Annotated in this window: 53 protein-coding genes and 1 tRNA gene (2 of these 54 only partly in view); 13 read left to right on the forward strand and 41 right to left on the reverse strand. The window is 67.1% G+C overall.

Translation table 11 applies throughout. The features are described from left to right. The 3 genes from EDF57_RS16870 to EDF57_RS16880 all read right to left on the reverse strand — a co-directional run. Positions 1–726, reverse strand: partial view of an NAD(P)H-binding protein gene (locus EDF57_RS16870; protein WP_134095101.1) — the 5' portion only. 198 nt of this gene lie to the left of the window's left edge; the window shows 726 of its 924 coding nt (coding positions 1–726); its start codon is at positions 724–726; its stop codon lies off the left edge, out of view. Then, the gene (gene proB / locus EDF57_RS16875; RefSeq protein ID WP_134095102.1) at positions 726–1,856 is read right to left on the reverse strand and encodes a glutamate 5-kinase; all 1,131 of its coding nucleotides are present in this window, start codon (positions 1,854–1,856) and stop codon (positions 726–728) included. Before proB ends, EDF57_RS16870 begins: the two co-directional genes overlap by 1 nt. A gap of 103 nt (positions 1,857–1,959) precedes the next feature. Beyond that, positions 1,960–2,919, reverse strand: coding sequence for a DMT family transporter (locus EDF57_RS16880; RefSeq protein ID WP_134095103.1), 960 nt, complete (start codon positions 2,917–2,919; stop codon positions 1,960–1,962). A gap of 161 nt (positions 2,920–3,080) precedes the next feature. On the opposite strand from EDF57_RS16880, the gene EDF57_RS16885 reads away from it, so the two are divergent. Beyond that, on the forward strand, positions 3,081–4,409 hold the full coding sequence (locus EDF57_RS16885; RefSeq protein WP_134095104.1) for a family 1 glycosylhydrolase: 1,329 nt from the start codon (positions 3,081–3,083) through the stop codon (positions 4,407–4,409). Between the two features lie 10 nt (positions 4,410–4,419). Here EDF57_RS16885 and EDF57_RS16890 read toward each other — a convergent pair whose 3' ends face one another. The 28 genes from EDF57_RS16890 to EDF57_RS17025 form a co-directional block, all read right to left on the reverse strand. Further along, the gene (locus tag EDF57_RS16890; protein WP_134095105.1) at positions 4,420–5,379 is read right to left on the reverse strand and encodes an alpha/beta hydrolase-fold protein; all 960 of its coding nucleotides are present in this window, start codon (positions 5,377–5,379) and stop codon (positions 4,420–4,422) included. A 157-nt stretch (positions 5,380–5,536) separates the two neighbouring features. Next, the gene (gene obgE / locus EDF57_RS16895) at positions 5,537–6,592 is read right to left on the reverse strand and encodes a GTPase ObgE (protein WP_132261783.1); all 1,056 of its coding nucleotides are present in this window, start codon (positions 6,590–6,592) and stop codon (positions 5,537–5,539) included. A gap of 162 nt (positions 6,593–6,754) precedes the next feature. Further along, a tRNA-Ala gene (locus tag EDF57_RS16900) sits at positions 6,755–6,830 on the reverse strand. Between the two features lie 224 nt (positions 6,831–7,054). Then, positions 7,055–7,750 (reverse strand): hypothetical protein, encoded by a 696-nt coding sequence (locus EDF57_RS16905; protein ID WP_132261781.1) that lies wholly within the window; start codon positions 7,748–7,750, stop codon positions 7,055–7,057. A 163-nt stretch (positions 7,751–7,913) separates the two neighbouring features. Then, the gene (locus EDF57_RS16910; RefSeq protein ID WP_132261779.1) at positions 7,914–8,654 is read right to left on the reverse strand and encodes a Bax inhibitor-1/YccA family protein; all 741 of its coding nucleotides are present in this window, start codon (positions 8,652–8,654) and stop codon (positions 7,914–7,916) included. A 147-nt stretch (positions 8,655–8,801) separates the two neighbouring features. Further along, the gene (locus EDF57_RS16915; protein WP_134095106.1) at positions 8,802–9,611 is read right to left on the reverse strand and encodes a pyrroline-5-carboxylate reductase; all 810 of its coding nucleotides are present in this window, start codon (positions 9,609–9,611) and stop codon (positions 8,802–8,804) included. Between the two features lie 219 nt (positions 9,612–9,830). Further along, complete coding sequence (locus tag EDF57_RS16920; RefSeq protein WP_243654004.1) at positions 9,831–10,337, reverse strand: YbjN domain-containing protein; 507 nt, start codon at positions 10,335–10,337, stop codon at positions 9,831–9,833. A 235-nt stretch (positions 10,338–10,572) separates the two neighbouring features. Further along, positions 10,573–12,639: an SPOR domain-containing protein gene (locus EDF57_RS16925; protein ID WP_134095107.1), complete on the reverse strand. Its 2,067-nt coding sequence runs from the start codon at positions 12,637–12,639 to the stop codon at positions 10,573–10,575. 150 nt (positions 12,640–12,789) lie between these two features. Beyond that, positions 12,790–14,352 carry a cell division protein FtsZ gene (gene ftsZ / locus EDF57_RS16930; RefSeq protein ID WP_134095108.1) on the reverse strand — a complete coding sequence of 521 codons (1,563 nt, stop codon included), beginning with the start codon at positions 14,350–14,352 and terminating at the stop codon, positions 12,790–12,792. 262 nt (positions 14,353–14,614) lie between these two features. Further along, positions 14,615–15,895 (reverse strand): cell division protein FtsA, encoded by a 1,281-nt coding sequence (gene ftsA, locus EDF57_RS16935; protein ID WP_134095109.1) that lies wholly within the window; start codon positions 15,893–15,895, stop codon positions 14,615–14,617. Continuing rightward, complete coding sequence (locus EDF57_RS16940) at positions 15,895–16,860, reverse strand: cell division protein FtsQ/DivIB (RefSeq protein ID WP_132261769.1); 966 nt, start codon at positions 16,858–16,860, stop codon at positions 15,895–15,897. The genes ftsA and EDF57_RS16940 overlap by 1 nt, the downstream gene beginning before the upstream one ends. Beyond that, positions 16,857–17,813 (reverse strand): D-alanine--D-alanine ligase, encoded by a 957-nt coding sequence (locus EDF57_RS16945; protein WP_134095110.1) that lies wholly within the window; start codon positions 17,811–17,813, stop codon positions 16,857–16,859. Before EDF57_RS16945 ends, EDF57_RS16940 begins: the two co-directional genes overlap by 4 nt. Continuing rightward, on the reverse strand, positions 17,810–18,733 hold the full coding sequence (gene murB / locus EDF57_RS16950) for a UDP-N-acetylmuramate dehydrogenase (protein ID WP_134095111.1): 924 nt from the start codon (positions 18,731–18,733) through the stop codon (positions 17,810–17,812). The genes EDF57_RS16945 and murB overlap by 4 nt, the downstream gene beginning before the upstream one ends. Next, positions 18,730–20,151: a UDP-N-acetylmuramate--L-alanine ligase gene (gene murC / locus EDF57_RS16955; RefSeq protein ID WP_134095112.1), complete on the reverse strand. Its 1,422-nt coding sequence runs from the start codon at positions 20,149–20,151 to the stop codon at positions 18,730–18,732. Before murC ends, murB begins: the two co-directional genes overlap by 4 nt. After that, positions 20,148–21,359 carry an undecaprenyldiphospho-muramoylpentapeptide beta-N-acetylglucosaminyltransferase gene (gene murG, locus EDF57_RS16960; protein ID WP_134095113.1) on the reverse strand — a complete coding sequence of 404 codons (1,212 nt, stop codon included), beginning with the start codon at positions 21,357–21,359 and terminating at the stop codon, positions 20,148–20,150. The genes murC and murG overlap by 4 nt, the downstream gene beginning before the upstream one ends. Next, on the reverse strand, positions 21,356–22,567 hold the full coding sequence (locus EDF57_RS16965; RefSeq protein WP_134095114.1) for a putative peptidoglycan glycosyltransferase FtsW: 1,212 nt from the start codon (positions 22,565–22,567) through the stop codon (positions 21,356–21,358). The genes murG and EDF57_RS16965 overlap by 4 nt, the downstream gene beginning before the upstream one ends. Then, positions 22,567–23,967 (reverse strand): UDP-N-acetylmuramoyl-L-alanine--D-glutamate ligase, encoded by a 1,401-nt coding sequence (gene murD / locus EDF57_RS16970; RefSeq protein ID WP_132261760.1) that lies wholly within the window; start codon positions 23,965–23,967, stop codon positions 22,567–22,569. The genes EDF57_RS16965 and murD overlap by 1 nt, the downstream gene beginning before the upstream one ends. Positions 23,968–23,980: 13 nt before the next feature. After that, complete coding sequence (gene mraY / locus EDF57_RS16975; protein WP_132261758.1) at positions 23,981–25,051, reverse strand: phospho-N-acetylmuramoyl-pentapeptide-transferase; 1,071 nt, start codon at positions 25,049–25,051, stop codon at positions 23,981–23,983. Between the two features lie 16 nt (positions 25,052–25,067). Next, complete coding sequence (locus tag EDF57_RS16980; RefSeq protein WP_134095115.1) at positions 25,068–26,645, reverse strand: Mur ligase family protein; 1,578 nt, start codon at positions 26,643–26,645, stop codon at positions 25,068–25,070. Positions 26,646–26,649: 4 nt separating this feature from the next. Beyond that, a complete protein-coding gene (locus EDF57_RS16985; RefSeq protein ID WP_134095116.1) occupies positions 26,650–28,149 on the reverse strand; it encodes a UDP-N-acetylmuramoyl-L-alanyl-D-glutamate--2,6-diaminopimelate ligase in 1,500 nt (499 codons plus the stop codon). Positions 28,150–28,159: 10 nt separating this feature from the next. Continuing rightward, a complete protein-coding gene (locus EDF57_RS16990) occupies positions 28,160–29,935 on the reverse strand; it encodes a penicillin-binding protein 2 (RefSeq protein ID WP_132261754.1) in 1,776 nt (591 codons plus the stop codon). After that, on the reverse strand, positions 29,932–30,492 hold the full coding sequence (locus EDF57_RS16995) for a hypothetical protein (RefSeq protein ID WP_134095117.1): 561 nt from the start codon (positions 30,490–30,492) through the stop codon (positions 29,932–29,934). Before EDF57_RS16995 ends, EDF57_RS16990 begins: the two co-directional genes overlap by 4 nt. Then, positions 30,489–31,529: a 16S rRNA (cytosine(1402)-N(4))-methyltransferase RsmH gene (rsmH, locus tag EDF57_RS17000; protein ID WP_134095118.1), complete on the reverse strand. Its 1,041-nt coding sequence runs from the start codon at positions 31,527–31,529 to the stop codon at positions 30,489–30,491. The genes EDF57_RS16995 and rsmH overlap by 4 nt, the downstream gene beginning before the upstream one ends. Further along, a complete protein-coding gene (locus EDF57_RS17005; protein ID WP_132261749.1) occupies positions 31,526–32,023 on the reverse strand; it encodes a division/cell wall cluster transcriptional repressor MraZ in 498 nt (165 codons plus the stop codon). The genes rsmH and EDF57_RS17005 overlap by 4 nt, the downstream gene beginning before the upstream one ends. Before the next feature lie 314 nt (positions 32,024–32,337). Continuing rightward, on the reverse strand, positions 32,338–33,159 hold the full coding sequence (locus EDF57_RS17010) for a DUF4350 domain-containing protein (protein WP_208324889.1): 822 nt from the start codon (positions 33,157–33,159) through the stop codon (positions 32,338–32,340). Between the two features lie 37 nt (positions 33,160–33,196). After that, positions 33,197–33,532, reverse strand: coding sequence for a hypothetical protein (locus tag EDF57_RS17015; RefSeq protein ID WP_132261748.1), 336 nt, complete (start codon positions 33,530–33,532; stop codon positions 33,197–33,199). A 40-nt stretch (positions 33,533–33,572) separates the two neighbouring features. Beyond that, positions 33,573–34,583: a cysteine synthase A gene (locus EDF57_RS17020; RefSeq protein WP_132261746.1), complete on the reverse strand. Its 1,011-nt coding sequence runs from the start codon at positions 34,581–34,583 to the stop codon at positions 33,573–33,575. Between the two features lie 240 nt (positions 34,584–34,823). Beyond that, positions 34,824–35,141: a 2Fe-2S iron-sulfur cluster-binding protein gene (locus EDF57_RS17025; protein WP_132261744.1), complete on the reverse strand. Its 318-nt coding sequence runs from the start codon at positions 35,139–35,141 to the stop codon at positions 34,824–34,826. Positions 35,142–35,245: 104 nt separating this feature from the next. On the opposite strand from EDF57_RS17025, the gene EDF57_RS17030 reads away from it, so the two are divergent. After that, positions 35,246–35,863, forward strand: a complete 618-nt coding sequence (locus EDF57_RS17030; RefSeq protein WP_132261743.1) for a DNA-3-methyladenine glycosylase — start codon at positions 35,246–35,248, stop codon at positions 35,861–35,863. Between the two features lie 8 nt (positions 35,864–35,871). Here the strand turns inward: EDF57_RS17030 and EDF57_RS17035 are convergent, their stop codons facing one another. Together EDF57_RS17035 and EDF57_RS17040 are read right to left on the reverse strand one after the other, a co-directional pair. Beyond that, positions 35,872–36,990 (reverse strand): acyltransferase, encoded by a 1,119-nt coding sequence (locus tag EDF57_RS17035; RefSeq protein ID WP_134095119.1) that lies wholly within the window; start codon positions 36,988–36,990, stop codon positions 35,872–35,874. 10 nt (positions 36,991–37,000) lie between these two features. Then, complete coding sequence (locus tag EDF57_RS17040; RefSeq protein WP_132261739.1) at positions 37,001–37,300, reverse strand: 4a-hydroxytetrahydrobiopterin dehydratase; 300 nt, start codon at positions 37,298–37,300, stop codon at positions 37,001–37,003. Positions 37,301–37,364: 64 nt separating this feature from the next. On the opposite strand from EDF57_RS17040, the gene ccmA reads away from it, so the two are divergent. From ccmA to EDF57_RS17065, 5 genes are all read left to right on the forward strand, one after another. Then, a complete protein-coding gene (ccmA, locus tag EDF57_RS17045; protein WP_134095120.1) occupies positions 37,365–37,946 on the forward strand; it encodes a heme ABC exporter ATP-binding protein CcmA in 582 nt (193 codons plus the stop codon). Beyond that, a complete protein-coding gene (locus EDF57_RS17050; protein ID WP_132261736.1) occupies positions 37,943–38,602 on the forward strand; it encodes a heme exporter protein CcmB in 660 nt (219 codons plus the stop codon). The genes ccmA and EDF57_RS17050 overlap by 4 nt, the downstream gene beginning before the upstream one ends. A 123-nt stretch (positions 38,603–38,725) precedes the next feature. Beyond that, positions 38,726–39,868, forward strand: a complete 1,143-nt coding sequence (locus tag EDF57_RS17055) for a sulfotransferase (protein ID WP_134095121.1) — start codon at positions 38,726–38,728, stop codon at positions 39,866–39,868. A gap of 32 nt (positions 39,869–39,900) precedes the next feature. After that, positions 39,901–40,524: a carboxymuconolactone decarboxylase family protein gene (locus EDF57_RS17060; protein ID WP_134095122.1), complete on the forward strand. Its 624-nt coding sequence runs from the start codon at positions 39,901–39,903 to the stop codon at positions 40,522–40,524. Between the two features lie 419 nt (positions 40,525–40,943). Then, on the forward strand, positions 40,944–41,390 hold the full coding sequence (locus EDF57_RS17065) for a hypothetical protein (protein ID WP_134095123.1): 447 nt from the start codon (positions 40,944–40,946) through the stop codon (positions 41,388–41,390). Positions 41,391–41,492: 102 nt separating this feature from the next. Here EDF57_RS17065 and EDF57_RS17070 read toward each other — a convergent pair whose 3' ends face one another. Beyond that, on the reverse strand, positions 41,493–42,653 hold the full coding sequence (locus tag EDF57_RS17070) for an isovaleryl-CoA dehydrogenase (protein WP_132261728.1): 1,161 nt from the start codon (positions 42,651–42,653) through the stop codon (positions 41,493–41,495). A gap of 119 nt (positions 42,654–42,772) precedes the next feature. On the opposite strand from EDF57_RS17070, the gene EDF57_RS17075 reads away from it, so the two are divergent. The 3 genes from EDF57_RS17075 to EDF57_RS17085 all read left to right on the forward strand — a co-directional run bounded on the left by EDF57_RS17075 (position 42,773) and on the right by EDF57_RS17085 (position 45,634). Next, entirely contained in the window at positions 42,773–43,669 is an 897-nt protein-coding gene (locus EDF57_RS17075) for a LysR family transcriptional regulator (RefSeq protein WP_134095124.1), read from the forward strand. Between the two features lie 396 nt (positions 43,670–44,065). Continuing rightward, the gene (locus EDF57_RS17080) at positions 44,066–44,986 is read left to right on the forward strand and encodes a LysR family transcriptional regulator (protein ID WP_134095125.1); all 921 of its coding nucleotides are present in this window, start codon (positions 44,066–44,068) and stop codon (positions 44,984–44,986) included. Positions 44,987–45,100: 114 nt separating this feature from the next. Further along, the gene (locus tag EDF57_RS17085; protein WP_134095126.1) at positions 45,101–45,634 is read left to right on the forward strand and encodes a phosphoribosyltransferase family protein; all 534 of its coding nucleotides are present in this window, start codon (positions 45,101–45,103) and stop codon (positions 45,632–45,634) included. Between the two features lie 9 nt (positions 45,635–45,643). On the opposite strand, the gene EDF57_RS17090 is transcribed toward EDF57_RS17085, so the two are convergent. The 7 genes from EDF57_RS17090 to EDF57_RS17120 all read right to left on the reverse strand — a co-directional run bounded on the left by EDF57_RS17090 (position 45,644) and on the right by EDF57_RS17120 (position 54,852). After that, complete coding sequence (locus tag EDF57_RS17090) at positions 45,644–46,177, reverse strand: DUF4269 domain-containing protein (RefSeq protein WP_134095127.1); 534 nt, start codon at positions 46,175–46,177, stop codon at positions 45,644–45,646. Then, positions 46,174–47,190 carry an adenosine deaminase gene (locus EDF57_RS17095; protein ID WP_134095128.1) on the reverse strand — a complete coding sequence of 339 codons (1,017 nt, stop codon included), beginning with the start codon at positions 47,188–47,190 and terminating at the stop codon, positions 46,174–46,176. The genes EDF57_RS17090 and EDF57_RS17095 overlap by 4 nt, the downstream gene beginning before the upstream one ends. Then, positions 47,187–48,473, reverse strand: coding sequence for a guanine deaminase (gene guaD / locus EDF57_RS17100; protein WP_134095129.1), 1,287 nt, complete (start codon positions 48,471–48,473; stop codon positions 47,187–47,189). Before guaD ends, EDF57_RS17095 begins: the two co-directional genes overlap by 4 nt. A gap of 70 nt (positions 48,474–48,543) precedes the next feature. Continuing rightward, complete coding sequence (locus tag EDF57_RS17105; RefSeq protein ID WP_279587446.1) at positions 48,544–49,857, reverse strand: NCS2 family permease; 1,314 nt, start codon at positions 49,855–49,857, stop codon at positions 48,544–48,546. Between the two features lie 208 nt (positions 49,858–50,065). Beyond that, complete coding sequence (locus EDF57_RS17110) at positions 50,066–51,349, reverse strand: MFS transporter (protein WP_134095131.1); 1,284 nt, start codon at positions 51,347–51,349, stop codon at positions 50,066–50,068. A gap of 129 nt (positions 51,350–51,478) precedes the next feature. Beyond that, positions 51,479–52,360, reverse strand: coding sequence for an alpha/beta hydrolase (locus EDF57_RS17115; RefSeq protein WP_134095132.1), 882 nt, complete (start codon positions 52,358–52,360; stop codon positions 51,479–51,481). Positions 52,361–52,449: 89 nt separating this feature from the next. Next, entirely contained in the window at positions 52,450–54,852 is a 2,403-nt protein-coding gene (locus tag EDF57_RS17120) for a TonB-dependent receptor (protein WP_243841117.1), read from the reverse strand. 175 nt (positions 54,853–55,027) lie between these two features. On the opposite strand from EDF57_RS17120, the gene EDF57_RS17125 reads away from it, so the two are divergent. From EDF57_RS17125 to EDF57_RS17135, 3 genes are all read left to right on the forward strand, one after another. Continuing rightward, positions 55,028–55,687 carry a TetR/AcrR family transcriptional regulator gene (locus tag EDF57_RS17125; protein ID WP_134095196.1) on the forward strand — a complete coding sequence of 220 codons (660 nt, stop codon included), beginning with the start codon at positions 55,028–55,030 and terminating at the stop codon, positions 55,685–55,687. A 189-nt stretch (positions 55,688–55,876) separates the two neighbouring features. Then, positions 55,877–56,536, forward strand: coding sequence for a L,D-transpeptidase family protein (locus tag EDF57_RS17130; RefSeq protein WP_134095133.1), 660 nt, complete (start codon positions 55,877–55,879; stop codon positions 56,534–56,536). Positions 56,537–56,602: 66 nt separating this feature from the next. Beyond that, on the forward strand, positions 56,603–56,760 hold the 5' portion of the coding sequence (locus tag EDF57_RS17135; RefSeq protein ID WP_134095134.1) for a group II truncated hemoglobin. Its footprint extends 277 nt past the window's final position; only the first 158 of its 435 coding nucleotides appear in the window; its start codon is at positions 56,603–56,605; its stop codon lies beyond the right edge, outside the window.

Below are 56,760 nucleotides of genomic sequence, written 5' to 3' on the forward strand. Positions count from 1 at the left end.
GCGCAGCGCTCCGGCGGAAAGCGACAGCACGCGCGCACGGCGGCATACGGCTGCACCGATGGCGCGGGCCATCTCGGCATTGTCCCAGCCGTGGACTTTGCCGTCGTCCGGTTCGAACAGCTTGCCGGTCACGTCCTCGCCGCCCGGAACCAGCGCCACCAGCAGGCGGGCAAGGTCCTCGACATGGATCATCGAGGCGCTGCCGCCCTTGGGCACCGGCACGAGGCCCCAGCGCGCCGCGCGGAACAGCTCGAACATTTCCTTGTCGCGCGGGCCGTAGATCGCGGGTGGGCGCACGATGGTCCAATCGAGCGGGCTGGCGCGCAAGAGCTTCTCGGCCTTGGCCTTGGAGGCCCCGTAGGCGGAGAGCTGCGGTTCGCGCGCGGAGAGCGAGGAGACGAACACGAAGCGCCGGATGCCCTTGGCCACGGCCGTCTCGATCAGGTTCAGCGTCCCGGCGACATTGCCCGCTTCGTATCCGGCCGGGTCGGGCGCATTGACCACGCCGGCAACGTGGAGGATCGCCTCCGCCCCGCGCGTCAGTTCGGAAAGGGAGCCGGTGTCGCGCAGTTCGCCGCGCACCCAGGTGACGTTCGCGCGCGGCTCCTGTTCGCGGCGGGCGAGCGCGCGGACATCGTATCCGGCGGCAACGGCCTCATCGAGCAGGCTCTGGCCAACGAAGCCGGTGGCGCCGGTCAGCGCGATGGTGGGGCGGTCGAGTTCCATTACTTCAAGACAAGCTGATCGCGATGCACGACGGATGAACGGGGCGCGTAACCGAGCACTTCGGCCTGCTCGCTGGAGTGCAGCCCGCGGATCGCGGTGCATTCGCCAGCGTGATATTCGGAAAGGCCATGGGCCAGGACTTTTGCCTCGGGGTCGACGATGGCTACCGGGTCGCCGCGCTCGAAGGCTCCCTCCACGCGCGTCACGCCCTTGGCCAGCAAGCTCGATCCCCGCAGCAGGGCAGCGGCTGCCCCGGCATCGACGTGGATGCTGCCCTTCAGCCGCAGCCGTCCGCCAAGCCAGGCCTTGCGCGCGCCGGCCCGGCGGCGAGGCAGGAACAGCGTGCCGATGCCCTCGCCGATGATCCGCGCGACCGGGCGTTCATGCTGGCCATTGCCGATGACGAGGCAGATTCCGGCCAGTTCCGCGATCTCCGCGGCCTGCAGCTTCGAAACCATGCCGCCCGAGCCCATGCCCGAATTCGATTCGGTACTGGCCATGGCGTGGACCTCGCCGGTCACGCCTTCGACCACCGGGATCATCCTGGCACCCGGCTCCCGGGGATGGCGATCGTAGAGACCGTCGATATCGGAGAGCAGCAGCACGGCGCTGGCCTGCGCGGCCTGGGCGACGCGCGCGGCAAGGCGGTCGTTGTCGCCGAAGCGGATTTCCTGCGTGGCAACCGAATCGTTCTCGTTGATCACCGGCACGGCCCCCGCATCGAGCAGCCGCGTGAGCGTGGCCGTGACGTTGAGGTAGCGGCGGCGGTCTTCAAGGTCTTCCAGCGTCAGCAGCATCTGCGCGGCAGTGAGGCCGTGGCTGCCGAGCAATTCCGCCCAGAGGCCGGAAAGCGCGATCTGACCGACGGCGGCCGCCGCCTGGGCATCGGCCAACGAGCCGCGTCCGCCCTTTTCCAGGCCGAGCGTGGCGGCGCCAAGGGCGATCGCGCCGGAGGAAACCACGATCACGTCCTGCCCGCGTGCGCGCGCCTCGGCGATTTCCGCCACCAGCGCCGTCAGCCACGCGCGCCTTACGCCCTCTTTGCCGACGAGCAGCGCCGAGCCCACCTTGATGACGAGGCGGGGGGCAAGGGCTCTGTCGGAGAGATCGGAAAGACGCGATACAGGCATGGAGGCAGTGCCTCTAGGACAGTTGCCGCCCGCTGGAAAGCGCTCGCTTGCGAAAGGCGCTACGCCCCGTCCCGCCACGGGAACGGCGAGACGCCCGGATCGGTCAGGCCGGGTCGATAAACACCGTCTGCGCCCGCCGCGCCTTTCGGGCCTTGAAGATTTCGTGACCGCTGACCAGCAGGATGCCCGCCAGGACCATCAGCGCACCGGCGATGAAGGCCGCGTCCAGTCGTTCGCCCAGCAGAACGACCCCGAACAGCACGCCGAACAGCGGCGTCATGAACGAGAGCACGCCCAGTCGCGAGGCCAGGTAGACGCGCAGGAGTCCGAACCAGACGAGCAGGCTGATCAGCGACATGAAGACCACCTGAAACACCATGCTCACCCCCAGCAGCACGGTCGGCCGCGCATATGTCTGCCCGGTGCCGACCGCCAGCAGGCCCAGCAGCACGAAAGCGCCGAGCAGCTGGTAGAGCGTGGTGACCGAACTGGGCGCCTGCGAGAGCCGGGAGAATCGCAGCGTCAGCGTCGTCGCGCCCCAGGCGGCGCCTGCGCCGATGCCCATGAGGTCTCCGATCCATGCCGAATCGCGCCGCGGGCCATCCGCTCCGCCGCCCAGGAACGAGACCGCGACACCGCCGAAAGCCGCAGCGATGCCCAGCCATTGCAGCGGGCTCAGGCGTTCCTCGGGCACGCGAAAATGCAGGCCGAGCGCGGTGAAGATCGGGGCGGTATAGAGGAAGATGCCCATGGGCGAGGCGCTGGTGAAGCGCAGCCCCTCGCCCATGAACAGGTATTCGAGCGCAAAGAGCGCGCCGATCGCCAGCCCCGCCTTCCAGGTCCCGCCGCGCAGGGCATGTCCTTCCTTCCGCATGAACACCAGCGCGGTGATGAACAGGGCCGCGATGCCCGAGCGCAAGGAAATCTGAAGCATCGGCGCCATGTCCGGAGCGGCTGCCTTCAGCGCCGTCTGCTGCATGCCCCAGATCGCGCAGAGGCCGACCATGAGCAGGGCCGCACGGCCGTCCACGGGTTTGCGCGAAAGAGGCTGGTCGATGTCCATGATCCGGCCCTTAGCGCCCGCGCCGGGGTGGCGGCAGTCCCTTTTTGTCGCGGCTATTCTCTCAGGTCCGACGATGCGGGTTCCATTTTAGATTTATGGTTCTAATTTTACATTCCTAGCCGATTCGAAACGAAACCGGCGCGAACAGGGAGAAGAAGCGCGTGATCGACCGCCGAACCATGCTGGCCGCCACGGCCGCCGGGGCCACGCTTGTGAGCACCTCCACCCTGGCGCGCACGGCCAGGCCCGTCGATCCCAAGTTCCCGGACGGCTTCCTCTGGGGCGCGGCAACGGCGGCGCACCAGATCGAAGGCAACAACGTCAACAGCGATGTCTGGGCCATGGAGCACGCCAATCCCACGGTCTACATGGAACCCTCCGGCGACGCCGCGAACAGCCTGGCGCTCTGGCCGGTGGACCTCGACCTGGTGAAGGGCCTTGGGCTCAACACCTATCGCTTCAGCCTGGAATGGGCGCGCATCGAACCTGCCAAGGGTCAGTTCTCGATCGCCATGCTCGATCATTACAAGGCCATGATCGAGGGCTGCAACGCGCGCGGCCTCAAGGCGATGGTGACGTTCAACCACTTCACCACGCCCGCCTGGTTCGCAGCGCAGGGCGGATGGTCCCATGCCGAGGCCCCTGCCCTTTTCGCCCGCTATTGCGACCGCGCAGCCCGCCATCTCGCCGCGGGGATCAGCCATGCCACCACCTTGAACGAGCCCAATCTCAGCGGCTTGCTGGACGTTGTGCTTCCCGGCGACATCGGACCGCGCCTGCTCGGCGCGGACAAGGCCATGCAGGAGGCCGCCGCCCGCGAACATGCCGTCCCCCGCTTCCTGCCCGGCAATCCGCTCTACGTCGCTGATCCGGAAGTGGTGCAGAGAAACCTCCTGGCCGGGCACAAGGCCGGGCGCGCGGCGATCAAGGCCGTGCGGAGCGACCTGCCGGTCGGGGTCAGCCTTGCCGTGATCGACGATCAGGCCGCCGGCCGCCACAGCCTGCGCGATGCCATGCGCGCCAAGCTCTACCTGCCCTGGCTGGAGGCCGCGCGCGGCAACGACTTCGTCGGCGTGCAGAACTACGAGCGGACCGTCTGGAACGACAAGGGCCGCCTGCCCCCGCCCAGCGGCGCGGAAACCAACGACGCCGGCTCCGAAATCTACCCGGGATCCCTCGCCGGCGCGGTGCGCTATGCCCATGCGGTCAGCGGCGTGCCGGTGGTGGTTACCGAGCACGGCATCAATTCGGCCGACGACACCAAGCGCGCGCGGCTGATCCCGGCGGCGCTGGGCGAACTCAAGCGCGCCATGGACGATGGCGTGCCCGTGCTCGGCTATATGCACTGGTCACTGGTCGACAATTACGAATGGGTTTTCGGTTACAAGCCGCAGTTCGGCCTGCACACGCTGGACCGCACGACGTTCAAGCGCACACCCAAGCCCAGCGCTGCCGTGCTGGCCGCCATCGCCCGGCGCAATTCGCTCTGAGGGAAAGGCCTCAGCCCGCGGGCGTGGTGGGCGACGGTGGCGGGGACGAAGGCGGTGGGGACGAAGGCGGTGGAGACGACGGTGGTGGGGGCTGGGCCCCCTCGATCATGAACCACGGCGTCCCCCCGCCTTCATAGGGCGGTGCGGGATAGAGCCAGCGCAGCGCGTCCTCCGCCGCATGGTGATAGACGGTGGCATGTGAAGCGCTCTTGCTGAAATCGTCGTAGCGCAAGGTGACGCGGTCCGCCGGCTGGCTCTCGAGGAATGTGCGCAGCCGATCGATCCCGTCCTGCATGGTCCCACCCTCGTCGCCCACCGCCAGATAGAGGCGGGCCTTGGCAAGCCCCTTCACGCGGGCCGTCCGGTCGAGATGAGCGAGAGGCCGGCGGTCGTCCCACCAGAGGCTGGGGCTGATCGCCACATAGTCGGCGAAAAGCGCGGGATCGTTGAGCAGGGTATCGACCACGAAGAGGCCGGCCAGCGATTCACCCATGATCGCGCGGCGCTCTCCGGTGCGGAAGCGTGCTTCCACGAAGGGGATCACCTCCTGGCGCAGGAAGCGGCGAAAGCGGTCCGCCCCGCCGCTTTCGGGAAACGCGGAGAGGTAGCGGGGATCGGTGGGCCGCGATGTCAGTTCCGCGCGGCGGTTCCTGGTCTGCACGCCGACCACGATCATCGGGCCATAGGTCCAGCTCAGCGAAGCAAGGTTGGCGAGGCCCGCGATATGCTGGAAGTCCTGATCGAGCGCGCCGTCCAGCAGGTAGACCACCGGATAGCGATCGTGCGACGCCGCGTAGCCGGTCGGCAGCCAGACGTTCACTTCGCGCGTGTCGCCCAGCACCGCCGATGGGAGGCTGTAGCTCGTGCCGATCTCGATCGGACGGCTGGCGACCGGAGCGGGCTCTGCCGCAGCGGCGCCAAGGGGCGACAGGAGCAGGCCCGCCGCCAGTGCCATGTGCATGATCTTCATGGCAAAGCTGTAGCCGGAGCGAGGCCCGGCGCCAACTCAAACCGTCACGGCGAACGACCCGGTGCCTCCGGGTCGGAACGCCGAAATCAAGGCGCCACCGTCAACATGGTGGCCGTCAACACGGGGCCGTCAATATGGGAGCGTCAAATAGCCGAGCTCAAATCGGCGACCAGGGCTTGTCGTCGGATTCCTCGCGCTCGCCTTCGGGACGCTCGGTAACGGTGGCCGCGGGAAGGTAGTCGATCACCGCGTCCAGCAGCTTCGACATGCCCTTGCCGGTCGCGCCGGAGATCGGGAAGACTTCGTCCGCCCCGGCCTTCAGCAGTTCCTTGGCATAGGCCGCGGCCAGATCGTCGTCCACGAGGTCGATCTTGTTCAGCGCGACCAGGCGCGGCTTGTTCTCGAGATCGCCGCCATAGGCCGCCAGCTCTTCCTCGACGACATGCATCGCTTCCACCGGATCGGTGTTCGAGATGTCGATGAGGTGGACGAGCACGCGGCAGCGCTCGATATGACCCAGGAAGCGGTCACCGATGCCCGCACCATCGGCGGCGCCGGCGATCAGGCCCGGAATGTCGGCCAGCACGAATTCGCGATTCTTGTGCATGACGACGCCAAGCTGCGGGCGCAGCGTGGTGAAGGCATAGTCGCCGACTTTCGCCTTGGCATTCGACAGCTTGTTGATGAACGTGGACTTGCCTGCGTTCGGCATGCCGACCAGACCGACGTCGGCCAGCAGCTTCAGGCGCAGCCATACCCACATTTCCTGTGCGGGAATGCCGGGCTGGTGCTGGCGCGGAGCGCGGTTGGTGGAGGTCTTGTAGCTGGCATTGCCGCGACCGCCCATGCCGCCTTCCATCAGCGTCACGCGCTGGCCGGCCTCGGTCAGGTCGGCCAGGACCGTTTCGCGATCCTCGTCGTCGACGATCTGGGTGCCGACGGGAACCTTGATGACCAGGTCCTTGCCGGCCGCGCCATTACGGTTCTTGCCCATGCCGTGGCCGCCGCGCGGAGCCTTGAAATGCTGGGTGTAGCGGAAATCGATCAGGGTATTGAGGCCCGCAACCGCCTCGAACACGATGTCCGCGCCCTTCCCGCCATTGCCGCCGTCGGGTCCGCCGTACTCGACGTACTTCTCGCGCCGGAATGAAACCGCGCCGGGGCCGCCTCCGCCTGAACGGATGTAGATCTTGGCCTGGTCGAGAAAGTGCATCTTGTATGTTTCCGGCGCGTTCAAAGACGTTCAAAGGCGAAGGGACAGCGGCAGAGCCTTTATCCGTCCATCGCAGATAAACAAAAAACCCGGCCATGTCGCGTCAAACGCCTCATGCCGGGGTAGACCCGGGCAGACCCGGATCGCTTCAGAATTTCATACTGGTGGAGCCGAGGGGGATCGAACCCCTGACCTCGTCATTGCGAACGACGCGCTCTCCCATCTGAGCTACGGCCCCGTTCCAGTATTTTCGCTGGGACGACAAGCGCCTTCGCGAGGCGTCCCCTTAGCGAAGTGCTCTTCCGCATGAAAGAGCAAAAATGCACCGGGCCGAGATTCGATTCCCGAGATCTGGCACCCGAGACTCCCCCCGAATCCGGCCGGAAGAGAACTGGTCCTGTCAGGTTCGGCGCGGGGCAGGATCGCGTCCTTGCGCGCCCCTGCCCTCTCGCCCCTTCGGGCTTACCGCGAGTAGGCCTGCTGGCTCACCGTGGGCGCTGCCGCTACCGGCGTCGTGCCCGAAGGCGCGCTGGCCGAGGCGCCCGCGCCGTAGCGCGCTTCCCAGGCGGCCAGATCGGCGCGGTACTGGTCGTAGCTGTTGAAGAACTCCTTGAAGGGAGCCTCCGCCTTGGCAAGGCCGCTCACCGCGAAACCGTCAAGCTGACCGGCCGGCACGGCCTGGAGATCGACCGCGAGACCCATCGCCGCGTTGCAGAGCGCGGGAACGACGGGGGGCAGCGCGAAGAAGTTGTAGACCTGGGTCTGATAGGCTTCGCGCTCGCGAACGGACTTGGCGCCGAACCGCGACTTGAACTCCTTGTCGAGTTCCTTGTTGGCCGCCGTCAGGCTCTTGACGTGCTTTTTCAGGAAGTCCTTGTAGCCCGCCAGGATCGGCTCGTACTGCGGCCCGACGCAGTTCAGCGCCGCGACATTGTAGGCCGAGCGCAGGTTCCACAGGGACTGGGCAGCCGAGATGCCCGAATTCACCGTGCGGCGCGAACCGTCCACGGCCAAGACCGGCACGATCATGTTCGGCGCGGCGCCCAGCGGCGGCATCGGCCGCGGCGGGATCACCACCACGGGCGGCGGCGGGGGCGGCGCAACGGCAACCTCCTTGGGTCCGCAGCCGGACAGCATGGCGACGAGCGAGCCCGTCATAATGGCAAGGCCGCGCAAAAGGCCTTTTTTCTTCAGGTTTACCACCCCGGACACTCCAGTTCTCACGATGGCCGGGATTCTATCTCGTCTTGACTCCAATGAAAATGCCCGGTGCGACGAATCGCACCGGGCATGATCGTTTCATCCGTCAAAAAACGGTGGATTAACGGCGATCGCCCAGGAAGCTCAGCAGGAACTGGAACATGTTGATGAAGTCCAGGTAGAGGCTGAGCGCGCCCATCACCACGGCCTTGCCGAGGAATTCGGTGCCGCGAAGCTGTGCGTACTGGTTCTTGAGCATCTGCGTGTCATAGGCGGTGAGGCCGGCGAAGATCAGCACGCCGAGCACCGAGATCGCCAGCTGCAGCACCGTCGAACCCACGAAGATGTTGATCAGCATCGCGATCAGAATGCCGAACAGGCCCATGATCAGGAACGTGCCGAAGCCCGAAAGATCCTTCTTGGTGGTATAGCCCACCAGGCTCAGACCCGCGAAGGCCGCAGCCGTTGCGAAGAAGGTCGTGGCGATCGACGTGGCGGTGAAGGCCAGGAAGATCGTCGACAGCGACAGACCCATGACCACGCAGAAGCCCCAATAGAGCATCTGGAGGGTCGAGGTCTTCATACGGTTCAGGCCGAAGTTCATCGCCATCACGAAGCCCAGCGGGGCGAGCATGATGACCCAGCGCAGCGGGGTGGTCAGCACCTGCATCGCCATGCCGGAGGAAGCGAACAACAGCGCCACGATGCCCGACAGCAGCACGCCCGAGGCCATGTAGTTGTAGATGGACAGCATGTAGCTGCGCAGGCCCGCGTCATACGTGGCCCGGCCGGCTTCGCGTCCGTCAAGGCTCGGAGACGCACCGAAGCCCGTACCGGGCTGGGGGTCGTTCCAATTCGCCATTTCAAACTCCCTTTCACAGGCGCTTGCGAAATGCGGCACCCGTACAGGCACGAATATCTGCTGTCCGGTCTCCGAATTCAAGGAAAACCGGCGGATCGACTTTGTGTCAAAATGTAAAAACTGTCGGAACCCGCCGGAATACGGCGATCAGGCCTTGCGGGCCTCCGCGGCCATTTCGGCATTACGGTCGCGCGAAGCGGCCATCGTGGCCGCAATCAGGCGCGTCAGGGCGTCGCCTGCATCGAGCACGTTCATGCCGGCGCGGGTCGACCCACCGGGGCTGGCCACCTTGTCCGCCAGTTCGCCGGCCGAGAACGGCGAGGCGGCCGCGAGCTGCGCCGCCCCTTCGACCATGGCCAGGGCAAGCCGCTGCGACTGCGCCTCGTCCAGCCCGAGCGACACGGCCCCTGCCGTCAGCGCATCGATGAAGCGGTAGACGAAGGCGGGGCCGCAGCCTGCCAGCGCCGTGACGGAATCGAACAGCGCCTCTTCCGCCAGCCACTCCGGGGTGCCGAGATGGGCCATCATCGCCGTGACCGCTGCCCGCCCCGTCTCATCGAGACCGCGCGAATCCAGCGCGATCGGCGACTTGCCGATGGCGGCGGCAAGGTTGGGCATGATCCGCACGACTGCACCCGCCGCGGGGAACCGCGCGGCAAGGCTCTCGAACTCCACACCTGCAAGAATCGAGAAAAGCGTCGTCTCGCGCCCGACCAGCGCGCCGATCGCCGGGGCGGCCTCATCCAGGCCCTGAGGCTTGATACCCAGCATGACCACGTCGAAGCGACCTTCGCGCGGCAGTTCGCCGAGCAGGGTCACCCCCTCGGGCGCTTCGGTGCGCTTGGGATCGACGATGGTGAAACGCGATGCGGCGATACCGCCCTTCAGCCAGCCCTTCAGCATGGCGCCGGCCATATTGCCGCAGCCGACGAGAAGGATGTTCTGAAACCGCTCCATGTCATTCCCCTTGCGCGAGACCTTGCGACGTCCCGGCGCCTAGAGCGTTTGCCGAGCAGATGGGATCACCTGATTGCTCGGAAAACGCGGCAAACCAAAAACCTGCGGCGACAGGGCCGACGCAGCAGGATCGGATCCCGCTCTAAGGGAGCGACGGCACACTGCCAAGGGCCAAAGCCCGACAAGACGGGCCATCCACGCCGAACCTGCGCAGCGGGGTCAGGCCTCTCCGGCCGCGTCGATCATGGCTGCGGCAAGCGCCTCGGTCGGGGTCTTGTCGCCCCAGAGGATGAACTGGAACACCGGATAGAAGCGGTCGCATTCCTCGATCGCCGCCTCCACCACGGTCTGCGCCTGGCCCGGACCGAGCAGGCCTTCCTCGCCCAGCATCAGCCCGTGGCGATAGAGCACCACGCCGCTGCTGGACCAGGTGTCGAAATGGCCGACCCAGAGCTGCTCGTTGATGAGAGCCAGGGCCTCGAACATGGCCTGCCGCTTGCTGTCGGCGATGCGAATGTCCGGCAGGCAGAGCAATTGCAGCACACGGTCTTCCGCGCGCCAGATCGCCTGGATCTGATAGGTCGCCCAGGCGCCCTTCACTTCGGCGGAGATCTCATCCTCGCCCGAGTGCTCGAACGCCCAGTCGCGCGCTTCGAACAGCGACGCCAGCATCTCGATCGGGGCGGACTCGTCCTCCCGGCTGATGTCGTCCTGTACCTGCCTCATGATTTCCGACATTTGCCCTCCGCGACGCGACGAGCCATGGATGCTTTGCCTGGGGGGGCAAGCACAATCCGGGGCATGCGATCGCCTGAGCAAAACTGCACAAGCCTGTTCACAGGATGTGGATAAGGCCCGCCGCCCCGCCATTAGGACAGTTCGAAGTCACCCGGATTTGCCGGACGCGGCCCTCAGGCCCGCTTTACGCATAGGGAAGCGGGCCGCCTCCGCGACCCGCCCGTCACTTCGCCGAAAGCGCGTCGACGACCTGCCCCGCCGGACTCGTCCAGGGAAGCGCGTCGTTGAAGCCCTGCTTCTTCGCATCGGCGATGAAGCTGCCGGCCGCCTTCTGCGTCTCGAACGGACCCACGAGGATGCGGTTGGTCCGCCCCATGTCGCTGACATAGGGTTCGTGGCCCTTTAACAGCGCGGGCGACTGCTTGAGGTAGCGGCGCCAGTCGAAAGCGATGGCAGCCTTGTCGCGGCCCACGCCGATCTGCACCCAGATCCGGCTGGGATGCGACGGCGGCGCAGGCTTCTTGCCCTTGGCGGCGGCATCGGCCTTGGCCTTTGCGGCAGCCTTGGTCTTGGCAGAGGCCTTGTCGTCTTCCGCCTTGTCATCGGGCTTGGCCTTGGGGTCGGGCTTGGCCTTGGGGTCTGCCTTGGCTTTCGGCTCGGGCACCTTGGGCGCTTCCGGTTCGGGCTTGGGAAGGTCGATCTTGGGCGGCGCCGGACGTGCCGGCTCTATCTGCCGCATGTCGACCGCGCCCGAGGCCGGCATGATCTGCATGGTGGGCTTGCCCAGATCCGCGAAGATCTGCTCCAGCGAAAGCTGCTGGGCGTTCGGTTCGGGCGGCGCTTCCGCCACGGGCGGCTTGGCCGGCGTGCTGCCAAGCGGCGCAACTGGCGCACTCGGCGTGGCGGGGAGCCCGGGCGCGGGTGTCACGGGTTTGGAGACAACGGGCGACGTCGAGGGCGCCGCGGCAGGCTGACCCGCCGGAACCCGCGCAAGGTCGAAACCGGGGCTTGCGGCGGCCGTAGACGGCGCAGAGCTACTCCGCGCAGCAAGCGAGGCGGCAGCCCATTCGCGCGTTACCGAGGTCGAGGCAGGCGCGGCCGTTGCCGTCGCGGGCGGCTTGGCGCTGACCGGGGCGGGTTGCTCCGCCTTCGGCTTCACGGGAGGCAGTTCGCCCGTCGGCGTATCGGCACGCTCGATGGTCGGCATCGGTTCGGGGGGCGCGACCCGTGCCGGCTCTGCCGCCGCAGCGGGCGCCGTGCGCGTGGAGGTCGTCCGCCCGCCGCCGATGCGATAGGGATCCGCCGCGGCCACCGATGTGCCGCCGGTCCGCGGGCCGGCCTTTGCCGGTTTCGTGCTGGCCTTGGCCGTGCGGGACGTGCGGGTAGCCGCAGTGCCGCCGCTGCCCAGGGCTTCGCCGCGCGGGACGAGATTCGCGTCCGCGCTGGCAAGCCGCGTCGGCGTGTAGGCCGCGATCCGGGCATCGTCATGCCCGATTTCCGAAGCGCGCGGGAACTTGCCGAGATTGGCCGCCGCCGCCTGCTGCGCGCGGGTGAGACGCGGCATGTAGCGCAAGTAAGGCGCAATGTTCTGGGCCAGTTGCGGGGGCAGGATGGTGTTCGAGACTTCCACCGCCTGCTTGGCGTCGCCCGCGATCGCCAGCGAGAAGGCGCGCGTACGCCAGCCCGGTTTGTCCTGCTTGCGCAGCAGGGGCATGATCGTCGTTTCCGAGGCCTGGGCATCGCCGGCAATCGCCTGGCTGATCGCCAGTCGCATGCGGACATCCTCGTCATTGGCACCGCCGAGCGCCAGGGCATAATAGCGCTGCGCGGCGGCGTTGTCGCCGACGAGGTCGTAGGCCAGGCCGCGGTCTGCCGCGAGCTGCGTGGGGCTGGCGCCCGCCTTCTCCGCCTCGGCGAACAGCGGCAGCGCGGCAACGGGATCGCCGCTCTGCGCCAGCGAGGCGGCGAGCCCTGCCTTGACCCGCGCATTGCCGGGCGCAATTTCGTCGGCGCGGCGATAGAAACCGATGGCGGCGTCGAAATCGCCCAGCTTGCGCGCCGCATCGCCTGCGTCAAGCAAGGCGGAGGTGTCCCGCGGATCGCGCGCCAGTCGCGACAGCGCGGCGTTGAGCTTCAACTGGTCGGCGCTCGGCAGCGCTTGCACCACCGGCGCGGCGATGGCTGCGGCCGGGAGGACGGCGAACGAGAGGGACGCAGCGGGAACGACCAGCGCTACATGCACGGCTGCCGAGGCCAGCCACTTGCTCGAAACCCTCTGACGTACCCGCAAGACCCGAAAAACCTCTCAAAACGCGCAAAGGCCCGACTGGAATCGGGCCTTTGCTGAAAACCGATCGGCCGCGTCTATGTCGCCCGATTCATGAACCTTGCGAAAACGGGAGGGGACGGCCGCAAACCGGCCGCCGCCCGCCCATTTTCATTACTGGTTGTTCTGGCGCCCCAGGAATCGGGGGATGCTGATCGAGCCGCCATCATCGTCATCGCCCGCCGGTTCGGCCGGAGCCGCCTTGGGACGCGAAAGGCTGGTCATGCGCTCGAACAAAGTGCTGCCACCGCCGACCGGGCGAGCCGGTGCGGGATCGGCCGGACGCGCGCGGGCCGGTTCAGCGGCTTGCGGCTGCCCGCCGCCCAGCAAGAGTTCGTCCTGCTGGCGCTGGCTGGCGGCCTGCGGAGCCGGCTGATGGGCCGACTGGTGCGGGGGCTGGGCCTGCGCCATCGCGCCGAGATCGAGCGGTTCGGGACGCGCGCTGCGAAGACCGGCGTAAGCGGCCGGGGCCTCCTGCTCGACTTCCTCGCTGGCGCCGAGTTCCAGTTCGAACGGCTGGTCGGCCGACTCGGCAGCCGGCGTCGACAGTTCGAACGGCTCGGAAGCCGGAGCGACCGGCGCTGCGGCGGCCGGAGCGGGCGTGACGAGCGGCGTCGGTGCGCTGGGCACCGGGCGCGACACCATCGGACGAACCGGGCCGCGCGAAGCGCTGAGGTTCAGCGGACGCGAGGCGATCTCGGCCATTTCCGTGGTCTGCTCGATGCCGGTGGCAACCACCGAAACGCGGATCTTGCCCTGAAGGTCGGGGTTGAAGGCCGAGCCCCAGATGATGTTGGCGTCAGGGTCGACCAGTTCGCGAATGTGGTTCGCGGCTTCGTCGACTTCGAGCAGCTTCATGTCGTCGCCGCCGATGATCGAGATGATCACGCCCTTGGCGCCCTGCATCGACACGCCGTCGAGCAGCGGGTTCGCTATGGCGCGTTCGGCCGCTTCGAGTGCGCGGTTCGGGCCTTCGCCCTCTCCGGTGCCCATCATCGCCTTGCCCATTTCGCCCATGACCGAGCGGACGTCCGCGAAGTCGAGGTTGATGAGGCCCGGCATGATCATCAGGTCGGTGATCGAGCGAACGCCCTGCTGAAGCACTTCGTCGGCAAGCTGGAAGGCTTCCTTGAACGTGGTTTCCGCCTTGGCGACCAGGAACAGGTTCTGGTTCGGGATGACGATCAGGGTATCGACGTGCTTCTGCAGCTCCTCGATGCCCGAGTCCGCCGAACGCATGCGGCGCGTGCCTTCGAACATGAAGGGCTTGGAAACCACGCCCACCGTCAGCACGCCCTTGGCGCGCGCGGCCTGCGCGATGATCGGCGCCGCACCCGTGCCGGTGCCGCCGCCCATGCCGGCGGCGATGAAGACCATGTGGACGCCGTCAAGCAGACGTTCGATCTCTTCGATCGTCTCTTCCGCTGCGGCGCGGCCCACTTCCGGACGCGCACCGGCGCCGAGGCCCTGCGTGATTTCCGGGCCGAGCTGGATGCGGGTTTCGGCGATCGCGTTGTTGAGCGCCTGCGCGTCGGTATTGGCGACGACGAAGTCCACGCCCTCGATCTGGGCCTGGATCATGTTGGCGATGGCGTTGCCGCCTGCTCCGCCTACGCCGATGACGACAATACGCGGACGAAGCTCTTCGATCGCCGGCGGTCCGATGTTGATGCTCATTTCGATCTCCTGGCAGGCACGTGCGCGAAGAAATTTACCTTGACTAGCCTGATTGCACGGCAGCCTCCGTCAAGGCAAAGCGTGCAGCCTTGTTGTCCACAGCCGAAACCGCGAATTCCAGCCAATCGTGCCGTTCCCGTCGCAGGGAATGCACGACTGACCAAAGGGCTTTGAGTCGGTTTGGAAATTCGCGGACAGGAATTCAGCGGCACCGGCCCTCGCCCCCACTAGATGCCCTGCCGGGCATCTTCCAAACAGTTCCTCAAAAGTACTCTTTCAATGCTCTATAGACGCGATTGACCACGCCAAGACCGCTGTAACTCACTGTACCTTGGCGGTTCTTGCCGAAAGTGCGAATGTCGATCGGGTCCGCGGCGGCATAGAGGACCAGTCCCGCAAGCGTGGAGAAGCCCGGTTTTACGTGGGCTTCGGCCAGTCCCGAAAGATGCGGCACGCGGCCGATGCGCACCGGCTTGCCCAGCGCCGCCTGCGCATAGTCGGCCAATCCCACCAGTTCCGCGCCGCCCCCGGTGAAGACAACCTGCTTGCCGCGCTGGGCGTTGAAGCGCATCAACTTCAGCGCCTTGTTTATTTCTTCCATCAGGATGCCGAGCTGGCCGGTGATCACCCCGATCAGTTCGGCGCGCGGGATGCGGTTCTTGTCATCGGCATGGCGGGCGATCGGGCCGGTGCCTTCCTCGCCCGGCGCGTTGACGGGAATCATCTCGCGGTGATCGTGCGGGCTGGCGATGGCGGAGCCGTTGACGCACTTGAGCCGCTCGGCCTGGAACCGGCGAATGCCGAAGGCCGAGGCGACGGCGTCGGTGATGTCGGCCGAGCCCATCGGGATGGAGATCATGTCGATCAGCAGCCCATGCGAATAGACCGCGACATTGGTGACTTCCGCGCCGAATTCCACCAGCGCCACGCCCAGGTCACGCTCTTCGGGCGAGAGGCAGGCCTGCCCCGCCGCGATGGGCGAGCCAACCACGGCCTCCACTTCGAGATGTGCGCATTGCACCGCTTCGGTCAGGTTGCGGATCGGAGCGCCGTCCGCCAGGACGATGTGGATGTCGACGCCGAGCCGCTCGGCATGGAGACCCTTGGGATTGCCCACGCCGTGCGCACCGTCCAGGCGATATTGCGCCGGCTGGGCATGGAGCACCATGCGCCCGTCGGGCTGGATCACTTCGCGCGCCGAGATCAGGAGCTGATCGATATCCTCCTGCTCGATGCGGCGGCCGCCGATCTCGGCATCGAACTGGTCGATGCGGCTGGCGAGCCCTGCCCCCGAGCAGCCGATCCAGACTTTGGTGACGCTGGTGTCCGCCATCTTCTCCGCCCGGTCGATGGCATCGCGCACGGCATAAGTGGCGGCGGCCATGTCAGTGACGAAGCCGCGCTTGATGCCCTGGCTGGCGCGGTGGCCCGAACCGAGCACGATCATGTCCCCCATCTCGGACATGCCCGCGACAATGGCGGAAATGCGGAAGGACCCGATGTTGACCGCGCCGAACACGCGGGTGATGCGTGGGGGTGCCATCACTGTTCCTCCGCTGCGGCGGCACTCTGGCTGCTCGCTTCGACGCTCGTATGGGGGACTGCGCCCGCCTTCATCGCCAGTTCCTGTCCTTCGGCGTCCGGGACCCGCAAGTAGATGCGGTCCTTCGCGCGCATGTCGATAGCCGTGACTTTGCCGCCGATCAGCCGGTTGGTGCCGTCAAGCCGGGCAAAAGTGACGAGCGCCCCGGCGGATTCGGTGTCGCCTTCCGGCAGCGCCAGCACCTGCCCGGTCTGAAACGTCAGGTTCCAGCGGCGGTTGCCGATCCATTCCGCTTCCTGCACTTTCGGCTGAAGCGCAGGCGCCGCTTCGAGCAAATGGCCGAGCTGGGTCACCTGCTGGCCCGCGCCTGGGCCGGACACGATCAGCTTGCCCTTGGCGTCCTTCCGGTTGATCGCTTCCAGTTCCTGCCCGGTTTCGTCGATGAGCACGAAACGGTCCGCCTTGCGGAGCACCGCATGGGGCTCTCGCTCGACGATGTCGATCACCAGCGTGTCCGGCAGCTGGCGAGAGACGCGCGCGTCCTTGACCCACGACAGACCCAGCAGTTCGCTGCGCAGCCCGTCGAGATCGACCTGGGTCATTGCCCGGTCGCGCTCGGCCAGGGCCTTTTCGTAGACTTTCAGCTCGTTGAGGTTCTTCACCCCGCGCACTTCGACGCGCTTCACCTCGAAACCGGCGTCGGCGGCGACCTGGGCGAACTGCTTGCCCGCCAGCATCGGCACGCCGGCCGCATTGGCCACGACCCAGATGAGCAGGCCCGCGCCGCCGAGGATGGCGACGAGGAAGATCTTGTGAAGCTGCTCCTCGGTGAAGGGCAGCCAGCTCATCACTGTATCGACGGCGGTGCCGCTGGTCGCCTTGGCCTGGCGCACCTTGGCCTTGGTGTTCTGGGCCGCGGCGGCCTTTCGCGCTGTCTTCGGCTTGCGCCGGATCGTCTGGCTCATTTGGCCCCCTTGGCGACCTTTCCGGCGTCGGCAAGCGCTTCGGCAATCACTGCTTCCACGAGATCGGGATATTCCATGCCGCAGGCGCGCGCCTGCTCGGGAACCAGGCTGAGCGGCGTCATGCCGGGCTGGGTATTGACCTCCAGCAGGAACAGACCCTCGATCCCCTGCGTGTCGTCCCAGCGGAAGTCGGCACGGCTGGCGCCCTTGCAGCCCAGCAACTGATGGGAGCGCAAGGCAAGGTCCTTGCAGGCCGCGGTGATCTCGTCCGGGATTTCCGCCGGGCAGACGTGCTCTGTCATGCCGTCGGTATACTTGGCGTCGAAGTCGTAGAAGCCGGACTTGGGCTTGAGTTCGGTGACCAGCAGAGCCCGGTCTCCGATCACGGCAGTGGTCAGTTCGCGCCCGCGAATGAACGGTTCGGCGAGCAGGCGGTCGAATTCCTGCCACGGGCCCTTGGCATCCGGCGCGATCGGATTACCGTAATTGCCCTCATCGGTGACGATGGCGACGCCCACCGAGGAACCCTCGTTGACGGGCTTGAGCACATAGGGACGCGGCAGTGGATCGCGTTCGTGGATCGTGGCGCTCTCGACGATGCGGCCGCCGGGCATGGGAATGCCGTGAGGCACGAGCGCCTGCTTGGTCAGCTCCTTGTCGATGGCGATGACCGACGTGGCGAGGCCCGAATGGGTGTAGGTGAGGCCCATCAGGTCCATCATGCCCTGCACCGTGCCGTCCTCGCCCGGCGCGCCGTGGAGCGCGTTGAACACGACGTCCGGCTTCGCCTCCGACAGGCGCAGCGCGACATCGCGGTCCATGTCGATGCGCGTGACCTTGTGGCCCTTGGACTCCAGCGCCTTGGCCACGCCCTCGCCGCTCATCAGCGAGACCGCCCGTTCGTTCGACCAACCGCCCATCAGGACCGCGACGTGGAGTTTTGGGAGGGTCACTGCGTCAACTCACTTCTTGCTTCAGCGGATAGTCCAACCCGCTGGATTTCCCATTCGAGCGTTACGCCCGAGTTTTCCTTGACCCGGCGGCGGACTTCCTCGCCCAGGGCCTCGATATCACTGCTGGTGGCGTCGGCCACGTTGAGCAGGAAGTTGGTGTGCTTCTCGCTCACTTGCGCGCCGCCCAGCGTGAGGCCGCGGCATCCGGCTTCATCCACGAGTTGCCAGGCCTTGTGGCCCTCGGGGTTCTTGAAGGTGGAGCCGCCGGTCTTGCTGCGCAGCGGCTGGCTGGCTTCGCGGCTGGCGGAAATGCGGTCCATTTCGGCCTGGATCGCCTCGGGTTCGCCTGCCAAGCCCTTGAAGCGCGCGGCGACGACCACGGCGCCTTCGGGCAGCTGCGAATGGCGATAGGTATAGCCGAGGTCGGCATTGTTCAGGGTGACCCGCGAACCGTCGCGCAGCACCACGTCGCAATCGACCAGCACGTCCTTGACCTCGACGCCATAAGCGCCGCCGTTCATGCGCACGAAGCCGCCGACCGTGCCGGGGATCGAGCGCAGGAATTCGACACCGGCAATGCCGTTGTCGCGCGCTGTCGAGGAGACGAGGATGCCGCTGGCGCCGCCGCCGCATTCCAGCGTGACCTCATCGACGCGGCCGACTTTCGCGAAAGCCTTGCCGAGCCGGATCACCACGCCCGGAACGCCGCCGTCGCGCACGATCATGTTGGAGCCGAGGCCCAGCGCCATGACCGGGACCGCCGGGTCGAGATCGCGCAGGAAGCCCTGCAGGTCCGCCAGATCCTTCGGCTCGAACAGCCACTCCGCCGCGCCGCCCGACTTGAACCAGACGAGCGGCGCCAGCGGCGCATCGGCCTTCAGCTTGCCGGCGACCTGGGGAAGGCTTGCCGCTTCGCTCAAGCGGCCCTCCGCTTGACGATCGCGTCGGCAAGACCGGCTGCCCACTTGGTGATGTCGCCCGCGCCAAGGCAGACCACCATGTCGCCCGGCTGGACCGACGTGGCCAGCGCGTCGGCCAAAGCATCCGGCCCGGCGACGACTTGCGCCGAGCGATGTCCGCGCGCCTTCATGCCCGAAACCATATGCTCGGAATCGACGCCTTCGATGGGCAGCTCGCCCGCGGCATAGACCGGGGCGGCGTAGACCACGTCGGCATCGTTGAAGGCTGCTTCGAAGTCTTCCATGTGATCGCGCAGACGCGTGAAGCGGTGCGGCTGGACCACCGCTATGACCCGGTTGCGCACGCCTTCACGCGCCGCTGCCAGCACGGCGCGGATCTCGACCGGGTGGTGGCCGTAATCGTCGATCACGGTGACGACACCGCCCTCGACCTCGACTTCACCGACTTTGGTGAAGCGGCGCTTCACTCCGCCGAACTTGGAGAAGCCGGTCTGGATGCACTCTTCCGAACAGCCCATCTCCACCGCCACGCCCACGGCGGCGAGCGCGTTCTGGACGTTGTGGCGGCCGGGCATCGGCAGTTCGATCCCCTCGATCCGGCGGAACGAGCCGTCGCGCTGGCGCAGCGCCACGTCGAAGCGGTTACCGCCGGGGATCGGCGTCACGTTCTCGCCGCGAATGTCGGCCTGGGCCGAGAAGCCGTATGTCACCACGCGGCGGTCGCGCACCTTGGGGATGATCGCCTGCACTTCCGGGTGATCGATGCAGAGCATCGCCGCGCCGTAGAAGGGCACGTTCTCGATGAATTCGACGAAGGAGTCCTTCACCTTGTCGAACGAGCCGTAGTGATCGAGGTGCTCGGGATCGATGTTGGTGACGACGGCGATGGTGCCGTCGAGACGCAGGAACGAACCGTCGCTCTCGTCGGCTTCCACCACCATCCAGTCCGAAGCGCCGAGGCGCGCGTTCGAACCGTAGGAATTGATGATGCCGCCGTTGATGACAGTGGGATCGACCCCGCCGGCATCGAGCAGCGCCGCGACCATCGATGTCGTGGTGGTCTTGCCGTGCGTACCGGCCACGGCCACCGTGTTCTTCAGGCGCATCAGCTCGGCCAGCATTTCCGCGCGGCGGACCACCGGAATGCGGTTTTCGAGCGCGTAGACGACTTCGGGATTATCGCGCTTCACGGCGGTGGAAGTGACGACCACGGCGACGCCTTCGACGTTCTCCGCCGCCTGGCCGATCATGACCTTGATGCCCCGGCCGCGCAGGCCTTCGACCACGTAGCCCTCGGCAATGTCGGAGCCCTGCACCGAATAGCCCAGGTTGTGCATCACTTCGGCAATGCCGGACATGCCGATGCCGCCGATGCCCACGAAGTGGATCGTGCCGATGTCGGTGCCGACGCCCCTCACTGTGCGGGCTCCTTCGCGAGCTTGCTCTTTGCGAGCGCCTCGCCGCCCTTGGCAGGCATGGCTTTCTCCAGGCGGATCACGTCCATGATCGGGGCCGCGCCGAAGCTCTCGACAAGGTCGGCAAGATCGCTGGCGGCATTGGGATAACCGCAGTTCCACGAGGCGTGGGCGGCATTGGCAAGGGTTTCGGGGTGCTGGGCCATGGCCTGAATCTGTTTCGCGAGCATGGTCGCGGTGAAGCTTTCCTGTCGGATTGCGCGGGCGCCGCCGGCCGCGACGATCTCGCGGGTATTGGCGGCCTGGTGGTCGTCGGTGGCGATCGGCAGCGGGATCAGGATCGCCGGTCGGCCGACCGCGGTAAGCTCCGCGATGGTCGAGGCGCCGGAGCGGCCGATGAAGAGATGGGCGCCGGCAAGCCGCTCGGCCATGTCTTCGAAATAAGTCGCGAGTTCGGCGGGGATGCCGTGGCCGGCATAGCGCGCGCGCACCGCATCGATATCCTCGGGCCGGCACTGCTGGATCACCTGGAGCCGCGAACGCAGCGCCGGGGGCAGCATGGCAAGGCCGTCAGGCACGACTTCGGAGAGCACGCGGGCGCCCTGGCTGCCGCCGGTCACCAGGATGCGCAGCAGGCTGTCCTCGCCGAATTCGGGGAACGGCGCGTCGCGCAGGGCCAGCACTTCCTCGCGCACCGGATTGCCGACCAGCGTGACTTTGTCCGCCAGCTTCGGATCGAGCCGGTCCACTTGCGCAAAGGCCGTGGCGATGGCGTTGACCTTGCCGGCGAAGTAGCGATTCACCCGGCCGAGCACCGAGTTCTGCTCGTGCAGCACCGTCGGGATCTTCGCCGAACGGGCGGCGAGCATCGTCGGCAGGGCGGGATAGCCGCCGAAGCCGACCACGGCAGTCGGCTCGAAACTCTCGAACAGGCGCAGCGCCATCGCGCGGCCGGACAGGATGCCCTTGATGCCCTTGAGCCAGTTCAGCGGATTCTTGCCCGCGATGCGCCCCTGCGGCAGGACATGAGCGGGCAGATAGTCGGGCTTGCCGGGAATGGCCGCGCCGCGCTCGTCGGTGATGAGCGCGACGTGATGGCCGCGACGGTCCAGCTCCGCGGCGAGCGCGAAGGCGGGGATGAGGTGGCCGCCCGTCCCGCCCGCAGCGAGGACGTAGTGGCGGCTGACCGAGCCGGATACGGCCGAACTCATGAAGAAAAGTCTCCAACGGCGCGCAGTGAGAACTTCTCGCGCTTGATGAACGGATTGCGGCGCGTGATCGCCAGCAGCAGGCCCACGGTCATGCACATGGCCACCGTGGACGAGCCGCCGTAGCTGATCAGCGGCAAGGTCATGCCCTTCGACGGAAACAGCTGCAGGTTGACCAGGATGTTGATGAAGGCCTGCCCGCCGAACTGCGAGGCGATGCCCGAGGCGGCGAGCACGGTGAAGAGGTCCTCCTCATCCACGAGACGCAGCATGACCCGCGTCAGCAGGGCAAGGTAGATCATGACGATGACGACGCAGGCGATCAGCCCGAATTCCTCGCCGATGACGGAGAAGATGTAGTCGGTATGCGCTTCGGGCAGCGCCATCTTGCGCGCGCCCATCCAGAAGCCCTGCCCGAACCACCCCCCGTTCAGGAGCGTGCGCTGCGCAAGGTCCACCTGGTCGAAGGCATTGCCGCCGGACAGGAAGGAATCGATGCGGTTGCGGCCGTTGTCGTATGTGAAATACATCAGGACGATACCCGCGACGCCCAGCCCGGCGAACATGCCGATGCGCTTGAGCGGAATGCCCGCCAGCAGGATCATCACGAAGAACGTGCCCGAAAACAGCATGGTGGAACCGAAGTCCGGCTGCGCCATGAGCAGCGCGCCCAGCAGGCCCATGAGGCAGAAGCAGATCGCCACCACCGGAATATGCGGATCGCGCGCGCGCCAGGACAGGATCCAGGCCAGCAGGATCGGGAAGCCGGAGCCCAGGAACTGCGACGGCTGGATCGAAAAGCCCAGCTTCAGCCAGCGCCGCGCGCCGTTCACTTCGGAGCCGATCACCGGCACCAGCACCAGCCCGACCAGCATGACGGCGGCAATCAGGATGCCCACGCGGCGCGCGCTGTCCTTCGACAGGCTGGACGCCCAGAACATCGCGCAAAGGCCCACGAACTGCCAGCGCAAGTGCAGCCAGAAGAAGTGGAGCTGCGAGAGCTTTTCATGCGCGGTAGACAGGCGCCGCGCACTCGCGGGCGAACCGGCCGCCACCGCAACGGCGCCGATGCCCATGAGGATCAGCACGATGGCCAGGACGGTGCGGTCAATCTCCTGCCACCAGATCGCCAGCTGGCCCCGGCGGTTGCGGTTGTAGCGGACGTTGGCGGGCTGAACGCCCGAAGCGGAACCGGGAGCGGCAGTGGCCATCAGTGCTTCACCCCATCTTCGCCTTCACCCTCGGGCGTATCGGCGGATGCGCCCTGCTCCTGCTCGCCATGAAGTTCGAGCAGAGCCTCGACGATCTGGCGGAAGGCCAGCCCGCGCGCTTCGTAGTCGCGGAACTGGTCGAAGCTGGCACAGGCGGGCGAAAGCATGATGACGTCGCCCGGTCTGGCGCGGGTCATCGCATCGCGGATGGCTTCGGCCATCATCTCACTGCGGTGCACTTCGGTGTAAGGGGCGAGGATTTCGGCGAAGCGCGGCCCGGCATCGCCGATGGTATAGGCAGCCGCGACATTGCCGAAGAACGGCGCGCATTCGTCAAGGTCGTCGCCCTTGGGAAGACCGCCGAGAATCCAGTGGAGGCGCGGCTCGGGATCGGGCGGAAACGCGGCCAGCGCCGGTGCGGTCGAGGCCGGGTTGGTCGCCTTGCTGTCGTTGATGTAGAGCACGCCGCCGGCCTCGGCCACGCGCTCCATGCGGTGCGGCAACCCGCTGAAGGTGCGCAGCGCGGGCTGCCACTGCTCCGCGGGAATGCCCAGGGCCTCGACGATGGCGACAGCCACGGCGGCGTTCTGCAGGTTGTGCGGGCCTTGCAGCGAGGGCCAGTCCTTCTGGAGCGGCGCAAGGTCCTGCCCGCCGACGCGGCGGACGGCGCCGGGCGCGCGGCGCAGTTCCTCGGTCTCGGCAATGTCGGAGGTCTCGCGGTCGCCGGTGCCGAAGATGGCGGGGCGCGCGGCGTCCTGCATCGCGAAGAGGCGCGCCTTGGACATGGCATAAGCCTCGAACCCGTCATAGCGGTCGAGATGGTCCGGCGTGATGTTGAGCAGCGCGGCCACGTCACAGTCCAGGCTGCGGGTGAGATCGATCTGGTAGCTGGACAGCTCCAGCACATAGACGCCGCCCTCCGGCAGCGGATCTTCGCCCAGCACCGGCACGCCGATATTGCCGCCGACGCGGGTGGGCACACCAGCGCTTTCCAGCAGGTGGCAGACCAGCGACGTCGTGGTCGACTTGCCGTTAGTGCCGGTTATGCCGACGACGCGGTGCGCGGGAAGGCTGCCGCGGGCGAGCGCGAAAAGCTCGATATCGCCGATCACCGGCACGCCGTGGCGGCGCGCGGCTTCGGCGATCGGGTGCTTGTTGAGCGGTACGCCCGGCGAGACGACCACACCGTCATAGCCCGTCAGGTCGGCGGTGACGGGGTCCGCGACTTCGATGCTTTCCTCGTGACGGCGCGCGCAGAGGGCGTGGCGCGGCTCTTCGCGCGAATCCCAGGCCATGACGTGGGCGCCGCTGGCCAGCAGCGTCTCCACCGCCGTGAGTCCGGAGCGCGCGAGTCCGAGCACCGCGTAGCGTTTTCCGGCAAAGGCGGGGGAGACGATCAAGACCCGGCGCCCCTTATCGCAGCTTGAGCGTGGAGAGGCCGAGGACGGCAAGGACGATCGAAATGATCCAGAAGCGGATCACGACGGTCGATTCCTTCCAGCCCTTCTGCTCGAAGTGGTGATGGATCGGCGCCATGCGGAACACGCGGCGGCCGGTGCGCTTGAACCAGAACACCTGGATGATGACCGAAGCCGCTTCCAGCACGAACAGCCCGCCGACGATGGCCAGCACGATCTCGTGGTGCGCGGCCACGGCAATGGCGCCGAGCGCACCGCCGAGGGCAAGGCTGCCCGTATCGCCCATGAAGACGGCGGCGGGCGGAGCATTGAACCAGAGGAAGGCAAGGCAGGCGCCGATGATCCCGGCGCAGAACACGGCGAGTTCACCCGCGCGGGGAACGTGCGGAATGCCGAGGTAATTGGCGTAGTCGACGCGGCCCGCCAGGTAGCAGATGATCGCGAAAGTACCCGCTGCGATGATGACCGGCATCGTCGCCAGTCCGTCCAGGCCGTCGGTCAGGTTCACGGCATTGCCCGCGCCCACGATCACCACGGCCGCGAAGACGTAGTAGAATGGCCCGAGCGGAATGTAACGGCCCGACAGGAAAGGCACGTAGAGGTTGGTGTTGAGCTGGCTGACGATGATGTACGAGGCGATGCCCGCCACCACGAACTCCAGCCCCAGGCGCAACTTGCTCGACAGGCCGGCCGTGCTGCGCTTGGCGACCTTGTCATAGTCGTCCAGGAACCCGATGATCCCGAAGCCCACGGTCACGGCCACGCAGGCCCAGACGAAGGGGTTGGTCACGTCCATGAACAGAATCATCGAACTGACCAGCGCGGTGAGGATCATCAGCCCGCCCATCGTGGGGGTGCCGCGCTTGGCAAGGTGGCTCTGCGGGCCGTCCTCGCGGATCGGCTGGCCCTTGCCCTGGCGCACGCGCAGCATGTTGATGAAGCGCGGACCGATCAGCAGGCCAAGGCCCAGCGCCGTCATCAGCGCCGCGCCGGAACGGAACGTCTGGTAGCGGAAGAGGTTGGACAGTCCCTCGTAATGGAACCAATCTGCGATGAGATACAGCATCTTGCGGGGTTGCCCCCTACCCTTCCTGTTTGTCGAGCGCGTTCACGAGGGAAGACAGGCCCACCGAATTCGAGCCTTTGACCAGGATGACGTCATCCCGTTCGAGACCGAATTCGCGCAGTGCATCCACGGCTTCCCGCACGCTCAGGCAATGCGCGAAGGGCACCGTCTTGCCAAGCGGAAGACTAGCGGATTTCCCCAGTTCCCCTGAATGTTCGGCGGCTTCAAGAGCTTGGGCGAGCGGGGCCATCTCCTCGCCCACCAGCACGGCGTAATCGACTCCCGCCTCCCGGATCGGGCCGGCCAGTGCGGCGTGGTAATCCGGGCCGTGGCTGCCCAGTTCCTTCATCGCACCCAGCACGGCAATGCGGCGATGCGCGGGGGTGCGCCCGAGCTGGTCGAGCGTCGCCCGCATCGAGGCCGGATTGGCGTTGTAGCTCTCGTCGATCAGCAGCGCCTTGCCGCCATTGCGGGGCAACGCGGGGCGGCGACCGGCTGCATCGGCATCGACGTCGGGCTCCCCACCCGGAACGTCGATTTCCAGTCGCGCGCCCCGGCCCGGCAGCCCGCCCATTTCGGCGAGCGCCACGCCTGCAGCGCCAAGGTCACCTTTCACCCCGCGCACTGCGGCCATGACCGCAAGGGAATTGATCACATGATGTTCGCCGGGCGACGCGACGGTATAGCAGACGCGCCGGTCGCCCATGTCGATCGTCACCAGCGAGCCGCCGCCGATCGCCGGCACCGCGTCCAGCAGACGGACGTCGGCGTCGCGGGCCTTGCCGAAGGAAACGACTTGCGCGCCGACGGCGACCGCGGCTTCCTTCAGCCGGTTGAAATAGGGGCTGTCGGCCGGAATCACGGCGATCCCGCCCTCTTCCAGCCCTTCGAATATCTCCGCCTTGGCATCGGCAATGGCCTCCATCGAGCCCAGCATCTCGATATGGGCCGGCGCGATGGTGGTGATGACGGCGACGCCCGGACGGACTTGCCGGGTCAGCCCGGCGATCTCGCCCGCGTGGTTCATGCCCATTTCGAAGATGCCGAAACGGGCGCGCGCGGGCATGCGCGCCAGGCTGAGCGGCACGCCGACGTGGTTGTTGTAGCTCTTGACCGAGCGATGGGCATCGCCGCGGCTGGCGCGGTCGAGCGCGGCCCAGATCGCTTCCTTGACGCCGGTCTTGCCCACCGAGCCGGTCACGCCGATAATCGGGCCGCGGGCGCGCAGGCGGCCGGCGTTTCCGAGCAGTTCCAGCGCCTCGGTGGTGTTCTCCACCAGGATGTGCGGCCCATCGACCGGCCGGTCGACCACGGCCGCCGCCGCACCCTTGGCGAAAGCTCCCTCGACGAAGCGGTGGCCGTCCATGGCCTCGCCCTTGAGCGCGAAGAACAAGTCTCCGGGCTGAACGTCGCGGCTGTCGATCTCTACGCCGGAGACGGTGAACTCGCTGCTGGCCGCACCCTTGAGCACCCGCGCAAGCGTGGCGGAATCCCACAGGCCTTGCGTCGACGGGGCCAGCGGGTTCTCCTCCGCGGCGTCGCTTCCCCCGATCGAATCACTGGGCCAATCGAGGATCCGGGCTACAGCATTCATCGCACTACCTTCCCTGCGGACCAGACATTTCCCTGGCCACGGTTACGTCGTCGAATGGCAGGACGCGCACGGAGTCGCCGCTGCCGATGATCTGCCCCTGTTCATGCCCCTTGCCCGCGATGAGGACGATGTCCCCCCGTCCAGCCTCGGCGATGGCCGCGCCGATCGCCTCGCGCCGGTCACCGATTTCCCGCGCATCCTTGCCCATTCCGGCCAGGACCATCGCGCGGATCGCCGCTGGATCCTCGCCGCGCGGATTGTCGTCAGTGACGATCGCCACGTCCGCGCCTTCGCTGGCCACGCGGCCCATGTCCGGCCGCTTCCCCTGGTCGCGGTCGCCGCCGGCGCCGAAGACGACGATCAGGCGCCCTTCCACATGGGGACGGAGCGCCGCGATGGCCGCTTCCAGCGCGTCTGGCGTATGCGCATAGTCGACATAGACCGGCGCGCCTACCGAGGAAATCGCGGCGCGCTCGAGCCGCCCGCGCACGGTGACGAGGCGCTTCAGGGCATCGAAAGTCGTATGGGCAGCGCCGCCGCTGGCCAGCACCAGCCCTGCCGCCACCAGCGAATTGGCGGCCTGGTAGGCACCGATGAGCGGAAGCTCGAGCACGTAGGCTTTGCCCTCATGCTCGAGCTCCAGCTTCTGGCCGAGTCCGCCCGGCTTGCGACCCGAGAGGCGGATGCTGGTGCCCTTGGCACCCACGGTGAACGTCTTGAGCCCGCGCCTTTCGGCATGGGCAATGGCTTTGTCCGACCAGGCATCGTCGGCCCAGATCACGGCGGTGCCGCCATCGACGACCACTTCGTCGAACAGGCGCATCTTCGCCGCGAAGTAATCGTCCATGTCGGCATGATAATCGAGATGGTCGCGCGAGAGATTGGTGAAGGCGCCCACCGAAACGCGCGGTCCCTCGATGCGGTACTGCGAAAGGCCGTGGCTGGACGCCTCGTAGGCGACATGAGTGACGCCCTCCCGCGCGAGGCCGGTCAGGTTGGCGAGGAACGTGACGATGTCGGGCGTGGTCAGCCCGGTCGAGACCGTTTCGTCGCTCGTGGTGACGCCCAGCGTGCCGATCGAGGCCGCGCGTTGGCCCGCCATGCGCCAGATCTGGCGCGTCAGCTCGACGGTCGAGGTCTTGCCGTTCGTGCCGGTGACGGCCACCAGGGTCTCGGGAACCGGCTGGAAGAACGGCGCGGCGAGGCGCGCGAACAGGCGGCGCGGCTCGGGATCGGCGAAATGGACGGCGCCTTCGACTTTGGCATCGGGATGCGCCACCACGGCAATGGCGCCGGCCTTGACGGCGGCGGCGATGTAGTCCTCGCCATTGAACTTCGCACCGCGAAAGGCGCCGAAAACCGTGCCAGGCGCGACTTTGCGGTGGTCGATGGCAAAGCCGGTGACATTGCCCGTCTCGTCTGCACTGCCCGCAAGATTGCTGGCCGAAAGGGAGCCCTCGGCAAGAGGGATGCCGGCAGCGGCGCAGAGGGCAGTCAATTTCATTCTTCGAGGCTCACTCTTCAGCGGTTCCGGCGGGGATCAGGGGCTTGAGGTCGGAAATGTCGATGTCGCGCGTTTCGTCGGGCATGACGCCCAGCAGCGGCCCGATGCGCGGGACGACGCGCTGGATCACCGGCGCCGAGTTCCAGGCCGCGGTGCGCTGGAACGAGGTGGCTTCCGTGCCCTGCGGCTCGTCCATCATGGCGATGACGACATAGCGCGGGCGGTCCATCGGGAAAGCCGCGGCGAACGTCGCCACCAGCGAGTGCTTGCGATAGCCGCCGACTCCGGGCTTTTCGGCCGAGCCGGTCTTGCCGCCCACGCGGAAGCCCGGCGCGTCGGCCTTGCGGCCCGTGCCGTAGGATACGATCATGCGCAGGAGCTGGCGCATGCGGGCGCTCGTGGCGGCGGTGAACACGCGGCGTCCTGCCGGAACCTGCGAAGGCTCCAGCTTTTTCAGGGTGGTCGGGCGCCAGATGCCGCCGTTGACGAGCGCGGCATAGGCGTTGGCCAGATGCAGCGGGGTGACCGCGATGCCGTGGCCATAGGCGACCGTCATGGTGCGCAGGCGCGGCCATTCGCCCCGCGGCCAGAGCGGGAAGCCGCGCGCCGGCAGTTCGACATAAGGCCGCTGGTTCATCGACAGCGATTCCATCGTCTTCTTGAGCCGCTCGCCGCCGAGTTCGTCTGCGATATGCGCGGTGACCGTGTTCGACGAATGGATCAGCGTTTCCAGCACGTTGAGCGAGCTGCCGTAGTTGTGCAGGTCGTGGATCGTGAACTTGCCGACGTGGAGCGGCGTGGCCGGCCAGCGGCGGCGCAAGTCGGTGATCGTGCCGGCATCGAGCGCGGCCGCGACGGTGATCGGCTTGAAGGTGGAGCCGAGTTCATAGACCTGGTTGGTCACGCGGTTGAAGCCGCGCGGCACGTCTCCGGCCTTGGCCTGCTCCTCGGTGATGACGAGGTCGCTGGGCTGGACGTGGTTGGGATCGAACGAGGGCAAGGAGGCCAACGCCAGGATTTCCCCGGTGTCGACATCGAGGATCACGCCTGCCGCACCCTTGGCCTTGCTCAGCGCCATGCCCTTGCCGAGTTCGTCTTCTAGCGCGCTCTGCACGCGGAAGTCGATCGAGAGCACGGCCGGGGTCTCGCGGCCTTCGGGGCTGGTAAGCTGCTTGTCGAACGCCTCTTCCATGCCGACCTGGCCCTTGCCGAACGTATCGACATAGCCCAGCACCGAGGCCGCCATGGACCCTTGCGGATAGAAGCGCGTGGCTTCCTGCGGATATTCGAGCGCCGGCTCACCCAGGGCGTGGACCTTGTTGGCGTCCTCCGGGAGGATCGACTTGCGCAAGTAGCCCGGCTTGTCGGACGAGAGCTTGGCGATCAGTTCGGCGCGGTCGAGATCGGGGAAGATGCGGATCAGCCCATCGGCGATCTCGGCCGGGGTGTGGACCAGCGAGGATCCCTCGGTCATCGCCTTGGGGTTGAACCAGAGCGAATAAGTACGGAATTCGCGCGCGAGGGGCACGCCATTGCGGTCCACGATCTCGCCGCGCTGCGGGATCAGCAAGTCGGAAAGGTCGCCTCCGCGCACGGAGGGGCCGGTCACGCCCAGGTAGACGATGCGGAAGAAGGCCAGAAGCCCGATGAGCGTGAACACCCCCAGAATCCAGAGCGTGCGCATCTTCGCCGTCAGCAGCGACTGCTGACGGACGTTGAACAGCTTGCGCCGGCCGGTGGAAACCGTGGTGGGGATCGCTCCGATCGGGAAGGCCGGAGCGTTCACTGCTGGGCGGCCTCCGCCACTTCGATGCGCGCCAGGCGGCTGCCCAGCGCGGCGGCATCGCGCGCCATCTGGTCACGCTCGGGATCGCGGTTCTTGCCGCCCGCGCCCTTGGCTTCGCCCTGGGCGATGGCAGCGGCCGTGGCGCCGGAGACGGGCGACACCATGGCCAGCAGTCCGCCGTTGCCGCCCTCCGTTTGGGTGCCCTCGCCGGTCTTGTCGGCATTGGCATAGCGGATCGGCGCCGGCGCGCCCGGCCCCACCGGCATGCCCAGCGCGGCCAGCTGGCGCTCGCCTTCGATGTACTGGCCCGCCGTCGGCGCCTTGTAGCCGAACTCGACGTCGTTCAGTTCCTTGAGCGCCTGCTGGTTCGAACGGGTCTGGAATTCCGTTTCCAGGAAGTTGATGTCCTGCTGCACCCACACGATCCGCTTCTCGGTATCGTGAACCTGGCTCTTCACCGCGTTGACGCGCAGCGTCAGGCCGATCGTCAGCGCCCCGCAGACCAGCAGCACGGAAATCCATCCGATCGAATGGACGCGATCGCGAGTGAGGTTCATGCGGCGCTCCTGGGGTCTTCGCGGCCGTTCCGGGCCGATTTCGTGGGGCCAGTCGTTCTGGGTGAGGCTTCCGTGCGCACCGCGGCGCGCAGGGTTGCGGATCGGGAACGGGGATTGGCGGCAAGTTCCGCTTCCCCGGGCCGCACCGCCTTCGCCACGTGTTCGAACGTCGCCTGCGATCCCGAAGCGACTTGCGGCAGGTGCCGCGAAGTGCTCTGGGCCTGGCCGGCGGCATCGCGCAGGAAGCGCTTGACCTTGCGGTCCTCAAGGCTGTGGAAGGTCACGATCGCCAGCCGCCCCCCGGCGCGCAGCAGCGTTTCAGCCCCTTCCATCCCGGCGTCGAGTTCGTCCAGCTCGCCGTTCACATGGATACGGATCGCCTGGAAGCTGCGCGTCGCCGGATCCTTCGGCGCCGATGCTCCCTTGTAATTGGGGTTGTAGCCCACGGCCTTGCGCACCACGCTGGCGAGTTCGCCCGTGGTCGCGATGGGCCGCGCGGCCACGATCGCGCGCGCCACCCGGCGCGACTGGCGTTCCTCGCCATAGAGGTAGAGCACGTCGGCGATCTCCGCCTCGTCCGCCTCGTTCACGAAGTCGGCGGCGGAAAGCCCGGACTGGCTCATGCGCATGTCGAGCGGGCCATCGGCGCCGAAGGCGAAGCCGCGCTCCGCCTGGTCGAGCTGCATCGAGGACACGCCGATATCCATGACGACGCCGTCCACGCTGTCGACTCCCGCTTCTGCAAGGCCCTCGACCATTTCGGAGAAGCGCCGGGCGTGCAACACGAGGCGGGGCGGAACGGCGTCCAGCTCCGGCCATTTTTCGCGGTTATCCACGATTGCAGCAATGGCATCGGGATCCCGGTCGAAGGCATGAACCGTCGCGCCCGCATCGAGCAGACGGCGGGTATAGCCTCCCGCGCCCAGGGTACCGTCGACGATGACGTCGCCGCCCCGGGGGTTCAGGGCGGCGACGACCTCCTCAAGGAGCACCGGAACGTGGGGAACGCCCTCGGGTATGGTGCGAGAGGCGCTCATTTCTTCGAAGCTTTCTGAAGTTCCTTGGCCGCAAGGCTGCCACAGGCGGTCTGTGCCGCCTTCCAGCTATCGTCCATCGTGTTGAGGTTTTCCGGGCTCCACACCGTGAAGAAGCGGCCATTGCCGCGGAAGTAGAGCTGGTCGGAGACATTGGCGAGCGCGCCGAGATCGTCGGGCAGGACGAAACGGCCGCTGCCGTCGAACGGCACTTCGTAGGAGGCGTAAATGTCGCTGGCGCGCTTTTCCGCGTCGAAGTCCTTGCCCGCGCGGACGGCCATTTCCTGCTGCTCGCGGATTTCCTGCTCGAAATCCTGGATGCGCGAGAGGCCGAAGCCGACGAGGCAGGGCCAGCGGTCATGGGTGGTCAGGCAGAGCAGGTCCTTGCCGCTCGATTCGCGCACGGTGCCGCGAAATGCATTGGGCAGCACGAAACGGTTCTTGTCGCGTAGCAGCGAGAAGCCCTGTCCGTTGTAGATGTATGGCTGCCCAGCCATGGTCCCTGTTCGCCCCTAAGGTTGCCTCTCGGGCATGACAGCAACCCCTCCCGCCACGCGCTCACGCGGCAGGGTTCCGGTACTGCAAGCAGCACACGGCGAGTCTCAGCCATTCCGATTGACAATGCTTTTATAACGGGAATTTTGGGGATTAAAGGGAAATGTGGGGATCAGAGGGAATTAATCGGCGGATTTCTTCGGATTTTAGGCACGGGTCATCCCAGGTCCCGTTCCGTTAGGACCTGCGAAACCATGGATAGCGCTGATTTTACGCGGATTTTCCCTTATATCCGCATCGATCCCGGGCCTGCCCATCAATCCCCACTTTTTGCCTGTTCGATGAGCCTGGCAAACGTTTTACGCCGCAAGTCCAGCGAGGGCACATCTTCGGGGTCCTCCAGCAAGGCTGCGTCGGAAATGGCCATAATCCGGCCCTTCCCCAGCCTGCATCGCGCCAGAACCCCATCCGCTTCGAAAAGGCAGGAGGCAGTCTCGTCCCCGCTTTTCCCGCCGGTCCCGGATTTTCCCGCCGACACGGCGCCGTCCCCATCGCTCCCCGCTTTCCCCGAAATTCCCGAGGACGATGGTCCTTCCCCGGAATTCCCCGATGCGCGAAACCGGCCCGCAAGGTTGACCGGAAGCGGCCCGGCGGAAGTCCGGACCAGGCGTTCCCCGGCCCGCTGGCCCGCGTCGAACTCCAGCGCCAATCCCCAGTGCGCCAGGATGGGAGATAGCAGCACCATGTCCTGCGGCCGCCGAGGATCGCCCAGCGCGTGGCGCGACGGCATGGTCAGCATGGGGTCCGCGAACAGCAGCAGATGCCCGCCCTCCCGCACCCAGCGGTCCAGCGCCACGTTTTCCTGCGGCGAAAGCGGGCGGGGCTGCGCCAGTACCAGCAGCGCGCCCGAGGGGAGCGGCAATCGCCCGTTCGGCCCGGCCAGCGTGTCGAGCGGGGTCAGGCGCCCTGCCTCATCCAGCGGTGCAAGCGCCCAGTGCCGGGCGCGCTCAGGCGCCAGCAATTCGCGCACATCGCCGCTTTCGCCCCAGACGATGGGCAGGCTGGTATAGAGACCAATGGCGCGATCGCGGCGCGGCGCCGCCGATTCGCCGCAACTCGTGAGTGTGGCCGCGAGCATGGCCGCGCCCGCCAGAAGCGTCAGCGCTGGGCGCAGCTTACTGGCCGTCTACCGGAGCGCCGGTTACTTCGGGATCCGTCATCGGCGCGGGCGGAGCCGAGGGGCTGGGATCGGCGGCGGGAACCACGCCGATGTCCGCGAGCGGATCGCTGGACGCCTTCTTCGGCTTGGCATCGACCGCAACGACCTGCTGGATCGGATCGGAAGTATCGATCAGCCGGGTGCGATCGTTGATGATGTTCGCCAGGCCCACGATGAGCAGCATCGCGCAAAGGCCGAAAAGTCCGACCTGGAGGCGGTGAACGGCCTGCGAACGCAGCTCGCGCGCAGTGGGCGGCACGAAGTGCTGCGGTGCGGTGATCGGTTCAACCATTGTAGGCGGAATGTGTCCTGCCATCGACAGACCGTTTACCTCAGGATCGCAGCCATGGGAAGACGGGCAGGTTCTTCGATTCCAGCCATTCCGGATTGAACAGCGAGGAGAGGTAGCGGAATCCGGTGTCGCACAGGATCGTGGCGACGCGCGCGTCGGCCTTGCCTTCGGCCACCAGCTTGCGTCCCAGCGCCACGGCGCCCGCCACGTTGATGCCCGAGGACAGGCCGAGGCAGAGCCCCTCTTCCGAAAGCAGGCGGCGGACCCATTCGAGGCCCTCTTCGTCCGAGATGCGGAACTGGGTATCGATCGGCGCGCCTTCGAGGTTGGCGGTGATCCGCCCCTGCCCAATGCCTTCGGCGACCGACGAGCCTTCGGCCTTCAGCTCGCCATGGGCATAGTAGTTGTAGAGCGCCGCGCCGTGCGGATCGGTGAGCGCAATGGTGATGTTCTCGTCGAAGGCCTTGAGGCCGAGGCCGGTGCCTGCGATCGTGCCGCCAGTGCCCGCAGCGCAAGTGAAGCCGTCGATCCGGCCGTCCAGCTGCTGCCAGATTTCCGGCGCGGTGCTTTCGATATGGGCCTTGCGGTTGGCGATATTGTCGAACTGGTTGGCCCAGATCGCGCCCGGCGTCTCTTCGGCGAGGCGGCGCGAGGTGTGGACGAAGTGGCCGGGATTCGAGAACGGCGCGGCCGGCACCAGGACCAGCTCGGCGCCCAGCGCGCGCAGCGTGTCCATCTTCTCGCGCGACTGCGTTTCCGGCATGACGATGATCGTCTTGTAGCCCAGCGCATTGGCCACCAGCGCGATGCCGATACCGGTGTTCCCCGCCGTGCCTTCCACGATCGTGCCGCCGGGCTGGAGCAGGCCCTTCGCCTCGGCATCGCGCACGATCCACAAGGCCGCGCGATCCTTCACCGAGGCGCCGGGATTGGCGAATTCGCACTTGCCCCAGATCTCGCATCCGGCCGCTTCGCTCGGTCCCTTGAGCAGGACGAGCGGGGTGTTGCCGATGAGGTCGAGAGTGGAGCGCTGGGGGATCGGTGCAGTCATGGCGGCACAGGTAGGAAGTCAGACCGAAAGGCGCAAATGATTTGCGGAGTTTTTTGAGCAGGCCATTCGCCTTGCTCCCCTTCTCGTGCCCGTCTCGCGGCCCGGCCCGCGGCGCCTTCCCGCTTTCCGCCTCGCCCCCTCAAGAATTCATCCCGGAGGGGAGGTCCGATGGGACGCAGGCCTGTGCCCGCGCAAAACGGCCCGGAGGCCGTCTTGCCGGAGTGTCAGGTCATCGCAGAATCAGTCTTCCTGCGCGATCGTGACCTTGCAGCCTTCGAGCACCGAAGTGATCGGCACCTGGCAGGACAGGCGCGAGTATTCGTTGCGATGGTCCGAACTGTCGAGCAGGTCGTTCTCGTCTTCGCTCATGGCCGGCAGCTTGTCGGCGAAGGCGGGATCGATGTGGACGTGGCAGGTCGCGCAGGAGCAGCAGCCGCCGCAGAGGGCCAGAAGCTCGTCGAAACCGCTGTCGCGGATCGTTTCCATGAGGGTGCGGCCTTCAAGGGCCTCAACGGTGGATTCTTCGCCCGATTGATTGATGACGATGATCTGCGGCATTCTCGTCGATCCTCTTTGATACTGCATGTATCATAACATGCTGGTTTCGGCCTTTGGGGCCGGCTGCTAATGGCTGCAATCCCCTTTTGCAAGGTAATCGAACTATGGGCTTGAGCGCTGGCGCACTGAAACTGGGACTCGACGCGATTGCGGGGCGAGAGCCCGCCATCGCCCGAGCGCTGGATGCGGCCGGCTACCCCGAACCACGCATCCGCCCTACCGGATACGCCACGCTCCTGCGCACGATCGTGGGCCAGCAAGTGTCGGTAGCGGCGGCCTCTTCTGTGTGGCAGCGGCTGGAGGACCTGCTGGGCGAAGGCATCGCGCCCGAGACTTTGCTGGCCGCCGAATTCGAAGCCCTGCGCGGCTGCGGGCTTTCGCGTCAGAAGCAGGGTTATGCGCGCAGCCTTTGCGAACTGGTGATCGCCGGCACGCTCGACTTCGACGACTTGCCCGCGGACGACGAGGAGGCGATCGCCCAGCTCGTGCGCATCAAGGGTATCGGCCGCTGGTCCGCGGAAATCTATCTGCTTTTCGCGGAAGGCCGCCCGGACATCTGGCCGGCCGGCGACCTTGCGGTGCAGGCCGGCATGCACAAGATCCTCGGCCTGGAAGCGCGCCCGAGCGAGAAGGAAGCGCGGGAACTGGCCGAAGCCTGGCGCCCCCATCGCGGCGCCGCGGCGATCTTCACCTGGCACTGCTACAACAACCCGGCCCTTTAAGCGGCGCCCTAAACGGAGAGGGGCGCCTTCCGTAGCCCCGCTTCGCCGAGAAAACGGCTCTCCATCCACCGGCGCAGGCGCGGGGACTGCAGTTCGGTCAGGATCGAAATTCCCGCGCAGGCCAGCACGATCAGCGCGATCAGGGCTGCGAACATCGGAAAACTGCGCCCGGCCTCGATCCCCCAGGACCGCAGAAGCTGGATCAGCGGCCAGTGGAACAAGTAGAGCGTGAAGGAAAAGCCGGCGAGCGTCCGGGCGGCTCCGTCCAGACGCAGGATCGGCGCCGAAAGCAGGTTCACCAGCGGACGCGCGGCCACCAGCGCCAAGGTCATGGCCAGGCCCATCAGCAGGTCAGACAACGCCCATTGCGACCATTCGGCATCGCCCGGCCACCATGCCTTGAGCAGGGGATTGAGCACCGCGTGATCGATCCGGAACAGGAACAGCGCCATCGCGCAGGCCGCCACGATCGCGACGGGCGCAGCCGCAAGGGGCAGGCGCCGGGCGGTGCGAACATGGGTCAGCGCCGCCCCCATCAGCCAGACCGGCATCAGCAGGAGAATGGCCCCGCCCGCCGCCGCGCAGCCCAGCGCCACCGCAAGGACGCGCGGCCAGCCCCGCAGGAACACGGCCAATGCGAAGATCGCATAGTACCAGACCTCGTAGCAGAGCGACCAGTAGGGCGGGTTCCAGACCGGTCCGGCCACCCCCGGCCAGGCGCTGAGGAAAGCCAGCGGCGCCAGCAGTTGCTTCGTCACTTCCAGCGCTTCCGCGGGGGAATTGTCCATTCGCACCGGCATCGGCCCCGCCAGCACATAGGCCGCCAGCGTGCCGAACAGCAGCGAGGGCACCGCGACCGGCAGGATGCGCGACAGGCGCGCCACGGCATAGCGCGGCAGGCTGGACCGGCCGTTCAGCACGGACGTGCTGATCACAAGGCCCGAAAGCACGAAGAACACGATCACGCAGTAGTGCTGCATGCGCACGCCGAAGGGAAACCAGCCGTGATAAAGCCCGAGCTGCACCGCATGCCCGATGGCCACGAGCAGCGCCGCGCCGAAGCGCACGAAGTCCAGCACGACCGAGAGCGGCCGCGTCAGGAAAGGTTCCTCGGCAGGCGGGCTCACGGGAGCCGAATCAGTCGCGCGGGGCGGCCGCGTCGATGAAGCGGGCCAGTTCCAGATCGCGGCGGCTCAGGCCATCGGCATCGTGGGTGGTCAGCGTGATCTCCACGCGGTTGTAGACGTTGAACCATTCAGGATGATGGTCGGCCTTGTCGGCCTGGATGGCCACGCGGGTCATGAAGCCGAAAGCCTCGTTGAAATCCGCGAATTTCAGCTTGCGCACGATGGCGAGGCCGTCCTCGCGCAAGTCCCAGCCGGGCAGTGCGGCCAGCGCTTCATCGCGTTCGGCGTCGGTAAGGCGGGCAATCGGCATGAGCGACTCCGTAAAGATGCAGCCAGCTTGGCACTGGGGGGGCTTTCCACTATCGCGTCACCCCATGCAAGGGGCCTCCATCGCCATCGACGACCTCGCCTGCCGGCGCGGCGACAGGCTGCTGTTTCGCGGCGTCTCGCTGCGGCTCGATGCCGGCGAGGCACTGCAGGTGACCGGGCGCAACGGCATCGGCAAGTCCAGCCTGCTGCGTATCCTGGCCGGCCTGGCCCCGGCCTTTTCCGGTGCCGTGACGACCGCAGGCAGCATCGGCCTGGTGGACGAACGCCCGGCGCTCGATCCGGGCTGGACGCTCGGCTCCGCCCTGGCGTTCTGGCAGCAGATGGACGGGAGCGGCGAAGATCGGCACATGGCCCGCCTGGGTCTCTCGGGCCTGCTCGACGTGCCGGTGCGCTACTTGTCCACCGGGCAGAAGAAGCGCGCCGCCCTTGCCCGCCTGCTCGGCCAGGATGCGCGGATCTGGCTGCTCGACGAGCCGCTGAACGGGCTCGACAGCCATGCCGTCGCCCTGGTCGAGGCACTGGCGGCGGAGCATTGCAGCAAGGGCGGCATTGCAGTGATCGCTTCTCACCAGCCTTTCGCGCTGCCGGGCATGGCCACCCTCGCCCTTTCCGAGCACGCGGCATGAGCGTCAGGATCCGGCCCCTCCTCAAGCGAGACCTCACGCGCCTGCTGCTGGGCGGACGCGGCGGCGGGGCGCTGCTGCCGATCCTGTTCTTCCTCTCGGTGGCGATGCTCTATCCCTTCGCCGTCGGCCCCGACGCGCCGCTGCTGGCGCGGACCGGCGGCGGCGTGATCTGGGTCGCCGCCTTGCTGGCCGCGATCCTGCCGCTCGACCGTCTGGTGGAGCCCGACATCGAGATGGGCCTGTTCGATCAGTGGGCGCTGCGCGGCATCTCCGAGGAACTGGTGATCGCGGTGCGGGTGCTGGCCCATTGGCTGAGCTTCGGCCCCCCGCTCATGCTGGCCGCCCTGCCCGCCGCCGCCCTGCTCGGGCTGGACGGGCAGAGGCTCATGCTGGTCGAGATCGGGCTGCTGGCGGGTACGCCGGGCCTCGCCGCGCTGGGAGTGACGGTTGCCGCGCTCACGGCAGGCCTGCGCGGCGGCGCGGCGCTGGGGGGGCTGCTGATGATCCCCATGGCCGTGCCGGTGCTGATCTTCGGCGCGGGCAGCCTCGGCAGCGGCGGCACGGGCGGACTGGCCCTGACCGCGGCGGCAAGCCTGGTCCTGCTGGCCATCGCCCCTTTCGCAAGCGGCGCGGCGATCCGCGCGGCCCGCGGCTGACGATCTCGCGCGGCGCGCCGCCGGCGAGCGCTCGTTTCATCGCCACGGCGGTTGGCGCAGGTACCGCTGCCCAAGCATAGTGCGCTTCCAGATCCGGCCAGAACCGGACAGCGGGAGAATGCCATGGAAAGCCATCGGACGCTGATCGACAGGGCCAGGCGCGAAGCCGGGCTCGACGACTTCGGCGCAGACGGCTTTCGCGAGGGCCTGGAAATCCTGGTCGATTCCCTCGATCGCGAGGCCGGGCTCAATGCGCTGGGCGAAAGCGCCCTGGCGGAACGCATTGTCCTGCATCTCAAGCAGAGACTGGAAATCGAAGACTGGTATCGCCGCCATCCCGAGATCGCGGACGAGGAGATCCGCGCGCCGCTGTTCGGCGTCAGCCTGCCGCGCACAGGTTCCTCGGCGCTGTCGTTCCTGCTCGCGAGCGACCCGGCGATCCGCTACCTCAGGGTCTGGGAAAGCAGCCGCCCCTGTCCGCCGCCTGGGACTGTCGAAGGACCCGATCCCCGCCGGGGCGTCTCCGCCAGCAGCGCCGACGAGACGCTGAAAGGCGGCCGCCGCACGCCAAGCGGGATCGACGGCGCGATGGAATGCCAGGACATCATGGCGCTCGATTTCAAGAGCCAGATATTCCAGGCTTTCGCCCAGGTTCCCCGCTATTCGGACTGGCTGCTCCAAGCCGACCTGACCGAGACTTACGCCTATCACAAGCGTGTGCTGAAGCTGCTGCAATGGCGGCAACCGGCGCGGCCCTGGCGGCTCAAGGCGCCCACGCACATGCTCTATCTCGATGCGCTGACGGCGGCGTTTCCCGATGCCCGCTTCGTCATGACTCACCGCGATCCCAGCGACGTGATCCTGTCCGTGGCCACGGTCTATGCCGACATCATCGGCAAGTTCACCGACCGGACCGACCATGCCTATCTCGGCGATCTCAACCTTCGGACCTGGTCCGAGGCGATGCGGCGGGCGATCGCCTTTCGCGATGGCGGCGAGGACCACCGTTTTCACGACATCCACTTCCGCGCCATGCTGCGCGACCCGCTGGGGCAAGTGCGCGAACTCTATGCCTGGCTGGGAGAGCCGGTCTCTCCGGAGTTCGCACGGGCAATGGCGGAATGGTGGGCATCGAACGAGAGCGAGCCCCGCATGGCCAAGCCCGATCCGGCGCGCTTCGGGCTCGATCCCGCAGCGGTGCGCGGCCATTTCGGCGACTATCTGGCGCACATGGAGCGCTGGGCGCCGTTCAGCGAAGCCGCTTGAACAACTTTCGGAAGAACCACAGGTGATGACAGATGGGTGAAGTAACCAGCGGCCCCGTAGACTTCGATGCCGCCGCGCGAGAGGCGCAGACGATTGCGGGAGGGCCGCGCTATGCGCCGCTGCGGCTCGACGAAGTGAGCCCGGAGGGACAGGAGCAGGTCGACGCGATCCGCGCGGCCTTCCACATCCCCGACAGTCGCCCCTTCCCCGACGTCAGCCTGATCACCTTGCGCCATCCGGGCATGTTCAAGGGGCAGATGGTGCTGGGCATCGAATTGGCCGCCAGAGGCGCGATACCCGGCCGTGAGCGGGAACTGATGATCCTGCGCCTGGCCCTGCTCGCCGGCGCGCCGTTCGAATGGTGCGAACATGTGGATATCGGCAAGGCCTTCGGCATCACCGCCGAGGACCTCGAACGCGTGATCGCAGGCTCTGCCGCGCCCGGCTGGACCGAACACGAATCGGCCATGCTGCGTGCGGTGGAGGAACTGCTCGCCGATTACTGCCTGGGCGAGGAGACCTGGGACACGCTGGCCCGGACCTGGGACGAAAAGCAGATGCTGGAACTGCCCATGCTCGTCGGCGCCTATCTGATGACGGCGATGCAGCAGAATTCCCTGAAAATTCAGCCCAAGGGCGGTTTCGATTACCGCTGATCCCGATTCGCGGGATTCGGCACGCCGATAGTCCGCGAATCGGCAGAACGAATCACTGCTAATCACCGCGTGTTTCGAAGGGCCGTCGCTCCCCGAGCGGCGGCCTTTTCTCGTGGAAAATATCGCCGGGTTTTTCGCACGGTTCACCGGCGGCGGATCCGGGGGCGCCTGTGGACAAGCGCGGCAGAACTCCGGGATAACGGCGGGATAAGTGGGGGATTTTCCTGGAAAAAACGGGCCGGGGCGGTTTCTCGCGTGGTGCGTGAAATCGCCCCGGCCCAGTCGACAGGAAGGGCAGGCGGGCGCCCCATGACAAGCGCCGGCCCGAGGTCCTTGGTGCAGGCTTGACGGGCAAGACAAGCTGCGTAGACATAGCTAATGATAATCATTCTCAAATACAAGCCCATGGAGAACCAGGCATGTATCAGTACGTCGATCGCCCGCTGAATTCGCTCGACGAGGGGTGCCGTTTCCTCGTCTGGTCCATGCGCGCCTGGGTCACGACGCTGGCGCGCCGGCAATGCCCTGCGCAGGCACTGGCCCCTGCTTTCGCCAAGTGGCGGATGATCGGCGGGCTCCAGCCGTTCCACCGGGCCATGCTGCTGTTCAACCGCGATGCGCTGGAGACCTTCGCCTTCTGCCCGATGGCCTGCAGCCATGTCTCCGAGCACGAGGCGGTGATTCTCGAACTCATCACCTCGCTGCGCGACCGCGGCCCCCAGCAGACGCGCGCCACGCTGGAACTGGTGGTTTCGGAAGACAGCGTGGGCGACATGCTGGAAACGCTCTCGAAGCTCGGCGCGGCCATGGCCATTGCCGGCATTTTCCCCGGCGAACCGGTCGAAGCGAAGAACCAGCGGCATTGAGCGGCGACGCGGAGGGAGGCCCGGCTCCGGGGCGCGTGCCGGAGGGAAGCGCACTTCCCTCCGGCGCTCCTCATTGAGCGGGAGCGGTGAGGACCGGCGGACTTATCCCCCGATCAATTCGCGCCCGATCAGCATGCGCCTGATCTCGTTCGTACCGGCGCCGATGTCGAGCAGCTTGGCATCACGCAGATAGCGCTCGACCGGCCAGTCCTTGGTGTAGCCGGCCCCGCCCAGTGCCTGCACCGCTTCTCCCGAGACGCGGAAGGCGTTCTCGCTGGCGAGCAGGATCGCGCCGGCCGCGTCGAACCGGGTGGTCTGCCCTGCGTCGCAGGCCCGCGCGACGGCGTAGACATAGGCCCGCGCCGACTGCAGCGCGACGTACATGTCCGCCACTTTGGCCTGCATGAGCTGGAACGTGCCGATGGCGGTGCCGAACTGGCGGCGTTCGCGCACATAGGGGATCACGGTATCCAGGCAGGCCTGCATGATGCCGATCTGCAGACCCGCCAGCACCACCCGCTCGTAATCGAGCCCGCTCATCAGCACTTTCACGCCGCCGTTCAGCGGGCCCATGACGTTCTCTTCAGGCACGAAGCAGTCATCGAACACCAGTTCGCACGTCGGCGATCCGCGCATGCCCATCTTGTCGATCTTCTGGCCGATGGAGAAGCCGGCCATGCCTTTCTCGATCAGGAAGGCAGTGATCCCCCTGGAGCCTGCCTCCGCATCGGTGCGGGCGTAGACGACCAGCACTTCCGCGTAAGTGCCGTTGGTGATCCAGAACTTGGTGCCGTTCAGGCGAAAGCCGCCCGGCACGGCGTCGGCCCGCAGCTTCATCCCGACCACGTCGGACCCTGCCCCCGCTTCGGACATGGCCAGGCTGCCCACATGCTCGCCGGAAATCAGGCCGGGCAGGTACTTGGCTTTCTGGGCCTCATTCCCCCAGCGCCGGATCTGGTTCACGCAGAGGTTCGAGTGCGCGCCGTAGGACAGCCCGACCGAAGCCGAGGCCCGGCTGACTTCCTCCACCGCGATCACATGTTCGAGATAGCCCAGCCCGGTGCCGCCCCATTGCTCTTCCACGGTGATGCCGTGCAGGCCAAGCTCACCCATGGCAGGCCAGAGTTCGCGCGGGAACCAGTCCTCCGCATCGACCCTGGCCGCGAGCGGCGCGATCTGTTCGTCGGCGAAACGGGCCACGCTCTCGCGGATCATCTCCGCCGATTCGCCCAGCGCGAAGTCGAAATCCGGGGTTGCCTTCATGCCCTAGTCCCAATCTTTTCGAGCGCCGCTCTCCGGCGCCTTTCGTTAACCCGCAAGTTAGCGACCGGGCTCCCTGCAAACAAATTGAAACTTCCCGCCCGGTTCGATAAATTTCCCCAATGATAAAGCGCGCGCATATCCGCCATTTCCTGGCCGTTGCCGATTCCGGGAGCTTCAAGCAGGCCTCGGCGCGGCTCCACGTCACCCAGCCGACGGTCTCGACCAGCATTGCGGAACTGGAACGCCTGGTGGGATCGCCGCTGTTCGTGCGCGACCGGCGCCATGTCCGCCTGACCGAGCCGGGGGGCGCCTTCCTGCCGATCGCTCGCGACCTCGAAGCCGGCTTCCGCCGCGCGGACCAGTTCGGCCGGCCCATGCAGGAGCAGTGGCCGGACCTGAAGCTGGGCGTGATCCCGAGCGTGTCCGGCCCCCTGCTGGAGCGGCTCGCCCGCGAACTGGCCGGGAACTTCGGGATCGAACTGGTGGAGGGGGACGACCGCGATTTGCGCGGGCAACTCGGCAGCGGCAAGATCCAGCTGGCGCTGACGTTGCTGGGGGAGGACGAACAAGGCCCCTGCGCCCGCACATTGCTGGAGGAGCCCTACGTCCTGGTCATGCCGGAGACGCACCGCTTCGCCGGGGCGTCGCTCGTGGCGCCGCAGGACATCGCCGGGGACATCATGATCGCCCGGCGGTCCTGCGAGGTGCTTCAGCAAACCAGCCGCTTCTTCACCGATGCCGGGGTGCGCCCGCGCTTCGCCTTGCGCAGCGAGAACGAGGACCGCTGCATGCGCATGGTCGCGGCCGGTCTTGGCGTGACGGTGGCGCCCCTGTCGCTGGCTCCTACAGGAACGGCGACGGCGGAGATCGCAGGCTATGGCCTGAGCCGCAGACTGGGCCTGGTACGCGGCGCGGAATTTCCGGCGGAGGCGGAGGAACGACTGGCGGCGACGCTGGAGATCGTCTCCGCCAGCCTTCCCTCCCTGGCCCGTCAATCCGGTGCGGCGCCCTCATAGCGCCCGCCGGCTGTCTCCATGCCGACCGGGTCTTGCCGTGTCGGCCGTGAATATCCTGTCTTGCCCTGAACCCTGACTTGCGCACCCTGACTGGTGCACCCTGACTTGGCACCCTGTACCCGCACAAGCCGCCCGGTAACGGGCCTGCCTGTACGAGACAGCACCGAGCGGGGGCGCTCCCGAACCGGGTGTCCCTTTTTACCCCCAAATGCGGAGAAGCGCCCCCTACCGTCATGCGGTTCGCGCACTGGCAGCGGCCTCGTTGGGAGAGCAGCCGCCGCCAGCGCGTTCGCACGTTTCGGTGTTGCCCATTAGGTAAAGAGCTGACACGATGCGATCAAACGCAATGAATTTGACGCAGCGTTGCAAAAATTAGAGCAGGTCCAGACAGTCCCGATGCCGGCATTTTCCCGTTTCCTGCGCTACTTCATGGCGGTCGGCCGCCTCGGCTCGATCCGCAAGGCCGCCGACGAGCTGAACGTGTCCGCCTCCGCCATCGACCGGCAGATCCTGAACGTCGAAGCCGAACTGGGCCTCCCGCTGTTCGAGCGGCTGCCCACCGGCCTGCGGCTCACCGCGGCCGGGGAGATGATGATGGCCTCCGGCGCCCACTGGCAGCAGGGCATGGCCAGCCTGCGCGGACGGATAGAGGACTTGCGCGGACTGAAGCGGGGCCACGTCGACATCGCGGTGATCGATGCCCTGGCGACGGGCCATGTCCCTGCGACGCTCCACGCCATCCAGCAGCGCTATCCGGGCATCACCCTGGGCATCAAGGTGCTGGGCAACGACGCGGTCCGGCGGGCGGTGATCGACGGATCGGTGGATTGCGGCATCCTGTTCGAGCCGCAGTCCTACCGCGACCTTTCGGTCCGCGCCTTCACCGAAGTAGTGCTGGGCTTCGTCACGCCGCCCGGCCATCCTTTTGCCGCCCTGCCCGAGGCGCGCTTCTCGATCTGCGCGGACGAGCCGATGATCATCCCGGCCGAGCCGCTGGCGGTCTATCAGCAGATCGCCGTGCTGGAAGGGGCGACCGGGATCGCCCTGACGCGCAAGGCGAGTTCGGACAATATCCAGATGATCACCGCGCTGGTCACGCAGGGTGCCGGGGTGGGCGTGCTCACTTCGCTGGATGTCCGCACCGAAGTGCAGCGGGGCAGCCTGGCATTCACCCGCATCTCCGATTCGCTGCTGCGGCCGATGACCCTGGCGCTCTGCACGGCCTCGGCGCGCACGCCGTCTTATGCCGCGAACTTGGTGATCGGCGAATTCGAGCACGGATTTGCCGCGCTTGGCCATGCTGCTTCAACGGCTTAGGCCCCGCCCGGCCTCTGCGGGAAGCCCAGGCGGCATCGCGCGATTGCGGATTTCGCAAGAACGCGGTAACCGGAGCAGCTTCCTCCCCACATTCGCGTTCAGGATTTGCCCCGCATGAGTGAAGCTTCCGAGCCGCAGCTCCATTATCTCGAGTATTACGAAGACTTCCTTGCCAAGGTTCGCCAGCTTTCACGGCAGGTGCAGCAGGGCGAGTGGAAGCCCGAATTCGTCATCGGCCTCGGCCGCGGCGGATTGGTTCCGGCCGTCTATATCTCGCACCAGCTGTCGCTGCCGATGCTGTCGATCGACCATTCGTCCAAGATTCCCGGCTTCGCCGACGAACTGCTGGCGAAAGTCGCAGCGATGAGCGCCGAGGGCACGCGCATGCTGTTCGTGGACGACATCAACGACACCGGCGGCACCATCGAATATATCCGCAGCCAGCTGACCGAAGGCGGCTGCGACCACGGAAACTTGCGCTTCGCGGTGGTGATCAACAACAAGAGTTCCAAGGTCGGCGTCGACCTCTGGGCCGAAGTGATCGACCGTACCGACGACAAGCGCTGGTTCGTGTTCCCCTGGGAATCGGTGGGCACGCGCGAAAGCATCGTCGAGGAAGCGCTTTCGGTGCCCGAACGCCTGGCCTGAAGCCGGGGGTCATGCCACGGGGCTTCCTCCTGGCTTCATGACCTCCAGCAATCCGGCGTCGTCCATCTCCGCCAGGTCCAGCATGGCGCGGTAGGGATCGCCCTCCAGCCCGAGCACTTGCGCAAAGGCGGGCTCGGTCTTCGCGCCTGCCCTCCGCGCCGCCAGGACCGCGTCCCGGAACGCCGTGCCGCCTAGGCCGAGCAGCCGCTGCTCCACCGTGAAGTGGCGCCAGCCGTGCTGCCCGGCGACCGGCCGCGCCTGGCCGAATATCTCGAATGGCAGCCCTTCCACCGAGAACGTGGCCACCACCGGGCGGTCCGCCTTGCGCCACTGCCGCATGGCGAAATGTTCGAAACGTCCGCACTCCGCCCACAGGGCCGCGGCGAACAGGTCGGGATCGGGAGCGTGGCAGAGCACGTCGATGTCGCTGCCGGGAACCGCCAGGCCGAGCGGGAACGTCCCGGCGACATGCGGATCGAACCAGGCGAGCCGCAGGAGAATGCCGCTCGCCGCCAGGGCCGCCTGCCAGTCCGGCCCCCTCAGCGATGCGCCTCCAGATAGGCTTCCAGCCGGTCGAGATTGGCCGCGACGGCCTCGGCCGGCAGGAACGAGCCGGTGAAGCTGTTGCGCGCCAGGGTTCCCAGCGCTGCCTTGCCCAGACCGCGGGCCGCCGCGACGGCGCGGTAATTGTCAGCCACGTAGCCGCCGAAGTAGGCCGGATCGTCGGAATTGATCGTGGCCTTGAGGCCGTGAGCGAGCATCGCGTCGATCGGGTGATCGGCCAGGTCGTCCACCACGCAGAGCTTGTGGTTGGAGAGCGGGCAGACGGTCAGCGTCATTTCCTCGCGAACCAGGCGCGCGATCAGCGCGGGGTCTTCCAGCGCGCGGTTGCCGTGATCGATGCGGTGGACGCCCAGCAGGTCGAGCGCCTGATGGACATATGCGGGCGGGCCTTCCTCGCCGGCATGGGCGGTGATCCTGAGGCCCTTTTCGCGCGCGGCGGCGAAGACCCGCGCGAATTTCTCGGGCGGGTGGCCGACTTCGGAAGAATCCAGCCCCACGGCCTCGATCCGGTCGAGCCAGGGCTCCGCCTCGGCCAGAGTGGCGAAGGCGGCTTCCTCGGAGAGATGGCGCAGGAACGAGAGGATCAGGCTGCTGGTCATGCCATGCTCGGCATGGGCGGCCTCCATGGCGGAGAGCAGGCCCTCGATCACTTCGGCGAAGGGCACGCCGCGGTCTGTGTGGGTCTGGGGGTCGAACATCAGTTCGGCGTGCACCACCCCGTCCGCCGCCGCACGGGCGAAGTAGGCGGCGGCGAGGTCGTGAAAGTCCTGCCGCGTCAGCAGCACGTTGGCGCCCGCGTAGTAGATGTCGAGGAAGTCCTGCAGGTTCGAGAAGTCGTAGGCGGCACGCACTTCTTCCACCGTGGCGAAGGGGATCGACACGCCGTTGCGCTCGGCCAGGGCGAACATGAGTTCGGGCTCCAGGCTGCCTTCGATGTGGAGGTGAAGCTCGGCCTTGGGCAGGCCGGCGATGAAGCTGTCGAGATCGGTCATGTCTTGTCCCTGTTCCAGGCGCAGCGGCCCAGCAGATAAGTGCGCGCCACGGCGCGGTCGTCGCCCAGCACCTGCAACGCGAAGAGCCGCTCTGCAAGTCCGGCGTCGCGGGTGCGGCGCGCGAGCAGCGGGGTCGCGCAGGGGTCCAGCACCACGAAATCGGCTTCCTGTCCCACGTCCAGCCGTCCCACGCGGTCGCCGATGTGGAGCAGCGCCGCGCTTCCCCCGGTCGCCAGCCAGAGGGCGCGGAACGGGTCGAGCGCCGTGCCTTTCATTTGCGCCGCCTGATAGGCGATGCCCTGGGTGTGGAGCAGCGAGAACGTCGTGCCCGCCCCCACGTCCGTGCCGAGGCCCAGACGCAGGCCGTGCCGGTCTGCCTGCCCGAAATCGAAGCAGCCGGAACCGAGGAACAGGTTCGAACTGGGGCAGACCGCGATCCCCGCCCCGCTTTCGTGGAGCCGGTGGCAGGCCCTCTCCGACAAGTGCACCCCATGCGCGAAGACCGCGCGGTCCGTGAGGAGGCCGAAGCGGTCGTAGGCGTCGAGGTAGTCCGCCGCTTCGGGAAAGCGCGCCGCCACTTCCGCGCATTCGCGCAAGTTCTCGGCCAGGTGGGTGTGAAGCAGCACCTCGGGATGCTCGGCCAGGAGCGCACCGGCATCGGCAAGCTGCGTGTCGGAGCAGGCCAGCGCGAAACGCGGCGTGACGGCGTAGCCCAGCCGCCCCCGGCCGCGCCAGCGGCGGATCAGCGCCTCGGTTCCGGCCCGGCCCGACGCGGGCGTGTCACGCAGCCCTTCGGGGCCGAGGTCCATCAGCACTTTTCCGGAGACGATCCGCATGTTCCGCGCCAGCGCCGCCTCGAACAGGGCATCGACCGACTGTTCGTGGACCGTGGGATAGACCAGCGCGCTGGTCGTGCCGTTCCTCAGCAGTTCGTCGAGGAAGAAGGCCGCCACGACATCGGCGTGGGCCTTGTCGGCAAAGGCCTTTTCGGCCGGGAAGATGTGGCGTTCCAGCCAGTCGAGCAATTGCTCGCCATGCGCGGCGATGCGGTCGGTCTGGGGGTAGTGGACATGGGCGTCGACGAACCCCGGCACGACGAGGCCGGGCAGCGTCTCCACCGGCACTTGCCCGTAGCGTCCGGCCAGTTCGGCATAGGCCCCGCGCGCGGCGATCACCCCGTCCTCGACCACCAACAGCCCGTCGGGCTCGTGACGGATCGCGGCGGGATCGTCCTGGGGGTCATGGGAAACGGAGAGGATTTCGGCGCGGAAGGCTTGGATCATCCGCCTTGTCCTAGCGGGCGAACGGCACGAAGGCGAGCGCCGACGCGCCGCTTACCGCGTGACGCCCCGTTCACCCGCCCGCCAGCCAGGCGAAGCGAGCGACGAAGAGCAGCGCCAGAACCAGCAGGAACCAGTCCTTCCGCTGGATCGTGCCGCGCACCAGCTTGAGCAAGGCATGGGCGGTGATGCCGAACGCCAGGCCGTTGGCGATGGAGAAAGTGAAAGGGATCATCGCCACGGTCAGGAAGGCCGGGATCGCCGCCAGCGGGTCTTCCCATTCCACTTCGGTCAGCGGCAGCAACATGAGCCCGCCAACGATGATCAGCGCCGGTGCAGTCGCCGCCAGCGGAATGACCTGGGCATAAGGCGCCACGAACAGGGTGGCGAGGAACAACAGGCCGGTCACCACCGCGGTCAGTCCGGTGCGCCCGCCCGCCTGCACACCTGCCGCGCTTTCGACATAGCTGGTCACCGTGCTTGTCCCGGCCATCGAACCGACGATGGTGGCCGCGGCGTCAGTCACGAGAATACGGTTGAGCCGCGGGATCCGCCCCTGCCCATCCATCAGCCCGGCCCGCTTGGTCACGGCCACGAGGGTGCCGATATTGTCGAACAGGTCGACGAAGAGAAAGACGAAGAGGATCTCGAACAGGCCCAGCCCATGGCTGCCCGAAAGCCCGAAGACGCCGGCAAGGTCCAGCTTGAAGGCCGTGCCGGTCAGGGCGTCCAGCGAATAGGGCTCGGGATGGACAGAGACCATGCCGCAGAGCCAGCCGAGCGCGGTCGTGGCGAGGATGCCGATCAGCATGGCGCCGCGCACGTTCCACACGGACAGCGCGCCGATCAGCACCAGTCCGAACAGGGCCAGCATGGCGCCGGGCTCTCTCAGGTTTCCGAGCGCGACGAAAGTCGCCGGATCGGCAACCACGATGCCGGCGCTCTTCAGCCCCACGAAGCCGATGAACAGGCCGATCCCCCCGGCCACCGCCGCGAAGAGATAGTGCGGGATCGCGGCGATGATGAGCTGCCGCACGCCCGTGACGGTTAGTGCCAGGAAGGCCACGCCCGACAGGAACACGCAGCCCAGCGCCACCGGCCAGGGCACGTCCATCTGCTGCACCACGGTGAAGCTGAAATAGGCATTGAGCCCCATGCCGGGCGCCAGCGCCAGCGGCGTATTGGCCACCAGCCCCATGAGGATGGAGGCAAAAGCCGCCGCAAAACAGGTCGCCGCCGCCACCGAGGCCACCGGCATGCCCGCCGCGCCCAGGATCGCAGGGTTCACCAGCACGATATAGGCCATCGTCAGGAAGGTCGTCATGCCCGCCAGGACTTCGGTGCGGGCGGTGGTTCCCCGCTCCTTCAGCGCAAACCAGCGTTCCAGCGCGCCATCCGGCGGAGTGCCCGGTTCGAATTGCGTTTCGGTGCGCGTCACGTTCTCGTCCCCAACAGTTCGCGCGGCCGCGCGCGGCTGCGACGGCTTTCGGCCGGTGGAGTCCTATCGGCAATTGCCGGAGGCGGCGCAACGGGCTTCGACGGTCTTGCCCGATCGCTGGCCGACTATTCCCGGCCGAGACCGCCGGGATGGAGGATCAGCGCTCGTTCACCCATTCGCGCCGCAGGGCGGGCCCGGCCAGGCTCATCAGCAGGGCCGCGAGTAAATAGAGGCCCAGGCCCAGGAGCATGGAATAGCGCAGCGATTCCGCGCCATAGACCGGCGCCAGCGCCTTGGACAGCGCGCCGAGTGCGTAGATTCCGCCGCCCAGGCCGATGAGGTTGTTGATCAGCAGGAACAGGGCCGAAGCCGTCGCGCGGGCGGGCGGCTCGACGAGGTGCTGCACCGCGCTCGTCACCGGGCCGAGCCAGACATAGGCCAGCGCCTGCGGCAGCAGGAACAGCACGAAGGCGAGCGGCACGCTGGAGGTCCAGATCCCGCCCGCGAACAGCGGCACGGCCACGACATAGGCCATCGCCGGAACCCGCCCGTACCAGGCGCGGTCGGCGCGGCCGAGCCGGTCCGCAAGGAGGCCGCCGGCCAGCACCCCCACGGTCCCGCCGATCAGCAGGACCGCGCCGATGAACCAGGATGTTTGGACGAGGTCCAGCCCGAAACTGCGCTGGAGCAGGCTGGGCAGCCAGAAGGCCAGGCCATAGCCCAGCATCGAGCTGGAAGCCGCGCCGAAGCTCAGCAGCCAGAAGGCGCGCTTGCGGGCAAGCAGCGCCGCCACTTCCCCGAAGCGCACGGACGGCGCCATGCCCGGCGCGGGGCGGGGCTGGTCCCGAACCACGAACTTGAACAGCGGCGCGATCAGCAGGCCGGCAAGGCCCACCGCCACGAAAGCCGCGCGCCAGTCCACCCGCGCCGCGACATAGCCTCCGGCCAGCACGCCGGCCGCCGAGCCGAGCGGGATGCCCAGCGAATAGACCGAAAGCGCGAAAGCCCGCCGCTCGCTGGGGAAGTGATCGCCGATCACCGCATAGGACGGCGCCACGCCGCCCGCCTCTCCCACACCGACGCCGAGCCGGGCGAGGAAGATATGCCAGAAGCCGGTGGCCGCGCCGCACAGCGCGGTGAACAGGCTCCAGACCACCATGGAACCGGTAATGACCCAGGACCGGCTGGTCCGGTCGGCCAGCCAGGCCAGCGGGACTCCCAGCGTCGAATAGAGCATGGCGAAGGCGAGGCCGCCCAGCATGCCCATCTGCGCATCGTCGAGGCCCAGGTCCTTCTGGATCGGCGCGGCCAGGATCGCCAGGATCTGGCGGTCCACGAAGTTGAAGATGTAGACCAGCAGCAGCATCGCCAGCACCAGCCGGGGCGAGGCCGACCTGCGGGCAGTTCCGGTGGATTGCCGGTGGGAGAGGTCATCGTGCATCGTCAGTCTCTTTCGTCATCCCGGACGGGATCCGGGACCACCATCGGTGGACAGCCCGCTTTTCGGCAAGATGCCCTGTTGCCCCATCGCGCGGAAGACCGGGGCCTGAAGACGTCAGGGTCCGCCGGATCAAGCCCGCGACGACGGGACATGCTCGCGCAGGAAGGCGGAAATCGCAGCCAGGGCCGGCAGTTCGTCCAGCATCGGCGCATGGCCCACGCGCGGCACCTCGACCGCCGCGAACGGCCCCGCATGGCGCTGCGCCATGTCCCGCACGGTCTGGGCGGAAAGGAGATCGGAGAGCGCCCCGCGCACGACCAGCACGGGCGCCCCTTCCAGCAGGTCCCACAAGGGCCAGAGATCGGCGGGAACCGTCTGCGGATCGTCACCGTCGATGCTCTTCGCGATCGCGGGATCGTAGGCGAAGGACACGGTGCCGTCCGGGTTTTCACGGCAGGTCCGATGGGCGAAGGCCAGCCAGTCCGGGCCGCCGAAATCCGGGAACGCCACGCCGTTGACCGCGCGGCATCGCGCCGCCGCCGCCTTCCACGATGCCATCGTGCCGCCCGGCCCGACATAGCCCTGGATGCGCGCCAGCCCGGCCGGGTCCAGCACGGGGCCGATGTCGTTGAACACGAAGCCGCTGGCGAGGTCCGGCCGCAGGGCGTTCATCACCATGGACATCAGCCCGCCCATCGACGTGCCGATCAGGCAGGCCCGCGCGATGCCGAGCCCGTCCAGCAGCGCGAGCATGTCCTGCGCGTAGACGTCGGGCCGGTACTGCGCGGGATCCGGGTCCCATTCGGAAAGCCCCCTGCCCCGCTGGTCCGGCACGATCAGCCGGTAACGCCCGGCGAGGTGCGCGGCGAGGGGCTCGAAATCCGCGCTGTTGCGGGTGAGGCCATGCATCAGCAGCAGGTCCGGCGCGCCGACCTCGTGCGCAGGATAGTCCCGCGCGGCCAGTTCGAGCCTCCCGCAGGCGCTGCGGTAGCGGTGGAGGCGGTATTCCATGGCGGGCCTTGTCCTTTCGCCCCATGCCGGGCCGAACGATGGCAGGATGACGGGCCTCATCTTCCCCGGACGAGGCCCGCCCGGCGTGATCAGAATTCCAGCGTCCCGGTAACGAAGACCTGGCGCGGATTGCCGTAGAATGCCGTCAGCGTACCCTCCCTGCCGAGGGTCGGGATCAACCCGCCCGCGGGATTGCGCAGGATCGCCCCCGTCACCGGGTCGGCCCCGATGAAGGTATAGCCCGAAGTCTTGTATTCCTTGTCGAGAATGTTCTTGCCGTGGACGCCCAGGCTCCAGCGGCCGCCGGGCGCGGTATAGACCAGGCTGGCGTCGAGCAGCGTATAGCCCTTCTGGTCGATATAGGGGTTCGGGATCTCGAACTGGTAGGTCTTGCTGCGGTAGGACAGCGTGGTGTTGAACGACACATCGCCTTCGCCCACCGGCGCGTTGTAGGCCAGGGTCGCGCTGCTGGTCCACTTGGGCGTGTTCTGGACCTTGCGGAACTCCGCGACGTCGACCGGCCCCTGGCCCGCAATCTGGGTGATGTATTCCTTGTAGCGGGCATTGATGTAGCCCACCGAACCGGACAGGTTCACGCGGTCTCCCGAAGTCGCCAGGTTCTGCGCGAGCCGGGCATTGGCCTCGAACTCCACGCCGTCGATCTTCGCCTTGCCGGCATTGGTGATGACACCGCAGAAAGTCGGGATGCCGTTGACCGTGCAGCCCGAGGAGCCGGGGATCTGCACGTCCTTGTAGTCCATGTGGAAGGCCGCCAGCGCCAGGTAGAGGCCGCCGCCGAACAGGTTGCCCTTGTAGCCGACCTCGTAGCTGTCCACCGATTCCGGCTTGAAGCTGAGGTAGTCGGCCACTTCGCTGTCTTCGCGAATGCCGTCGCCATTGGTGTCCGGCGCGTTCACGCCGACGCCGCGCGGATCGAAGCCGCCGCCCTTGAAGCCCTGCGAGAAGCTGGCGTAGAGGTTGTGGTCCGGTGTCGGCTTGAAGCTGAGCGAGGCGCGCGGGGTGAACTTCTTGAACACCGCCTTGCCCGAGAAGTCGGTGCCGGGCGCTCCGAAAGCCACGCCAAGCCCGCCGAACACCGGAGAGCCGCCGCCGAGGTAGTTCTGCCGCAGGATCTGCGCCTTGCGCTCGTCCCAGGTATAGCGGCCGCCGACCGCGAGGCTGAGCTGGTCGGTGAAGTCGAACGTGAAATCGCCGAAGATGGCCCAGGTGCTGGTGTCGACGTCGGCCTGGGTATAGGCGGTCAGCCCGTTGACGGTGGTGAACAGGCGCACGTCGAAGGCCGTGTCCGCCTTGGCCCCCAGGTAATAGGCGCCGATCATGCCCTGCAGCCAGCTGCCGTTGTCGTAGAGCAGCTGGAATTCCTGGCTGACCTGCTCGTTGTTGTAGAAGGCCGGCACGTCGACATCGATGGCGGGCAAGGCGTCGAAGTCGATCGGCGAGGCGCTCTTGTCCTTGCGCCAGGCGCTGATCGAGCGGAACGTCAGGGCATCCGTCAGCTCGGCGCTGGCGTTGATGGCCAGGCCGTAAGCCTTCACGTCCTGCCTGGGATCGACCAGCCCGCCCTGGCTGTCGAACACGTCGTCCAGCACCGGCGTGCCCGAGACCATGCCAGGGATCAGGCGATGGCCGCCGCGCGAGTTGGACTTGTCGCGCGAATAATCGCCGGAGATGCGGATCAGCACGGGCTGGCCCTTGCCGCCGATCTCGACCGTGCCGCGTCCGGCCCAGATGTCCTTGTTGTAGTTCTCCTCGCCCGTGGTCAGGTTCTTGCCGAAGCCACCGCGCGAAAGGCGTGCCACCGATCCGCCGACGCGGACGAGGTCCGTGATCGGGGTGGAAACGGTCAGCACGCCGTCGGCCTGGTCGTAAGTGCCGTAAGTGCCGCGCAGCTTGAGCGAGAAATGGTCGGGCAGTTCGCGCGTGACGTACTTCACCGCGCCGCCGATGGTGTTGCGCCCGTAAAGCGTGCCCTGCGGGCCGCGCAGCACTTCGATGCGCTCGACGTCGTAGATGTCTAGCACAGCGGCCTGCGGGCGGTTGAGGTAGACGTCGTCGAGATAGATGCCCACGCCCTGCTCGAAGCCGGACACCGGATCCTGCTGGCCGATGCCGCGAATGAAGGCGGACAGGGTGGAGTTGGTCCCGCGCGAGACTTCCAGCGTCACGTTCGGGGTGGTCTGCGCGATGTCGGTGATGTCGAGCGCGCCGGACTTGGCCAGTTGGTCTCCGCTGAAGCTGGTCACGGCGATCGGCACGTCCACCAGGCGTTCCTCGCGGCGGCGGGCGGTGACGACGATCTCTCCGGTGCCAAGGTCCTGTGCGGCGGCTGGAGCGGCAGGCTGGCCAGCGGCCCGGTCGGGGCTGGCGTCCTGGGCAAGGGCCGGTTCGGCCAGGCCGAATGCAGCCGCCCCGATCGCGGCCGCAAGCGCCAGATAGCTCGAACCCATGCCGCCGTTACGCGCCTTGTGCATCGCTGAAACTCCCAATGAACCTTTATCTTGTCCGCCCTCCATATTGAAACATGAACCGTCTTTCAACATTGAAGATTTGCCACGGGCTCGATGAGGGTCTAACTGTGCTTTCGTGACCACAGATAGCGCCAAGCCATCGCCCTCGGCCCACCGGGACAGCGCACCCGAGCCGGCCATTTCGGCCAAGGTCCCGCGCACGGAGCGCGGGCGGCGCACCTTGCGGAAACTGCTGGATGCTGCCGCCATCGAATTCGGGGAGCGCGGCTTTCACGAAGCCTCGATCACCGGCATCACCACCCGCGCCGGCACCGCGCTGGGCAGCTTCTACACGTACTTCGATTCCAAGGACGAGATCTTCCGTGCGCTGGTAGACGATCTCTCCGGCAAGGTACGCCATGCCGCGCGTGAGGCGCTGGAAGAGCCCCTGCCCGCGCTCGACGCCGAAAAGGCCGCGCTCACCGCGTTCCTGCGCTTCGCCCGCGAGCACAAGGAAATCTACCGCATCATCGACGAGAGCGAATTCGTCGATCCAGCCAGCTTCCGCATCCACTACGAATCCACCGCCCACCGCATCCGCGAGCGCCTGACCGACGGCGCCCGCAAGGGCGAACTGCGCGAGGGGCTGGGCGAGGCCCATGCCTGGGCGATCATGGGCATGAACGTGTTCCTCGGGCTGCGTTATGCCGTCTGGTCGAACGACGGCACGCCGGAGGAACTGGCGGATCTTGCCAATTCGATCCTGCGCGAAGGGATCATGGCGCGGGACGGGGCGGTACAGGATGAGGCCGGTCAGGATGAGGCCAGTCAGACCGAACGCAGTCAGGACGAAGACTGACGCTTCCCCCGTTATTCTGTTTGGGCGCCCTCGATGCCGACCCGGCCCCTTCGACATTCGGCCGGACGTTAACTTCCGTCCCTCGTCAGTCCCCTTGCGGGACAGCGCCCGCAGCGGACTGGCAATCGCGGCGGGTTTCCGCAATGTTGAAATGGTGAAAGCCGCCGAACCGACAGGACAAACCCTCCCGTGAATGCCCGCCTCCTACTCGCCTCCGGCGTGCTTGCGATTGCCGTGATCGTCGGCGTCTTCGCGCTGTCGTCCTCGAAGCCGGTCGCCCCGGTTGCACGCATCGCCGCCGCCAACCCGGCCAGGACGCCTGCGCCTGCCGCCCAGACCTCCACGCAGCCCTCCGCCCAGCCCTCCACACCGCCCAAAGACGAGCCTTTCGTCATCAAGCGCATCCTGCCGATCGAGGGCGCCATCAAATATGGCGACTGGCACTGGGACGAAGCGGAAGTTCCCGCCGGTCCGATCGTCGTGACCGTGGACCTCGACGCGCGGGTGCTTTCGGTATTCCGGGGCGGCTACGAGATCGGCACGACCGCCGTCCTGCTCGGCACCGAGGACACGCCGACCCCGCTCGGCGTCTTCCCGATCACCGAGAAGGACAAGGACCACGTCTCCAACATCTACACCGGCGCACCGATGCCCTACATGCAGCGGCTGACCAACGACGGCATCACGCTCCACGGGTCCAAGGTCGAACTGGGCTACGCCAGCCACGGCTGCGTCGGCATGCCGGTGGACTTCGCGGCCAAGCTCTTCGCCACCACGAAGGTCGGCGACAAGGTCTATATCACGCGCGGCAAGCAGGTGGGCCTGGGCGACGATCTGGCGGGAGCCTGAACGCCGTCGCCCGTTTCCCCATGACCCTTGCGCACCTTGCCGCAATGCCCGAATGACGCCGCGACCATGACCGAGACCAGCCTCTACGACCGCATCGGCGGCGCGCCGACCATCGACGCTCTCGTCGACAGCTTCTACGCCCGCATGGACGCGCTGGCCGAAGCGCGCACGATCCGCGCGATGCACCCGCAGGACCTCGCGCCGCTGGGGCAAGTGCTGAAGGA

The sequence above is a fragment of the Novosphingobium sp. PhB55 genome (assembly GCF_004368805.1).
GTDB lineage: Bacteria > Pseudomonadota > Alphaproteobacteria > Sphingomonadales > Sphingomonadaceae > Novosphingobium.

Coding starts and splice junctions, on each gene's coding strand:
- EDF57_RS17095 (WP_134095128.1), bottom strand. CDS start 47,190: ATGACCGATCTCGACAGCTTCATCGCCGGCCTGCCCAAGGCCGAGCTT.
- EDF57_RS17030 (WP_132261743.1), top strand. CDS start 35,246: ATGGGCTTGAGCGCTGGCGCACTGAAACTGGGACTCGACGCGATTGCG.
- rsmH (WP_134095118.1), bottom strand. CDS start 31,529: ATGAGCGCCTCTCGCACCATACCCGAGGGCGTTCCCCACGTTCCGGTG.
- EDF57_RS16995 (WP_134095117.1), bottom strand. CDS start 30,492: ATGAACCTCACTCGCGATCGCGTCCATTCGATCGGATGGATTTCCGTG.
- mraY (WP_132261758.1), bottom strand. CDS start 25,051: ATGCTGTATCTCATCGCAGATTGGTTCCATTACGAGGGACTGTCCAAC.
- EDF57_RS17110 (WP_134095131.1), bottom strand. CDS start 51,349: ATGCACGATGACCTCTCCCACCGGCAATCCACCGGAACTGCCCGCAGG.
- EDF57_RS16890 (WP_134095105.1), bottom strand. CDS start 5,379: ATGAAGATCATGCACATGGCACTGGCGGCGGGCCTGCTCCTGTCGCCC.
- EDF57_RS17080 (WP_134095125.1), top strand. CDS start 44,066: ATGCCGGCATTTTCCCGTTTCCTGCGCTACTTCATGGCGGTCGGCCGC.
- murG (WP_134095113.1), bottom strand. CDS start 21,359: ATGAGTTCGGCCGTATCCGGCTCGGTCAGCCGCCACTACGTCCTCGCT.
- EDF57_RS17005 (WP_132261749.1), bottom strand. CDS start 32,023: ATGGCTGGGCAGCCATACATCTACAACGGACAGGGCTTCTCGCTGCTA.
- ftsA (WP_134095109.1), bottom strand. CDS start 15,895: ATGGCACCCCCACGCATCACCCGCGTGTTCGGCGCGGTCAACATCGGG.
- EDF57_RS17115 (WP_134095132.1), bottom strand. CDS start 52,360: ATGGAATACCGCCTCCACCGCTACCGCAGCGCCTGCGGGAGGCTCGAA.
- ftsZ (WP_134095108.1), bottom strand. CDS start 14,352: ATGAGCATCAACATCGGACCGCCGGCGATCGAAGAGCTTCGTCCGCGT.
- obgE (WP_132261783.1), bottom strand. CDS start 6,592: ATGCACTTTCTCGACCAGGCCAAGATCTACATCCGTTCAGGCGGAGGC.
- guaD (WP_134095129.1), bottom strand. CDS start 48,473: ATGATCCAAGCCTTCCGCGCCGAAATCCTCTCCGTTTCCCATGACCCC.
- EDF57_RS17050 (WP_132261736.1), top strand. CDS start 37,943: ATGAGCGTCAGGATCCGGCCCCTCCTCAAGCGAGACCTCACGCGCCTG.
- EDF57_RS17040 (WP_132261739.1), bottom strand. CDS start 37,300: ATGCCGATTGCCCGCCTTACCGACGCCGAACGCGATGAAGCGCTGGCC.
- ccmA (WP_134095120.1), top strand. CDS start 37,365: ATGCAAGGGGCCTCCATCGCCATCGACGACCTCGCCTGCCGGCGCGGC.
- EDF57_RS16965 (WP_134095114.1), bottom strand. CDS start 22,567: ATGGCCACTGCCGCTCCCGGTTCCGCTTCGGGCGTTCAGCCCGCCAAC.
- EDF57_RS16980 (WP_134095115.1), bottom strand. CDS start 26,645: ATGAATGCTGTAGCCCGGATCCTCGATTGGCCCAGTGATTCGATCGGG.
- EDF57_RS17060 (WP_134095122.1), top strand. CDS start 39,901: ATGGGTGAAGTAACCAGCGGCCCCGTAGACTTCGATGCCGCCGCGCGA.
- EDF57_RS17010 (WP_208324889.1), bottom strand. CDS start 33,159: ATGCTCGCGGCCACACTCACGAGTTGCGGCGAATCGGCGGCGCCGCGC.
- EDF57_RS17075 (WP_134095124.1), top strand. CDS start 42,773: ATGATAAAGCGCGCGCATATCCGCCATTTCCTGGCCGTTGCCGATTCC.
- EDF57_RS17065 (WP_134095123.1), top strand. CDS start 40,944: ATGTATCAGTACGTCGATCGCCCGCTGAATTCGCTCGACGAGGGGTGC.
- proB (WP_134095102.1), bottom strand. CDS start 1,856: ATGCCTGTATCGCGTCTTTCCGATCTCTCCGACAGAGCCCTTGCCCCC.
- EDF57_RS16905 (WP_132261781.1), bottom strand. CDS start 7,750: ATGACGGGCTCGCTCGTCGCCATGCTGTCCGGCTGCGGACCCAAGGAG.
- EDF57_RS16880 (WP_134095103.1), bottom strand. CDS start 2,919: ATGGACATCGACCAGCCTCTTTCGCGCAAACCCGTGGACGGCCGTGCG.
- EDF57_RS16985 (WP_134095116.1), bottom strand. CDS start 28,149: ATGAAATTGACTGCCCTCTGCGCCGCTGCCGGCATCCCTCTTGCCGAG.
- EDF57_RS17120 (WP_243841117.1), bottom strand. CDS start 54,852: ATGCACAAGGCGCGTAACGGCGGCATGGGTTCGAGCTATCTGGCGCTT.
- EDF57_RS17085 (WP_134095126.1), top strand. CDS start 45,101: ATGAGTGAAGCTTCCGAGCCGCAGCTCCATTATCTCGAGTATTACGAA.
- EDF57_RS17020 (WP_132261746.1), bottom strand. CDS start 34,583: ATGACTGCACCGATCCCCCAGCGCTCCACTCTCGACCTCATCGGCAAC.
- EDF57_RS16920 (WP_243654004.1), bottom strand. CDS start 10,337: ATGAGGCAGGTACAGGACGACATCAGCCGGGAGGACGAGTCCGCCCCG.
- EDF57_RS16940 (WP_132261769.1), bottom strand. CDS start 16,860: ATGAGCCAGACGATCCGGCGCAAGCCGAAGACAGCGCGAAAGGCCGCC.
- EDF57_RS16915 (WP_134095106.1), bottom strand. CDS start 9,611: ATGGAGCGGTTTCAGAACATCCTTCTCGTCGGCTGCGGCAATATGGCC.
- EDF57_RS17015 (WP_132261748.1), bottom strand. CDS start 33,532: ATGGTTGAACCGATCACCGCACCGCAGCACTTCGTGCCGCCCACTGCG.
- EDF57_RS17070 (WP_132261728.1), bottom strand. CDS start 42,653: ATGAAGGCAACCCCGGATTTCGACTTCGCGCTGGGCGAATCGGCGGAG.
- EDF57_RS16910 (WP_132261779.1), bottom strand. CDS start 8,654: ATGGCGAATTGGAACGACCCCCAGCCCGGTACGGGCTTCGGTGCGTCT.
- EDF57_RS17055 (WP_134095121.1), top strand. CDS start 38,726: ATGGAAAGCCATCGGACGCTGATCGACAGGGCCAGGCGCGAAGCCGGG.
- EDF57_RS17025 (WP_132261744.1), bottom strand. CDS start 35,141: ATGCCGCAGATCATCGTCATCAATCAATCGGGCGAAGAATCCACCGTT.